Origin of the sequence: Octadecabacter sp. SW4 (assembly GCF_008065155.1) — a bacterium.
Taxonomy (GTDB): Bacteria; Pseudomonadota; Alphaproteobacteria; order Rhodobacterales; family Rhodobacteraceae; genus SW4.
This window is the reverse complement of the sequence record NZ_CP042821.1, coordinates 1-57671: the sequence shown is the minus strand read 5'-3', so window position 1 is coordinate 57671 and position 57671 is coordinate 1. Positions and strand designations below refer to the sequence as shown.

The 57671-nt window shown below is 58.2% G+C and carries 52 protein-coding genes and 4 pseudogenes (1 of these 56 running past the window's edge); 23 read left to right on the top strand and 33 right to left on the bottom strand.

What is annotated here, in order from left to right; all coding sequences use genetic code 11:
- The 5 genes from FTO60_RS17370 to FTO60_RS17350 all read right to left on the bottom strand — a co-directional run.
- On the bottom strand, positions 1 to 365 hold the 5' portion of the coding sequence (locus tag FTO60_RS17370) for a helix-turn-helix domain-containing protein (protein ID WP_148057299.1). 217 nt of this gene lie to the left of the window's left edge; the window shows 365 of its 582 coding nt (coding positions 1–365); its start codon is at positions 363 to 365; its stop codon lies off the left edge, out of view.
- 571 nt (positions 366 to 936) lie between these two features.
- Positions 937 to 1143 carry a hypothetical protein gene (locus FTO60_RS17365; RefSeq protein WP_148057298.1) on the bottom strand — a complete coding sequence of 69 codons (207 nt, stop codon included), beginning with the start codon at positions 1141 to 1143 and terminating at the stop codon, positions 937 to 939.
- Positions 1144 to 1572: 429 nt separating this feature from the next.
- The gene (locus tag FTO60_RS17360; RefSeq protein WP_254696979.1) at positions 1573 to 2589 is read right to left on the bottom strand and encodes a GSU2403 family nucleotidyltransferase fold protein; all 1017 of its coding nucleotides are present in this window, start codon (positions 2587 to 2589) and stop codon (positions 1573 to 1575) included.
- A gap of 276 nt (positions 2590 to 2865) precedes the next feature.
- Positions 2866 to 3129, bottom strand: a complete 264-nt coding sequence (locus FTO60_RS17355; protein WP_148057296.1) for a hypothetical protein — start codon at positions 3127 to 3129, stop codon at positions 2866 to 2868.
- Between the two features lie 373 nt (positions 3130 to 3502).
- Positions 3503 to 4432 carry a DUF2493 domain-containing protein gene (locus tag FTO60_RS17350; protein ID WP_148057295.1) on the bottom strand — a complete coding sequence of 310 codons (930 nt, stop codon included), beginning with the start codon at positions 4430 to 4432 and terminating at the stop codon, positions 3503 to 3505.
- Between the two features lie 662 nt (positions 4433 to 5094).
- On the opposite strand from FTO60_RS17350, the gene FTO60_RS17345 reads away from it, so the two are divergent.
- From FTO60_RS17345 to FTO60_RS17330, 5 genes are read left to right on the top strand one after another with little or no spacing between them, the layout of a single operon-like run.
- Entirely contained in the window at positions 5095 to 5775 is a 681-nt protein-coding gene (locus FTO60_RS17345) for an SOS response-associated peptidase (protein WP_148057336.1), read from the top strand.
- The gene (locus tag FTO60_RS17340; RefSeq protein ID WP_148057294.1) at positions 5765 to 6352 is read left to right on the top strand and encodes an ImuA family protein; all 588 of its coding nucleotides are present in this window, start codon (positions 5765 to 5767) and stop codon (positions 6350 to 6352) included. The genes FTO60_RS17345 and FTO60_RS17340 overlap by 11 nt, the downstream gene beginning before the upstream one ends.
- Positions 6279 to 6680: a hypothetical protein gene (locus tag FTO60_RS18070; protein ID WP_368074279.1), complete on the top strand. Its 402-nt coding sequence runs from the start codon at positions 6279 to 6281 to the stop codon at positions 6678 to 6680. Before FTO60_RS17340 ends, FTO60_RS18070 begins: the two co-directional genes overlap by 74 nt.
- Positions 6638 to 7903 (top strand): DNA polymerase Y family protein, encoded by a 1266-nt coding sequence (locus tag FTO60_RS17335; RefSeq protein WP_368074278.1) that lies wholly within the window; start codon positions 6638 to 6640, stop codon positions 7901 to 7903. Before FTO60_RS18070 ends, FTO60_RS17335 begins: the two co-directional genes overlap by 43 nt.
- Positions 7806 to 11135, top strand: coding sequence for an error-prone DNA polymerase (locus tag FTO60_RS17330; RefSeq protein ID WP_368074280.1), 3330 nt, complete (start codon positions 7806 to 7808; stop codon positions 11133 to 11135). Before FTO60_RS17335 ends, FTO60_RS17330 begins: the two co-directional genes overlap by 98 nt.
- Positions 11136 to 11225: 90 nt before the next feature.
- Here FTO60_RS17330 and FTO60_RS17325 read toward each other — a convergent pair whose 3' ends face one another.
- Positions 11226 to 11954, bottom strand: coding sequence for a DUF736 family protein (locus tag FTO60_RS17325; protein ID WP_148057292.1), 729 nt, complete (start codon positions 11952 to 11954; stop codon positions 11226 to 11228).
- Positions 11955 to 12229: 275 nt separating this feature from the next.
- Between FTO60_RS17325 and FTO60_RS17320 the strand changes: the two genes are divergently transcribed.
- Positions 12230 to 13207 (top strand): IS110 family transposase, encoded by a 978-nt coding sequence (locus FTO60_RS17320; protein ID WP_148057291.1) that lies wholly within the window; start codon positions 12230 to 12232, stop codon positions 13205 to 13207.
- Positions 13208 to 13354: 147 nt separating this feature from the next.
- Here the strand turns inward: FTO60_RS17320 and FTO60_RS17315 are convergent.
- From FTO60_RS17315 to FTO60_RS17280, 8 genes and pseudogenes are all read right to left on the bottom strand, one after another.
- A pseudogene (locus FTO60_RS17315) lies at positions 13355 to 13545 on the bottom strand (hypothetical protein); the annotation flags it as partial.
- A 91-nt stretch (positions 13546 to 13636) separates the two neighbouring features.
- Complete coding sequence (locus tag FTO60_RS17310) at positions 13637 to 14083, bottom strand: hypothetical protein (RefSeq protein WP_148057290.1); 447 nt, start codon at positions 14081 to 14083, stop codon at positions 13637 to 13639.
- A gap of 1 nt (position 14084) precedes the next feature.
- Positions 14085 to 14471, bottom strand: coding sequence for a DUF6878 family protein (locus FTO60_RS17305; RefSeq protein WP_148057289.1), 387 nt, complete (start codon positions 14469 to 14471; stop codon positions 14085 to 14087).
- 169 nt (positions 14472 to 14640) lie between these two features.
- A pseudogene (locus FTO60_RS17300) lies at positions 14641 to 18908 on the bottom strand (strawberry notch-like NTP hydrolase domain-containing protein).
- A gap of 135 nt (positions 18909 to 19043) precedes the next feature.
- Positions 19044 to 19433: a type II toxin-antitoxin system death-on-curing family toxin gene (locus tag FTO60_RS17295; RefSeq protein WP_148057288.1), complete on the bottom strand. Its 390-nt coding sequence runs from the start codon at positions 19431 to 19433 to the stop codon at positions 19044 to 19046.
- Complete coding sequence (locus FTO60_RS17290; protein WP_148057287.1) at positions 19430 to 19654, bottom strand: transcriptional regulator/antitoxin MazE; 225 nt, start codon at positions 19652 to 19654, stop codon at positions 19430 to 19432. The genes FTO60_RS17295 and FTO60_RS17290 overlap by 4 nt, the downstream gene beginning before the upstream one ends.
- Before the next feature lie 80 nt (positions 19655 to 19734).
- A pseudogene (locus FTO60_RS17285) lies at positions 19735 to 19908 on the bottom strand (hypothetical protein); the annotation flags it as partial.
- Between the two features lie 1020 nt (positions 19909 to 20928).
- Positions 20929 to 21357 (bottom strand): helix-turn-helix domain-containing protein, encoded by a 429-nt coding sequence (locus tag FTO60_RS17280; RefSeq protein WP_148057286.1) that lies wholly within the window; start codon positions 21355 to 21357, stop codon positions 20929 to 20931.
- 292 nt (positions 21358 to 21649) lie between these two features.
- On the opposite strand from FTO60_RS17280, the gene FTO60_RS17275 reads away from it, so the two are divergent.
- From FTO60_RS17275 to lspA, 11 genes are all read left to right on the top strand, one after another.
- Positions 21650 to 22129, top strand: a complete 480-nt coding sequence (locus FTO60_RS17275; RefSeq protein WP_254696978.1) for an SCO family protein — start codon at positions 21650 to 21652, stop codon at positions 22127 to 22129.
- A complete protein-coding gene (locus FTO60_RS17270; protein WP_254696977.1) occupies positions 22126 to 22557 on the top strand; it encodes a disulfide bond formation protein B in 432 nt (143 codons plus the stop codon). Before FTO60_RS17275 ends, FTO60_RS17270 begins: the two co-directional genes overlap by 4 nt.
- The gene (locus FTO60_RS17265; RefSeq protein WP_148057333.1) at positions 22554 to 23213 is read left to right on the top strand and encodes a thioredoxin domain-containing protein; all 660 of its coding nucleotides are present in this window, start codon (positions 22554 to 22556) and stop codon (positions 23211 to 23213) included. The genes FTO60_RS17270 and FTO60_RS17265 overlap by 4 nt, the downstream gene beginning before the upstream one ends.
- 39 nt (positions 23214 to 23252) lie before the next feature.
- Positions 23253 to 23684 carry a copper chaperone PCu(A)C gene (locus FTO60_RS17260; protein ID WP_148057285.1) on the top strand — a complete coding sequence of 144 codons (432 nt, stop codon included), beginning with the start codon at positions 23253 to 23255 and terminating at the stop codon, positions 23682 to 23684.
- 4 nt (positions 23685 to 23688) lie between these two features.
- Complete coding sequence (locus FTO60_RS17255) at positions 23689 to 24306, top strand: SCO family protein (RefSeq protein WP_148057284.1); 618 nt, start codon at positions 23689 to 23691, stop codon at positions 24304 to 24306.
- 236 nt (positions 24307 to 24542) lie between these two features.
- Positions 24543 to 25712, top strand: a complete 1170-nt coding sequence (locus tag FTO60_RS17250) for a M23 family metallopeptidase (protein WP_254696976.1) — start codon at positions 24543 to 24545, stop codon at positions 25710 to 25712.
- 298 nt (positions 25713 to 26010) lie between these two features.
- Positions 26011 to 26466, top strand: a complete 456-nt coding sequence (locus tag FTO60_RS17245; RefSeq protein WP_254696975.1) for a DUF411 domain-containing protein — start codon at positions 26011 to 26013, stop codon at positions 26464 to 26466.
- 161 nt (positions 26467 to 26627) lie between these two features.
- Positions 26628 to 27617, top strand: coding sequence for a cytochrome c oxidase assembly protein (locus FTO60_RS17240; RefSeq protein WP_254696974.1), 990 nt, complete (start codon positions 26628 to 26630; stop codon positions 27615 to 27617).
- A 16-nt stretch (positions 27618 to 27633) separates the two neighbouring features.
- Positions 27634 to 28746 carry a cytochrome c oxidase assembly protein gene (locus tag FTO60_RS17235; RefSeq protein ID WP_172623952.1) on the top strand — a complete coding sequence of 371 codons (1113 nt, stop codon included), beginning with the start codon at positions 27634 to 27636 and terminating at the stop codon, positions 28744 to 28746.
- 148 nt (positions 28747 to 28894) lie between these two features.
- The gene (locus tag FTO60_RS17230; protein WP_172623951.1) at positions 28895 to 29368 is read left to right on the top strand and encodes a copper chaperone PCu(A)C; all 474 of its coding nucleotides are present in this window, start codon (positions 28895 to 28897) and stop codon (positions 29366 to 29368) included.
- Between the two features lie 79 nt (positions 29369 to 29447).
- Positions 29448 to 29927: a signal peptidase II gene (lspA, locus tag FTO60_RS17225; RefSeq protein ID WP_148057280.1), complete on the top strand. Its 480-nt coding sequence runs from the start codon at positions 29448 to 29450 to the stop codon at positions 29925 to 29927.
- A 6-nt stretch (positions 29928 to 29933) separates the two neighbouring features.
- Here the strand turns inward: lspA and FTO60_RS17220 are convergent, their stop codons facing one another.
- From FTO60_RS17220 to FTO60_RS17150, 15 genes and pseudogenes are all read right to left on the bottom strand, one after another.
- Entirely contained in the window at positions 29934 to 30854 is a 921-nt protein-coding gene (locus FTO60_RS17220; protein WP_148057279.1) for a cation diffusion facilitator family transporter, read from the bottom strand.
- Between the two features lie 111 nt (positions 30855 to 30965).
- Positions 30966 to 31274, bottom strand: coding sequence for a zf-TFIIB domain-containing protein (locus FTO60_RS17215; RefSeq protein ID WP_148057330.1), 309 nt, complete (start codon positions 31272 to 31274; stop codon positions 30966 to 30968).
- 34 nt (positions 31275 to 31308) lie between these two features.
- Positions 31309 to 33663: a cation-translocating P-type ATPase gene (locus FTO60_RS17210; RefSeq protein ID WP_148057278.1), complete on the bottom strand. Its 2355-nt coding sequence runs from the start codon at positions 33661 to 33663 to the stop codon at positions 31309 to 31311.
- 523 nt (positions 33664 to 34186) lie between these two features.
- Positions 34187 to 34843, bottom strand: a complete 657-nt coding sequence (locus FTO60_RS17205) for a hypothetical protein (protein ID WP_148057277.1) — start codon at positions 34841 to 34843, stop codon at positions 34187 to 34189.
- Positions 34843 to 35436: a regulator gene (locus FTO60_RS17200; protein WP_148057276.1), complete on the bottom strand. Its 594-nt coding sequence runs from the start codon at positions 35434 to 35436 to the stop codon at positions 34843 to 34845. Before FTO60_RS17200 ends, FTO60_RS17205 begins: the two co-directional genes overlap by 1 nt.
- Positions 35437 to 35518: 82 nt before the next feature.
- Positions 35519 to 37495 (bottom strand): ParB/RepB/Spo0J family partition protein, encoded by a 1977-nt coding sequence (locus FTO60_RS17195; protein ID WP_148057275.1) that lies wholly within the window; start codon positions 37493 to 37495, stop codon positions 35519 to 35521.
- Between the two features lie 148 nt (positions 37496 to 37643).
- Positions 37644 to 38033: a DUF3768 domain-containing protein gene (locus tag FTO60_RS17190; RefSeq protein ID WP_148057274.1), complete on the bottom strand. Its 390-nt coding sequence runs from the start codon at positions 38031 to 38033 to the stop codon at positions 37644 to 37646.
- A gap of 90 nt (positions 38034 to 38123) precedes the next feature.
- Positions 38124 to 39056: an ArdC family protein gene (locus FTO60_RS17185; protein WP_148057273.1), complete on the bottom strand. Its 933-nt coding sequence runs from the start codon at positions 39054 to 39056 to the stop codon at positions 38124 to 38126.
- Between the two features lie 43 nt (positions 39057 to 39099).
- Entirely contained in the window at positions 39100 to 39570 is a 471-nt protein-coding gene (locus FTO60_RS17180; RefSeq protein ID WP_148057272.1) for a hypothetical protein, read from the bottom strand.
- Positions 39571 to 39828: 258 nt separating this feature from the next.
- Positions 39829 to 40992: an ATP-binding protein gene (locus FTO60_RS17175; protein WP_254696973.1), complete on the bottom strand. Its 1164-nt coding sequence runs from the start codon at positions 40990 to 40992 to the stop codon at positions 39829 to 39831.
- 62 nt (positions 40993 to 41054) lie between these two features.
- A complete protein-coding gene (gene repC, locus FTO60_RS17170; protein WP_148057270.1) occupies positions 41055 to 42347 on the bottom strand; it encodes a plasmid replication protein RepC in 1293 nt (430 codons plus the stop codon).
- 242 nt (positions 42348 to 42589) lie between these two features.
- Complete coding sequence (gene repB / locus FTO60_RS17165) at positions 42590 to 43555, bottom strand: plasmid partitioning protein RepB (protein ID WP_148057269.1); 966 nt, start codon at positions 43553 to 43555, stop codon at positions 42590 to 42592.
- Complete coding sequence (repA, locus tag FTO60_RS17160; protein WP_148057268.1) at positions 43555 to 44739, bottom strand: plasmid partitioning protein RepA; 1185 nt, start codon at positions 44737 to 44739, stop codon at positions 43555 to 43557. The genes repB and repA overlap by 1 nt, the downstream gene beginning before the upstream one ends.
- Before the next feature lie 202 nt (positions 44740 to 44941).
- Positions 44942 to 45281: pseudogene (locus FTO60_RS17155) on the bottom strand (DUF736 family protein).
- 554 nt (positions 45282 to 45835) lie between these two features.
- Positions 45836 to 46882, bottom strand: coding sequence for a LacI family DNA-binding transcriptional regulator (locus tag FTO60_RS17150; protein ID WP_148057266.1), 1047 nt, complete (start codon positions 46880 to 46882; stop codon positions 45836 to 45838).
- 264 nt (positions 46883 to 47146) lie between these two features.
- On the opposite strand from FTO60_RS17150, the gene FTO60_RS17145 reads away from it, so the two are divergent.
- From FTO60_RS17145 to FTO60_RS17125, 5 genes are all read left to right on the top strand, one after another.
- Positions 47147 to 48055: a carbohydrate ABC transporter permease gene (locus FTO60_RS17145; RefSeq protein WP_254696972.1), complete on the top strand. Its 909-nt coding sequence runs from the start codon at positions 47147 to 47149 to the stop codon at positions 48053 to 48055.
- Positions 48052 to 48885 (top strand): carbohydrate ABC transporter permease, encoded by an 834-nt coding sequence (locus tag FTO60_RS17140; protein ID WP_148057265.1) that lies wholly within the window; start codon positions 48052 to 48054, stop codon positions 48883 to 48885. The genes FTO60_RS17145 and FTO60_RS17140 overlap by 4 nt, the downstream gene beginning before the upstream one ends.
- 23 nt (positions 48886 to 48908) lie before the next feature.
- Entirely contained in the window at positions 48909 to 50192 is a 1284-nt protein-coding gene (locus FTO60_RS17135; RefSeq protein WP_148057264.1) for an extracellular solute-binding protein, read from the top strand.
- A 61-nt stretch (positions 50193 to 50253) separates the two neighbouring features.
- The gene (locus tag FTO60_RS17130) at positions 50254 to 51357 is read left to right on the top strand and encodes a cellulase family glycosylhydrolase (RefSeq protein ID WP_172623950.1); all 1104 of its coding nucleotides are present in this window, start codon (positions 50254 to 50256) and stop codon (positions 51355 to 51357) included.
- Positions 51357 to 52409, top strand: coding sequence for an ABC transporter ATP-binding protein (locus FTO60_RS17125; protein ID WP_148057262.1), 1053 nt, complete (start codon positions 51357 to 51359; stop codon positions 52407 to 52409). The genes FTO60_RS17130 and FTO60_RS17125 overlap by 1 nt, the downstream gene beginning before the upstream one ends.
- 235 nt (positions 52410 to 52644) lie before the next feature.
- Here the strand turns inward: FTO60_RS17125 and FTO60_RS17120 are convergent, their stop codons facing one another.
- The 3 genes from FTO60_RS17120 to FTO60_RS17110 all read right to left on the bottom strand — a co-directional run bounded on the left by FTO60_RS17120 (position 52645) and on the right by FTO60_RS17110 (position 54979).
- Positions 52645 to 53277, bottom strand: coding sequence for a tyrosine-type recombinase/integrase (locus FTO60_RS17120; protein ID WP_148057261.1), 633 nt, complete (start codon positions 53275 to 53277; stop codon positions 52645 to 52647).
- Between the two features lie 233 nt (positions 53278 to 53510).
- The gene (locus tag FTO60_RS17115; RefSeq protein ID WP_148057260.1) at positions 53511 to 54086 is read right to left on the bottom strand and encodes an SRPBCC family protein; all 576 of its coding nucleotides are present in this window, start codon (positions 54084 to 54086) and stop codon (positions 53511 to 53513) included.
- Between the two features lie 56 nt (positions 54087 to 54142).
- Positions 54143 to 54979, bottom strand: coding sequence for an aldo/keto reductase (locus FTO60_RS17110; RefSeq protein ID WP_254696971.1), 837 nt, complete (start codon positions 54977 to 54979; stop codon positions 54143 to 54145).
- A 231-nt stretch (positions 54980 to 55210) separates the two neighbouring features.
- Between FTO60_RS17110 and FTO60_RS17105 the strand changes: the two genes are divergently transcribed.
- The gene (locus tag FTO60_RS17105) at positions 55211 to 56083 is read left to right on the top strand and encodes an AraC family transcriptional regulator (protein WP_148057258.1); all 873 of its coding nucleotides are present in this window, start codon (positions 55211 to 55213) and stop codon (positions 56081 to 56083) included.
- Positions 56084 to 56573: 490 nt separating this feature from the next.
- Here FTO60_RS17105 and FTO60_RS17100 read toward each other — a convergent pair whose 3' ends face one another.
- Positions 56574 to 57671: a tyrosine-type recombinase/integrase gene (locus FTO60_RS17100; RefSeq protein WP_148057257.1), complete on the bottom strand. Its 1098-nt coding sequence runs from the start codon at positions 57669 to 57671 to the stop codon at positions 56574 to 56576.

Below are 57671 nucleotides of genomic sequence, written 5' to 3'. Positions count from 1 at the left end.
CCGTTTCCAACGTCATTCAAAGAGGCGCGATAACGCGCCATCTCTGCCGCCATCGATGCGTCCGCCACAAAGGTGCCACCTGCCGCTTGCATCAAGCGGCGCAGCCCTTCCGAGCGGGTCTCGATCCCCGCTGACGCCAGCACCGCATCGAATGCTGCCATCTCTTCTGGAGTTACTTTCACACTCACCGCCAAGACCGGCACGGCGGTATCGCGCTGGCGTTCTGCGTCACTCTTCACCGTGTATTGCACTGCCCGCGGTGTCACTCCGAACCGCTCCGCAAGCACGGACGTAGGCACGCCGTTGGCGGCTTCGCGCACGATCTCCATGCGTTGCGCATCAGTGAGACGTTCTGAGCGAGACATGCGAAGAAAGACCCCCTATTTCCTGCCACCTTCATACAAGGCTGCACCCACCATACGAAACTATACTAATCTGTCAATAATATACTTACGGTGATTAAGGGCGCAGGCAGCCTTGTATTCCGTTTCACGCCGAGCACCGCAGGTGCGAGGCCGCGCCCGAGAGGGCGCCAACCAACACCAGCCGCTTGCGACAACGTCAGCCGTCTCAACAGGACCCGCGCCTGAGGTCTGTCTGAACATGTAATGTTCGGACAGAAACGAAGGGGCGGGACAGAACTCAACCGACAGGGCAGACAGTCAGGGTCAAGGGAAGCCAGAATTGGCGTGCCAATTCTCTGCCGCAAAAACCTGAAAGCTCTTGCCGAAAGGTTTTTGGGGATGGCCCCCTTGAGGCTGGCTGGCAGCACTGTCACCGCGCTTCTTCAACCTCAGCAGAAACCATCAGGACTGCTCCGCAGTCCTGTCATCGGCAACCGTGACCGCGGCCTATGGCCGGGGTCTCAACCGGCCGCACAGCGATCTCTGGAGCAGAGATTGGGCCGCCTGAGGGCGGCCCAATCTCGGGGAGGATTTACTCTTGGGGTTCCTTTGAGCTTGGTGGGAACATCACCAGCTCTTGGACACCGACGGGGAAGTCGAGCTTGAGGCTGAAAAACTCCAAGCCATCCCCGTTGCGGGTGTTGCGGAACATAGCCCCGACGCGTTGGAAGCGGGTGCGCTCCTGGCCTTCGCCATCGGTGTATTTGACGGGAACTGTTGCGACGTAGTGGTTGGTCATTTGGGTCTCTCCTTTTTGCGATGTGGTCTTTTGGGCACGGGGGCACCAGGACCGGTCGCAAGCGCAAATGCGGAGGGTCCGCGCCTAAGGCGTGGAAGCCGTATTTGTGCTTGCCGGAGCACAGCGTAGGGAACGGCCGGTCCGACCCCGTGCGATCCACATCAATGAGCAAAAAGAAGAGACCCAAATGTGTGCCCCCACATCGCAGTCGCCACAGTTCTCGTTGATCTCGATAGAGGTGAAGGTCGGGTTCGCTTTGATGCAACGTGTGGAATTTGTTCTGCTGCCCAAGTCGGATAATGGGCTGTTCTAAAGCATCATGCACGTTTTCGTATCTGCGGTCCAAGAGCTGGTGATGTTACTGCTGCCGAACCCCAAGCAATCCTCTGGAGATGGGATGCTGTCAGGCGGCACTTACTTGAGAAGTGATCACGTGCTGATGCTGTCCAGAATGTCTCGCGTCTCCGGCATGCGGCCCAGAGAATTGCCAATCCGCTCACGCCAACGCGGGCCGACCTCCAGCGCAGCACTGTAGGCTCTGGCCAGATCATCGGGGCGATCCTCAGCCAACGCCGCAATCAGAAACGCCGCTTGTTCGCGATCTTTTGCGGACTTGAGGCTGCCTGCCCCATCTCGCCGTCGATCTGCGATGATAAGCTTGTGGATCGCATATCGCTCCGGACGCGGTACCTGCACCAGAATGCCAGATCGATAGATCGCCGCCGCATGGATCGGTTCAGCGATTAGAAAGTTGAGGTAGTTCAGCGCTTGCGCATTCACACCAAGAGCCGGTAAATCGCGAATAGTCTCATCCCCAAAGGCGGGTGTCAGGAATTCAACCAACTGGCCACTGCCGCCCTGCGCCCATCGCCATGTCCGCCCTTGATCAAGCGCCGGCAAAGGAACAAACTTCAACGCCGAGAACGTGTCAGCCAACCCAGGGTCAACCTGATCCTCCAGCGCGACACTGAGCTTTTCGAATTGAGCGATGTCGATGTCGCCGGTGTTGGCCATTCCCCCCAAAGGCAGACGTAAACCAAGTTCACCCTCATAAAGCCGAAACGCAATTGTCCCGACGATGGTGCCGCCCAGCCGGAATGTCCCTGCAGCGGCCATAGCCGAAAGAATGGAGCCGGTTGCCCGATCAGTTGGCGTCATGCCTTCTGCGCGCAAGAGCCGGACCAGCCGCGACCGCTCGGCCTGACGTTCCTTCGCGGTCGCGCGTAAATCTTCAATGCGCTCAATACGCACACGCGTTTCTTCGGTATCTTCGCCAATGTAGACGAACCGCATGTCCGTCCCAACACGGCGCGCCGCATACCAATACCCTTTGTCGCCGCGCTGCTTAAGTGTCGGTTTACCGTCAACTCCGGACAGTGCGTCGTCCTTCAGAAGCCGTACCAGGTCGGTATATGCGCTCATCGCGATACTGCTGAGAGAGATCATGCCTATCATTTCCAAGTTTTGCTTGGCATGGATATACCTATCAAAATAAAAATTTGCTAGGCATGATCGAGAGAAAGGCTGCGACGATGTGTAATCTCCAACACAGCAATGAGCCGTCCCACCACATTCGCCATCAGTCTAGTTCACTGAGATTGAAGCGAGGGCGTTGAGCGTCGCACATACTTGACACGATACGGCGGCTTTTCTGGATAACTCCGCCGCAGGCTGTCAGTCAATTGTGGCCCAAACGTCATGCGTCGCTGACCGGTGATCGGCTTACAAAGTGTCTTTCATGGAAACAAAAGTCCCACACAGACGCGAGCCTTCACTCTCACAGGCTTGAAGCGCTTTCCTTGTGCCTTCAGAAAGGGCAGAGTCCGATGGCATAGCCAATTCGACCAATGTGCTCAGCCCCTGATACATCATGAATACTTGTTCTATCTCATCGCTTTTTGCATGATATTTCACCATCGAGAGCCGCTCCTTGGCCAGCGCCAGAATCTGTGCCTCGATCTTGCTATCGGCCAATGAATTCGTCATCAATCTACACCTTTCCCGGAATTGTGTTCGGCGCATGCGCTTTGGAGTATAACTCGGCTTATGGCGAATTCGTCAGCCATCTGGTGTCGGTTCAGTCCACCCATTTTGTGCATCTTTCTATTGGGTCTGGGTCGTAACGTGAAGGTCAAAGTTGCCTAATGTATCACAGAAGGTTTGGTTCGCACAGGTTACACCGTGCCTGTCTAATGTTCTGCATGATGATCATTTTTCAGTTTGGGACCCCACAATCTGGTCGGGATGACCCGCAATCTCGCGTTCCAGCAAAAGCAGGATCGATTCACGGCGATTGTCCTACTCACCACACTGCCGGTGCAAACGAAGAAAGGGCCACCCGAAGGTGACCCTCTCTGACTTATGCCTCGCCCGATGTCTTCGCTGGATCTGCGACCCGCATCACCGTCAGTCCTTTCGCTTCGGCCTTCTGGCCGAGGTTCAGCGCGACCCCGTTGCCGCCGAAGAGGACAACCCCCGTCGCGGCGAACTTATCGTCCAGCATCTCATCGTTGCACTTGAACGGTGCTGCACGTCCGTGTGCGGACCAGCGCGGATCAAAGCGCGCTTGGCTGATGCCCCGCGCACGCGCCCACCGCGCCGCGATCATTTCCGCCCCATGCCTGCCGCCTTTGTGGCAGAGGAAGATATCCTGATTGCGGTTCTGCTTGATGCGTTCCCGCACCTTATCGAGTGTGCGGAAGATGACGTCGATGTCGGTCCAGTCGGTTGACCCCGACACGATCAGCGGCACGCCTTCGACTTTTGACTTGGCGGCGGTCTCACGATCATGCTGTTCGAGAAGCTGCTTGGCCTCGAAGACGGCACCCGTCTCTTGCGCCCGAACGCTGGCGCGCGATCCCGATGCCGGGATAAAGGCATTGCCAGTCTCGACCTCGTAGCACTCTGCAGCGGCCTCCCCCATCGTCTCGATGGCGTCCACGATCTCGCGCAATTGCACGAAGCGCGCTTGCGCCTCTTCCAGAGCTGTTTCTGCGATCTCTGATCCATCGTGGCATTTTGCCAGTGCGCCGATCTTGTCAGCTGTGCGGTCGACTTCTTTGCCGAGGGCCACCTTGCGGCGCTGCAGGATTGTTGCCAGCCCGTGGGCGAGGGGTTCGATTTCTCCCTCAAGTCCGGTGTTGCGTAACTGCCCGAGCAGGGTCTCAAATGCTTCGCGAATGATGCTGTCTTTCAGGATATCGTCCTGCGGGATTGGTAGGTGTGCATCTTTCTCCGTCAGACCGAAGAGTTCGATTGTCTCGTATGTTGTCGCTTGATCGTAGGCCATGTGTTCATCTCCAGATGTTTGAGTTTGATGACCACCACGTGATTGTGGGGGCATGGCCGATTTCTGGTTCACCGAATCTGTCCGGGTCAGGGACGGCGCAGCCGCCAGCTTGCTGGGCGCAAAAGTTTTCCAAGCGCCGTGCTCACAACAAGCGCAACCTCACGCGCGCGACTGACCTCTCCACACAGCCAACTCTCGCCGAAAAGTTTTGCGATCCTTGAGGCGGGCTGATTTGGGGGCCATCCGGAGGATATGCTTCCACAGTCATGTGTGTGTGTTTTGACGCGAGGTTTGCACGACGCGAGCAGGCAAGCGGCGGGAGCGGGACACGCAGGCGGATGGAGCGGCGGGATCGTTTTGCTTTAGCAAAACAGACCAGAGTGGAAACCGCAGGCGTGGCCGGATCACGACGTGCTCGCGAGACGGGCAAACTGGGACGCCAAGTGCGCCGCCGCGGTAAGGCCGCATGGCCGCATGCGCGACAGGCCAGCGGCCTGTGCTCAACTGCGACACGCGCAGCCGAGCAGGTGAGGCCGTCAGGCAAACAGTGCCGCATGAGCAGTCTGCCGGACTTTGCCGAGCTAAGATGGCTTTCCAAGACCTGCTTGTTCTGGCAATGTTCCAGATTATTCGATCAATCCAGATTCCTGAAAGCCCCGCTCATGTGCAATCTCTATTCCCAAACCAAAAGCCAGGACGCGATGCGCCACCTCTTTGACGACGTGCTGGAGGGCGACGACCAATTGGAGGACACGATTGGCAACTTGCCCCCGCTGACCGGAATCTGGCCGGATTATGCGGCACCCATCATCAAAGCCAACGATGTTGGCGGTTGGCGGCTATCAGCGGCACGCTGGGGGATGCCGACGCCTGCAAAATTCTTGGAAGGTAAGCGCACCGATCCCGGCGTGACCAATATTCGCAATGTTACCTCACCGCATTGGCGGCGCTGGCTTGGTGTAGAACATCGATGTCTTGTGCCCTTCACCAGCTTTTCCGAACTTGATCAGCGGCCCGGTGCACCGCGCAATTCGCCGGTCTGGTTTGCGCTGAACGAGGATCGACCGCTGGCCTTTTTTGCCGGATTGCATACCGAGTGGACCTCTGTGCGCAAATTGAAGGAAGGCGAAATAACAGCAGACCTGTTCGGGTTTCTGACCTGCTCTCCGAATGCAGAGGTGCGTCCAATCCATCCCAAAGCGATGCCTGTCATCCTGACGCAGCCCGAAGAATGGCGCCAATGGCTGACTGCGCCGACTGAAGACGCTCTGCAACTACAGCGCCCGCTGCCAGATGGTATGCTCAAAATCGTCGCCGAAGGTGTGCGTGAAGATGCGGCTTGATCCCGCACCACTCGAACCGCTCGCACTGGCGGCACGGCGGGTGCATGAGGCCGAAGGATTTGGCCGCCGGACCTTTGCGCTGTTTCAGGCGGCACGGCATCCGGGGCCACTGATTTGGGTACTTCCCGCCCATGCGCAACATCTTCCGATGTTGCGCGGCCTGCCTGAGGGTGTCGGGGACCGACTGCATGTGATCCGCCCCCAGAACGAGCTGGATTTGCTTTGGTCGATTGAGGAGGCCTTGCGTGCCGCACCTGTTGGGTTGGTGATAGCCGAGCCGGACAAGCCTTTATCTCTCCTCGCTGGTCGACGCCTGCAACTGGCCGCCGAAACAGGAAAAACCACCGGACTGATGCTAATTCGTGAAGGTGCAGGCAGCAATGCGGCGGAGACACGCTGGCACTGTAGCCCCCTTCCAAAAGAAACTGAGGACTCGACTCCGCATCGCTGGTCTCTTAGTAAGAACAAAAAGGGAACATTAGAGAGCTGGACAGTGTATTGGAATGGCGCGACGACTGCTTTCAATCTGGTTTCCGCGGTTGGCGAGCGACACGAGCCTGCGGAGACGCCCCATTGAGGGGCCGTTTGCTCTGATCCATCGGTCAGGCAACACGGACCATGTGCATTGTCTCAATATTACGGCCGAACGGCGAGGTCTGCACCGCGGCATAGCACAGGCTGACGCCCGCGCGATCTGCCCTGATCTCATCACCCGTCCTGCTGACCTGCCTCGCGAAGCAACGACACTTGCCGCTCTGCGTCGATGGGCGTGCCGATATGCGCCTATGGTGGCGGTGGATGGTGCAGACGGGCTGATCGCGGATATCACCGGTGTGCCGCACCTGTTTGGTGGGAGGCAGAATTGCGCGACGATCTGCATGCACGGTTGGAACGCGCCGGTCTGACGGTTGCCAGCGCCATTACAGAAACCCGTGGCGCGGCGCACGCCTTGGCCCGCCATGGCGGCGGGAACATCCTGGAAGGTGAGCTTATCGAGAGGATGGGCCGCCTGCCAGTCTCTGCCCTGCGGATCGATAGCAAAACAGCCGAGGCGCTGGCCCGCATGGGGCTTAACCGCATCAGCGATCTGATTACACAACCGCGTGCGCCTTTGGCTCGTCGTTTTGGTCAAGGTCTGGTGATGCGGCTTGATCAGGCGCTTGGCGTGCAACCCGAACCTGTTGCACCTGCGGCAGCAATTCCACATTTCGGGGTGCGCATGACTTTGCCCGAACCAATCGGCCTGCAGGCGGATGTGATGGCGGGCCTCTCACGCCTGCTGGATCGCCTCTGCGAAAAACTCGCGTTGCATCATATGGGCGCACGCAGATTGCGCTTGGAACTGCGCCGCGTGGATCGGGAAACAGCACAAGTCGAGATCGGCCTTGCCCGCGCGATGCGCGACCCTGCGCGAATTGCAGCGCTCTTTGCCAAAGGTGTTGATGAGGTCGAAGCGGGGTTTGGCATCGATGCGATGCGCCTGACTGCGCACGTAACTGAAGCACTCCCCCCGAGCAATTGGGCGGCGGCCCAACCTTGCGACACGAGGATGCACTGGCTGATCTATTCTCGCGCCTCGGTAACCGGCTGGGCTTTGATCGTGTGTTGCGCCTGCTTCCGGCCCAAAGCAAGATACCAGAGCGCAGCTTTCTGCTGTCTCCCGCCGCCTATAGCAAAGCCGAGACCCCGCCACGCCGACAAGGGCCAGAGCGCCCGATTATCATATTTCCACCTGAACCTGTCGTTGTCGCGGCGCTGCGTCAACCAAGGACACCACCTGCGCGTTTCCGCTGGCGGAACATGCAGTTCACCACGTTGCGCGTCACCGGACCGGAACGGATCGCCCCTGAATGGTGGTTTGATGATCCGGCTTGGCGCAGCGGTCTGCGCGACTATTGGCGGGTTGAGACCCTTGAGGGGCCACGCTTGTGGCTCTTTTATACCCCACAGGCATCAAGTTGGCCCGCGCGGGACGCGCAAAACTGGTATGCCCAAGGGGAGTTTGCATGAGCGGATATGCCGAGCTGTGTGTGACCAGCAACTTCACGTTTCTGCGTGGTGCGTCTCATCCCGAGGAATTGGTCATACGTGCCGCCGAACTGGGGCTTGCCGCAATCGCCATTACTGACCGCAATTCGGTTGCTGGCGTGGTGCGTGCATTTTCTGCGTTGAAAGAACTCAAGCGGATACGGGACGAAGATTTGCCGGGCATGGGACAAGAGGCGAACGCCCCTGCGATCCGCTCCCAACAGGTCACCGATCATTCCAGCCGCCAGACGATGAAACCGGACCAGCGCGAAAACGGCCCACAAATTTCGCCCGAAACACCTCTGCCAAAGTTGATCCCCGGCACACGGATTGTCTTGACCGACAGCGCCATCAACTGGCTGGCGCTGCCCACGGATGTGGCCGCGTGGGGGCGGTTGACCCGGCTTCTCTCGCTTGGCAAACGACGGGCAGAGAAGGGCCAATGCCACCTGACGCGCAAAGACCTTCTGGAGTGGGGCGCTGGAATGGTGCTGATTGCCCTGCCACCCGATCTATTGGAAGGCACGCCCAAGATTGATGTGCCCGGTGAGCTGCGCACTCTGTCGCGGGCTTTTCCCGGTCAGTGTTTCCTCGGAGCGGCACCACTTTACGACGGACGTGATCAGATACGGATCAACCTGCTGGGGCAACTCTCCCAAACCACCGGCCTGCCAATGGTTGCGGTGGGTGAGGTGATGATGCACCGCTCGGCGCGGCGTCCACTAGCTGATGTGCTGACCTGCCTGCGGATCGGCTGCACCATCGACAGTATCGGTGAGCATCGTCTGGCCAATGGCGAGCATCGCCTGAAATCCGCAAGTGAAATGGCGCGGATGTTTCACCGCTACCCCGCCGCGATCCGCCGCACGCTGGAAATCGCAGACAGGTGCGCGTTTCACCTCGATGATCTGCGATATCAATACCCCGATGAGGCGCAGGATGGTGAACCCGCCCAAGACCGGCTTGCGCGGCTGTCACGCGAAGGGTTGCACTGGCGCTATCCCAAAGGCGCTCCCGCAAAGATCGCGGCACGCGTGGAGAAAGAGTTGCGGCTAATTGGCGAGATGGAATATGCCTCCTATTTCCTGACCGTGCATGACATCGTCGCCTTTGCCCGCTCGAAAGGCATCTTGTGCCAAGGGCGCGGCTCGGCCGCAAATTCCGTGGTCTGTTATCTGCTGGGCATGACCGAAGTCCCCCCCGAAAGCATCACCCTGATCTTCGAGCGTTTCATTTCAAAAGAACGCGGTGAACCGCCTGACATCGACGTGGATTTCGAGCATGAGCGCCGCGAAGAGGTGATCCAATGGATCTATGAACGCTATGGCCGCCACCGCGCAGGTCTAACAGCAACGGTGATCCATTTCCGGTCCCGCGCCGCGATCCGCGAAGTGGGCAAAGTTATGGGGCTTAGTCAGGACGTGATCGCGCGGCTATCCGGTCAAATCTGGGGCTGGTCCTCCAGTGCACCGGGCGAGGATCGGATGCGCGATGCAGGGATCGATCCTGCTGATACCCGCGTCACGCTGACGGCGCGGTTGATTGGAGAGATTATCGGTTTCCCTCGCCATTTGAGCCAGCATGTGGGCGGCTTTGTCATCACCCATGGGAGGCTTGATGAACTTTGTCCGATTGAAAACGCGGCGATGGACGATCGGACAGTGATCGAATGGGACAAAGATGATATCAACGCGCTTGGCCTGCTGAAGGTCGATATTCTCGCTTTGGGAATGTTGACCTGTATTCGCAAAGCGTTTGCGCTGCTGGTAGATTTTCGTGGGCAACAGCTGACGCTGGCGAATGTGCCGCCAGAGGATCCGGTTGTGTATGATATGCTGTGTCGCGCTGATGCCGTCGGGGTGTTTCAGGTGGAAAGCCGCGCGCAGCTCAACTTTTTGCCCCGGATGCTGCCGCGCACATTCTACGATTTGGTCTGCGAAGTCGCGATCATCAGACCAGGGCCGATTCAGGGTGGCATGGTGCATCCGTTCATCAACCGCCGTCAGGGCAAGGAAAGGGTCGAAGACCTTGGCCCTGCGATGATGGAGGTGCTGGGCCGCACCTACGGCGTGCCGCTGTTTCAGGAACAGGCAATGCAGATCGCCGTGGTCGCTGCCGGGTTTTCGGCGGCAGAAGCCGACCGGCTCCGCCGATCGCTCGCCACCTTCAAGCGCATGGGCACCATTGGCGCTTTTCGGGACCGTTTTATCTCTGGGATGTTGGCGCGGGGATATGACGCAGATTTTGCACAGCGTTGTTTTGCTCAAATTGAGGGTTTTGGCTCATATGGGTTTCCGGAAAGCCATGCGGCCAGCTTCGCGCGGCTGGTCTATGTCTCGGCTTGGCTCAAATGCCATCACCCTGAAGTGTTCACCTGTGGGCTGCTGAACAGTCAGCCGATGGGGTTCTATGCACCGTCCCAGCTGGTGAGGGATGCGCGCGATCATGGCGTCGAGGTTCGGCCGGTATCGGTCAACCATTCGCTGTGGGACTGCACGCTGGAGCCCCGCGCGGATGGGAAACTGGCACTGCGTCTTGGGTTTCGCCAAATCAAAGGTATGCGCGAAGAAGATGCAGAGTGGACTGCGGCGGCGCGTGGCAATGGCTATCCAGATGTCGAAAGCCTGTGGCGACGTGCAGGGGTGCGCCCAGATGCGTTGGAACGGCTCGCCGAGGGAGACGCCTTTGCGGCTCTCGGCCTGTCGCGCCGTGATGCTCTTTGGGCGGCCCGCGCTTTGCGTGCCCCAAAACCATTGCCACTGTTTGGCATCGACGGCGAAGGTGGGGTGGAACCGGAGGTCACTCTGCCTGCCATGACCCTCGGGCAAGAGGTGATTGAGGATTACCTGTCGCTGCGCCTGTCCTTACGGGCGCATCCGCTGGAATTGCTGCGCCCACGCCTACCAGAGAGTCTGCCACATGACCGATTGATGACGGCGACAGGCCGCGTCACCGTGACAGGTCTTGTCATCACCCGCCAACGGCCCGGCACAGCGGCAGGCGTGATCTTTCTAACCCTAGAAGACGAGACCGGCGTCTCCAACGTCGTGGTCTGGAGCAAGGTCTATGAGACGTTCCGCAAAGCGGTGATTGCGGGGCGTCTGTTGCGCGTCACAGGTCGGATCGAACGTGAGGGGCTGGTCGTTCATTTAATTGCAGAACGGATCGAAGACCTCTCGCCGATGCTGGCAACCTTGGGGAAACCACAACTTGAAACCGACAATGGGCACGAAGGAGGTTCGACCGACACAGTTGGCAACAACGGTAGGACATCAGCTCGCCATCCACGCGAACAAGCAAAGAAGCTCTTCCCGAGCCGGGATTTTCACTAGGGTAGAGTGCCTTTCAGCCGCACAGACACGAAAAAGGGGAGCCACGTTGCCGCGACTCCCCTGTTCTGTCAGTCGATGGCTTCGCTTCGATCAAGCAACCAGTGACAATCCACCGCTTGCGTCGGGCTGCTGATCTCCGCTCTGCACAAACGGGATGATCGAGAACGTCTGCCCACCGCGCTGCTCCTCGTTCTGCACGGCGTTGACGCGTAAATCGCCGTCGGGTGTGTTGATCAACAGCGAGACGTAGTCGTGCCCCGTCCGGTTGCTCTTGGCCATCCAAGCGGAGCCAACGCGGATCGGCTTTCCTTTTGGAGAGCTAACCTCAATCCGGTAATCTGGGTGCGTCTCTTCCGTCTTGTAGTCATTCTCGATCAGCATAAAGTCCAGATCAAACATCATGTTGGCGATGTAACCAGCGAAGGCATTGTCAGCATCCATGGCGGTCAATTCGCCTGAGATTGAGCCAGACTTCATCGCCCCATTTGAGACCAGCGGGATGATCTCGAAGTCTTCGCTCTTGGCTTTACGCGCTTCCTGCGTCTGGACGGCGTTGACGCGGAACGGCCCAAGACCAACATCCAGCTGCATCGAGATATAGGGATTGCCGCTGGTATTACCGGTCTCATTCCAGGCCGTGCCGATGCGGACCTTGCGGCCTGATTTATTGACGGCGGTGACGTCATAGTCCGGACTGCGTTCTGACATCTTGGTGCGGGTTTCCAACTGGATCTCGATGTCGAACTTGGTGTTACGAATTGTGCCGGTAAAGATTGCCGCGGTGGTGTCGGCGTTTTTGGTAAGGGTTCCTGCGAACATGGGTCTTATCCTTCTTGGGTTATCGGGGCCCGACGTCTTGCCAGACCATCCGAGATTGCTTTCTCGACCCCTTGAGGGATCACAAATCAGAAAGCCTGCTTGTATCTTTAATGGTGCAGCGTTTCCTCGTTCGGGACGTCGCAAACTGGGTACGGAATTGCTAACTTGCCCAGGGGGGCCGGACCGAAAGCCTGAAGGTCACTTGGGACCGTTGGAAAGCTTGGTCGGCCCCTTTTCTATTGGACCGGTTCTGAACAGATGGAGGGGAGTCATTGATGTCCCGTATACAAGAAAAGAAACCCACCAAAAAAGCGGAAGAACTTGCTGTCATGGGCGTGGACGTCAGCAAGGATCAGCTGGACGCATATGTCCTTCAAAGCAACGAATGGCATAATGTTCCAAATAATCGAAAAGGCGTAGAGCTGCTGCTACGAATATGCCGTAAACATCAGATCGAACTATTGGTTCTGGAGGCGACAGGTCGTTATCACTGGCTTGCTCATCAGCAACTTCATGCAGCCGGCATCAATACCGCTGTTACTAATCCTGCACGAAGCCGAAACTTTGCGAGATCAATTGGCCGATTGGCAAAGACTGACAAAATAGATGCGCAAATGCTCGCGCGGTTCGGTGACGCCACGCGACCACCAACCTCAGTGCCTCCATCACCTCTAAATGCTCAAGTTACTGAAATGATTGTTGCTCGGAGACAGATTGTTGATGAGCTCACCATTCTCAAGCAACAGAAGTCACAGACCAAACTAGATCATGTTCGTGCGCAGATCGAAGAGCGGGTGCGCCTGTGCCGGCGGCACTGCAAAGACTTGGAAGAACAGACTTTGGCACTTATCGCGACTGACGCACAGATGGTCGAGAAGTACGACATTCTAACGTCCATCCCAGGCATTGGACCCACAATCGCCGCGACTTTAATCTGCGAGCTGGATGAACTTGGTCAAGCTAACTCCCGCCAGATCGCAGCGCTCGCCGGTGTCGCGCCAATCAATCGAGATTCAGGGCAGTTTCGCGGGCAACGCAGAATCGGAGGCGGCAGGAAACAGGTTCGAGATGTGGTTTACATGGCGGCGGTTGTCGCAATCCGTTGGAATAAGGAAATGATGCGCTTCTATGAAAGACTCAAGAACGCTGGAAAGCCGTTCAAAGTCGCAATCACCGCCGTCATGCGGAAACTGCTCATCTTAGCAAATACTCTGCTTCGCGAAAATCGGCCTTGGTGCGAAGTCAGGCCTTGATTTTCAAGACAGATGCTTTCAACTTTCTCCCGACCTTCCCGTTGGGGAATCGCGCTATTTGTGGATTGGGACAGTGCCGCATAGATCACCTCCCATTTATTCTGACTGACCCTCGCAGTGATGCCCCCGCAAGGCGATCTCACAGTCCGCGATGAAGAACTCACCTTCCGCACCATTGAGTTGGGTTCCGGCACGATTGGTCAGACCGATCGCGCCCCGTTTGGCAAATAAACGATCAGATATTGTCCTAGACGGTCCTTGCGCACGACGTAGCCAGTGTTGGCCCAATGCACGGTCTTACCTGCATCGAGTGCGGTTTTGATGTCTTCGATATTCATCAGAGGCTCCTTAGTCGGGGCAAAAAGCCTCCGAGACTGTGAAGTCGCGGAGGCGGTGAGATTGGATGATGGGTGCAGATAGGGTTTTGGTTCAGCACTGGACCGTGCGCGCATCCATCCAATCCTTGAACCCAAGGATGGTTTTGCCGGTAGTGACGTCTGCGATCCAATCGGCACTCGGATCGCTGCCAAGTTCAGTTTGCACCAGATCAATATGCCCATTGGCCATCCAACCCTCGGGTTGGATGCGCCGGAACCAGTCGGCCATGCTCGGAACGCGTCCCTGACAATCTTCCTTCACATGCTGCTCGCCGATCCAGCGGACGGGAATGACGCGCCCCGCGGAATTTGTGATCGCCAGGCCAAACATCTGTTCTGCCTCGAAGATGCCTTGCGTGTGATGCCGCAAGGCCCGATGCGTAAAGAACGCCATATGTGCTTTGGAGGAATCGAACCAATCATGGATGGCTTGATAGTCGGAAGGTTTGCCACCGAATTTTCGCGCCGAGCTTTCGGCGTGATGCAGGGGATGCGCCATATCAAAGCCCCTCGTGATAGCTGTGGGTGCTGTCGACAAAGCGGTCAGCATGATCGAGGTCGATGCTGTCTTTGGTGAGATTCCACGTCAGCGTGCCGTAGCCGCCATCGTTATTCTCGAAACCCGGGTGCTGCTGATAGGCAAATGCCCAAGCGAAGTCATCTAGCTGGTTGGAAAGTTCAGAAGGCAGCGCAATGCCACTCGGCTGCAGGGTGATGTCCTCGACATTGCCTGAATCGCCGTAGCCTTCATATTCTGCTGTCACCTCGGTGAGGCCAAGGGTGCGCAACTGCGCAAGCAGATTTGCGCGGTTTTCTTTGTTTTCGGCATCGCGCTCGGCGGCCCATTTTTCCATTGTGCTGGCGAAGTCAATGTTTGTGTCTGTCATGGTGTGTTCCTTTTGTTGGGGGTGTTTGACAATGCCTGTCCCCAAGATGGGACCAGGACCATCTGGATTGCTGTTGAGGTAGGAACGGGATCGAAGCGCGCAGCACCGCTGTGAAGCGGCACCTGATTAGACCCAATCCCGCACACCCGACCAGAAGCAGGCTTTCTCTTTAGGCTGCCCGATCGCTCGGCTGCACTGCTCCATTCCCCACAATCCGGGTTAGGATCGCTTCCGCATCGACACCCGCCCCATGAGGCACAAACACACGCAGCTGGAAGGCGATGATTTCAGTAAAACACCCGAGGGCTTTCAGAACATCGATGGTGCCCTTGTCCGCCCCACCAATCTCCAAGCGCACATCACCCGCAACGCGGCGGCGCGTCAGCGTCAGGCCGCGCCCCAGATCGATGGGTGCTGTCGTCCCAAGGGCAGCTGTCAGCATCTCACTTGGTGTTTGAGGCGTCCCTTTCATGAACCGCGCCCGAAGGGCTGCGGCCCCCTCTTCGCTGAGGGTGCGGCCTATCATGCTCGCACAGCCCTCGGGCGTGACGCGATAAATACGCTCGTTGCTTGGCGGGATGGTCTTCCAGATCGGCAGCAGGAGACCCGTGAGCAGGAAGAGCTTCGTTGTGGTGGTTTTGGGCAGGCTGTCGGCCTCATCGTCCCAAAGCCGGATGAACTCTGATTGCTCGACCGCCTCCCAAGCCGAGGCTTCAAACTTGCCCTCCTCGAGATAAGTTTTACCAGTTGGGCGAACCACCTTGCGCATGAGGGTGACGATGTCGTCGTCATACATCTGCATCGGGCGTTTTGAGATCAGCCCTGCCCGCCCCGACGCGCGATTGACCATCGAGACTTTGTCGAAGTTGTTGCGAAGGGCATCATCGGCGCGCGCAATGTGAACAGGTTCGGTGACTTCCAATCCGATGATACGTGTCACTGCACCCGATTGCGGGCAGGTCCAAAGGTCCTCCGCCGAGACCTGTTTGATCGTCTCGCCTCGCAGCGTTTCAACGCCAAGATCGAGCGTACCTGCATCCCGCGCACGTTCAGTTTGGTCCGCAATGCGCTGCATGAACTCAGCAAAGAGTGCGTTTTGCATATGGATAGGAAGGGCCAGCACCCGGTTGAGGAACCGCTGGATCGGCGGCAATTCTTCGAGCAGCACGCCATCCTTGTCGATCAGGCGCAATGCCGTCCAATCTGTGAAGACCTCATAGCCCATCGCCTCCGCACGCCCCGCGGCAAGATCGGCGTAGTATCCCCGCAGCGCGGATCGCGCGATGGGACTTTCGAGATTGTCCTCCTCGCGAAACATGCCTTGCGAGCCTGTCTCACGTTGGCCCTTCGTGAGCGCGCCAAGCTGATCAAGTCGTTTGCTGATGGTTGATGTGAAGCGTTTTTCGCCGTGCACGTCCGAGGTACAGACCCGGAAGAACGGCGCGCTGACCTGGGCGGAGCGATGCGTGCGCCCAAGTCCCTGAATGGCTGCGTCCGCGCGCCAGCCGGGCTCCAGCAAGTAATGGCGACGCCGTTTTTGATTTTTCGCTGTTTGCGCCGCGTGATAGGATCGCCCCGTGCCACCTGCATCCGAGAAGATCAGGATGTTTTTCTCCCCATCCATAAAGGCCTGCGTCTCGGATGAATTGCTGCTGGCCGCGCGTTTTTCGATGAAGAGCGCGCCGTCGCTCGATTTGAGCGGGCGAATAGATCGCCCTGTGACTTCTGCGACGGCTTCATCCCCGAACGCCCAGAGAATTTGATCCAGTGCCGCGGGGATCGGGGCCAGCGCCATCAGGTCCATCATCGCCTCGTCCCGCAATGCTAAGGCTTCACGGGAGACGACCAAGGCCCCTGTTTCATCCCGCAGTGGCTCTGCGACGACATTGCCGTCAATCTCGACCAGCTTCTGGGTGTAGATCGGAAAAGCCTGTTCGAGATAGCCAAGCACGTAGTCGCGCGGCGTCAGCGCGCCTTCGACCAGCTCATCATCGGGGTCCATCACCTCCAAGCGCCGTTTCAAAAGGCTTTCGCCCGTCGAGACCACTTGGATAACGCATGCATAGCCGTCAGATAGGTCCTGCTGAATGGCGCTGACAATTGATGGGGCTTTCATGCCCATCAGCAGATGATTGAAGAAGCGCTGCTTTGTGCTCTCGAACCGCGACTTGGCGGAGGCTTTTGCGGCAGAGGCATTTGTCTCTCCCGAGGCATCATTGACGCCTGTCGCGGTCAGTGCAGCCTCTAAGTTATGGTGAATCGTGCGGAACGCGCCCGCATAGGCGTCGTAGATCTCTGTTTGGGCAGACGTCAGTGCATGTTCCAGCACATCGTATTCGACCCCGTCAAAACTCAGCGCCCGCGCGGTGTAGAACCCGAGTGTTTTGAGATCGCGGGCCACCACCTCCATTGCCGCCACACCGCCCGCCTCCATCGCTGAGACGAAGCTCTCGCGGCTCGGGAACGGGTATTCAGGTCCTTGGCCCCAAAGCCCAAGCCGGGATGCATAGGCGAGATTGTGGACAGATGTGGCCCCCGTCGCCGAGACATAGAAGACGCGAGCGCGCGGAGTGGCGAGTTGCAGGCGCAGACCCGCAAGGCCCTGCTGGGACGGTTTTGCCCCCCTGCCCTGCTCCGATCCAGCCGCATTTTGCATCGCGTGGGCCTCGTCAAACGCGAGCACGCCATCAAAGTCGTCTCCCATCCACGCGAGCAGCTGGTTCAAACGTGTCGTACCGCATTTGCCGGAGGACCGCAGCGTGGCATAGGTCACGAACAGGATGCCGTCGCCCATGGTGACAGGTTGGTCGGGCTTCCATTTCGAGAGCGGCTGGATATCTGCGGGCGAGCCGCCGAGATCGGTCCAATCGCGCACGGCGTCCTCAATCAGAGTGGCGGATTTTGATACCCAGACGGCTTTGCGCCGTCCCGAGAGCCAATTGACCAGAATGAGGCCTGCGCACTCGCGGCCCTTACCGCAGCCGGTGCCGTCACCGAGGAAATATCCCAAGCGGTAGGCACGGGCCGCCGCCGCCTCATCACTGCGCAGCATCTTGGTCTGGTCGTCATCGATGGTGAACTTGCCGGGCAAATCCCGCCCGTGGGCATCGTTGGCCATGATGATGGTTTCCAGCTGGGCTTCAGAGAGATGCCCCTCTGCAATCAATCGGTTCGGCAGGCGCAGCCCCTCGGCGGCCCGCAAAGAAGGCACGGGTGGTGCGACCGAGGCCATCGCAATGCTTTCCACCAGCGGCGTTGGGTGTTCCTGTGCACCCGCAATGTCGATCCGCTGCGGGCGATAGCGAGCATAGATCTCAGAGATAGGGGTGTTTTCGCGCGGCGTCTCGAGCGTGGCAAACGACAGCGGTATCGCTGCGTGTTTAAGTGCTTTGGCAGCAGCTGGCTTTGATGCGTCAGGCTTGCGCGGCTTGCGATACGCAGATTGCATCAGAGGGCGATGAGCATGCGATGAACGTGACACCGGCACCGGCGCTACAATCGACCGTGTTGCGGCGATCTGGTCCACGATACTGACCGCCGCGTCGAGATCATCGACGGAGGTGCGGATCATCTCGCTGGCCTCATCGACCTTATCGAAGACCATCAGCTGGGTATCCACGCTGGTGCCGAGCTTGCGATAGACATGGCCAGGGATGGTGAGGGCCAGCCGCGGCGTGAGAAGGCTCATCGCGCGGGCCCAATGTGCTGCGTCTCGCTCGGGGTGAAGCCCATCGGCATGATCGCAACAAGACGCCCTCCGGGTGCCAATCGTTTCGCGGCCCCGATGAGATGCTTTGCTGCGATGTGCTTATCGCGGGAGCGATCGACCGAGGAGGCAAACGGCGGGTTCATCACGACAACGCTGGGGACTGTTGTTGATGTCAGCAGATCATCGATATGCTCGCCGTCATGCCCAGTCGCCTGCGCGTCGAACACCACATCGAGCAGCCGCCGACGAAACGGATCGACTTCGTTGAGCATGAGCTTGGCCCCTGCCCGTTTGGCAAAGCCCGCCAATGAGCCGGTTCCCGCAGAGGGCTCCAGCACAGTCTCACCACAACGGATTGCGGCCGCGCGCACGGCGAGGGCCGCGTAGGGAAGCGGGGTTGAGAACTGTTGCAGGCGGATCTGTTGCTCGGAGCGACGGGTCTCAGACAGGAGACGCATCGCAAGGTTTTTGGCGGCACCAAGGGAGTCTGAGCCGTTTGCATTTGAGAAAAGCGCCTGCACCGCAGCTGTCTGCATCATGTCGTAGGCCATTCGCCAGCTCCATGCCCCGCTGGCATCGCTGCCGCCAAAGGTGTCGCGCATGATCTTTGAGAGAGAGGAACTGCGCAGAGGACCGCGCGCGATCTCGGCGGCGATCAGCGACAGGGCTGTTTTGAGCTGCGCATTGGATGTGGATTGATTGGAGTGCTTCGGGTTGGGATGGGCCATGATGTCTGTCCTTTGTGATCCGGTTTGAGGTTCACAGGACAAAAAGCCCCTTTCCCTTTCAGGGTTGCGGACACAGGGCACTAAGCATGAAAGAGATTAGGGAAATTTCAAAAAGGCGGTCAGCCGATTTAGCAGTCAAACATCACCAGTACTGAGTTCGCGCAACCACGCCGCAAACTCTTCTTCACTCACTTGATCTGATGCCAGGCCTTCCATCTTTCGAACACCGACCGCGGGCTCAGGACGGACAGATACCCCGTTAAGTCGCAAGAACGTGAACGCTGTCACAAAGCCTGTGCGCTTGTTGCCGTCGACAAAGGCGTGAGCCTCGGCAATGCCGTAGGCATAGGCCGCAGCAATCTCGAACACATCCGGATCACCATAAGCAGCAAGATTCATCGGACGCGTGCAGCCCATCTCCAAAAGAGCCGGATCACGAGTTCCGGAAGCACCACCATGGCGTGAGATTTGACGATCATGGATGACGTGCAAGGCTGCCAATGGCACCCAAACCCAAGTGCTCATGCAAGCGCTTGGAGCAAGTCGCGGTTCTCATCCATGACGATCTCGGCAGCTTCGAGCGCAGCCAGTAATTCAGGGTTTTCTGTCATCAGCTTCAGCCCCCCATCATCGGTGCGCACGGCGTAAAGCGTGTCACCTTCTTTGACATCGAGCAGGGCAAGCATTTCTGTGCTGAGTGTCATGACAGCGGAATTACCAACTTTACGGATTTTAGCTTCGATCATTGCAGACCTCATAAGGTTATACAGATGTATATACGTGAATTGTTGATTTTGTCAAGTTGTGACCCGCAACCCTTGGGCATTCAAACCTGTTTGGTTCGCTCCTCAGCAATGCCCCCGCCCTTCGAGGATCGGGAACTGCGCTTTTTCTCAATGAGCATTTGAGCCTCTTGCATCACCTGAGCATGAGGTGTTGCTGGCCTCGGATCATCCTGCGCTTCGCGCACCGATGCACGGAACCAGGCGGAATAGGCCTTATCAAGATCAACGGTCACGAAAATGATCCTCAAGGCCTTTGTCTAGAAGCTTAGCCAGTTCGTCGGGCATATCAGTGACCTCCAGCGCAACTCGCGTGCCGTGGCCAGTGGCAAGAGCCTTGACAAGATCACCAGTGCTGTGCGTTTGAATGCCGTCTTCAGATCTCTTCATATTGGTGACCCGCACAGTTCCTGTCCCAGAAAGAACGTACAAACATTTTGCATATTTTCAAAGCTGAGCGAAAAAATTTCTCTACCTTTCGGCCGACCGCCGTGGAGCGATTCAAATATCTTCCTTTCTGAGGAAGCGGACTTTGAGTAACCGTGCGGCGAGCGGCGGCTTCGAGCCGATTGTGTTGAAAAACTCCGTTTTTGGCGAAAATCGAATAATTATTCGCCTTAAAGAGCGACCAACTTTTGGAGACGAGGGGTCGGCCAATTTGGCCAGTGGCTGCTCCTGTGCCAGCGCTATGCCTCTCCCGGTCGATCTGTTCCGACTTTTGGGTTTAATGGGCCTCTGCCCAAAAATCACAGATCTCAAATTTCAGAGTTTTTCAACAAAATCAGCCCTTTTCAACTGTTGCTGCGCTGCCCTCCAAAGGCCGGAATCTGCGGATCTCTACATTCGGGGAAGCGTGTGCACTTTCGCGAGAGCAAGGTAGCTCCGCCGCACCCCTTCCGACACTTCGAGAGGCCGGACGTCTGATGGAGGGAGCGCAACCAGGGTGGAACGTTCCCTGGGCACTTGCCCCGATTGGCTATTAAGTACGGTTGTTAAAGAATTGCTGTCGAATTGAGCTTGGGCTGGAGTGAGAATGCGCACGCCGGAATGCGCACAAGCTCGCACGACGCTTTTTACGTCTCCGAGACAATCACAGCAGCAACCCGTACCGTATCAGGCGGTGATTTTTGCGGCCAAGGATCAAATTCCGTTCAGCGGCCTGCCACGCCGGGCCGATTATCGGCGCCGTGACAAAGAACCGGGCGAGGCCTTGGCAAAGCCACCGAACGGATTCACGGCTACGCGCCGATCTCATCGTGTTTCGTGAGGCATTCAGAGTGATCGCGCAGAACTTCCAGAACACGGCAATCCGCGGTGTTGCCGCCGCTGCATTCATGGACCATGCGCTCAAGCTCGGTCCGCAGCGCCTCCAGTCGCGCGATACGTTGTTCGACCTGAAGTAGCTGGCGCCGGGCAATCTGGTCAGCCTCATCGCAGGGCTTCTCCGGATCATCCGACAGGTCGAGAAGCTCCCGGATTGCCTCAAGCGTGAACCCGAGCTGACGGGCGTGGCGAATGAAGGCCAGCCGGTCAAGCCCGTCACCGTCATAGCGGCGCTGCCCGCCTTCGGTGCGGTCCGGTTCAAGCATGAGGCCTACTTGCTCATAGTACCGAATGGTTTGCACCTTGGTGCCAGTCTTTCGGGCCAATGTTCCGATGGTCAGCATCCGCATCTCCAATCTACAGTGACCATAGCTTATGATCGGTTTCTCGCCGAATGGCAAACCTGACTCTGCATTGTAGAGGACAATTCGTGTTTTGCGCGATTACGGGTTGAACCTCTACCTGCTGAAGGTCGTAACGAGTGCTCAGGAAAATGATGAACGAGGCGAATCGTTGAGTTTGAAGACCGTTAGATGGGTATTGTGGGGTGCTGCCGCGCTCGCTGCGGTTGGTTTGTATTTTGCGCCGTCCTGGCGTGAGAATTTTTCCGGCACACAAGGCGTTGGCGAGACCTCTGTGTTTCGCGCCGATTTCGAGCTTACCGACCATCAGGGAACGGTGCGCACAGACGAGGATTTCGCGGGAAAGTGGCTTTTGGTGTTTTTCGGCTTTACCAATTGCCCCGACATATGCCCGACCACGCTTGCCGAAGTCGCGACCGTCATGGACGATCTGGGGCCGCAGGCTGACCGGGTACAGCCGCTGTTCATTTCCGTGGACCCCGAGCGTGACACGCCAATTCAACTGGCCGATTTCGTGCCGCGCTTTCACCCGGCCATCATCGGCCTGACTGGAACGCCGGACCAGATCATGCGGACGGGTGCCTCCTTCAAGATCTACTATGAGAAAATCACCGAAGCGGCGGCACCTGACGGCTATACCATGGCCCATTCGTCGCAGCTTTTCCTGTTCGACCCGCAGGGCGGATATGTGAAGGCTTTCGCCTATGGTACGCCGGCCGAGGAAATCCTGGCCGATGTCGATGGGAGACTATGATGCCGACAAACCGCAATTCTTCGGAACACTGGCTGTTCGCCGCGTGGGTGCTGGCGCTGGTCTCCACTCTGGCCGTGTTGTTCATTGGCGAAGTTCTGGGCCAGACGCCCTGCGTGCTGTGCTGGTATCAGAGGGCGTTCATGTTTCCGCTTGCGGTGATCCTTGGAATTGCGGTGTGGCGGTTGGATGTGAATATCTGGGTCTACTGCCTACCACTGGCACTGATCGGCGCGGCCATCGCGCTTTGGCACCTGGGGCTGTATTACGGGCTGATCGCTGAAAGCATCCAGCCCTGCACTGCCTCCGGCCCATCGTGCATTGACGAGGGCATGGTAATCCTCGGCCTGCCGATCCCGCTCTTGTCTCTCGGTGCCTTTGGCACCATCACAGCTTGCCTGCTGAAACTTGCAAACGGAAGAAAAACATGAACAAAAAACCGCTTTTGATCGCGACCCTCGCCCTTGCTGTCGCGGCCTTCGCGGTCGGTGCATGGTATGCCACCCGGCCCGCGCCAGTCGGCGACGGGCCAACCGCCATCGCCCAAGCCGACCGCCTGATCCGTGCCTACTCGCCTGTCTTGGGGCCGGAAGATGCCGCCGTCACTATTGTCGAATTCTTTGATCCGGCATGCGAGGCTTGTCGCGCCTTTCATCCGATCGTCAAGGACATCCTAGCGCAGTATCCCGAGGACGTTCGGGTTGTAATCCGCTATACGCCTTTCCATGGCGAGAGTTCCGAGGCCGCAATCCTCGCACTCGAAGCCGCGCGTATGCAGGGGATATATCTTCCCGTTATGGATGCCCTGATGACCAACCAAACCAGTTGGGCGAGACGTGGGCCTTCGGTTCCAGGCGCGGTCATGAGCATCGCCGGCGCTGCCGGATTGGATATCACAGCGGCTGAGTCACAGATGAAGATGCCTGACATCGTGGCAATTATGAACCAGGATCGAGCGGACGTTGAGACTATCGGTATCCGTCAGACGCCGACTTTCTTTGTCAACGGGAAGCCGCTTGAACCCTTTGGTGAAGTGACACTGCGCTCACTGGTCAAGTCAGAGGTCGAACGGGCTGAAGAAAACTGAGGAAGCAAATCCATGAAATCCATGTTTCAGATAATTGTAATGGCGACTCTGACTGCGATGGCCGGCCTTGCTTCTGCCGGACCGGAGGACATTGTCGTAGGCGACCCTTGGTCGCGCGCCTCGATCGGCACGTCGCGGCCCGGCGTCGCCTATATGACGATCCGCAATACCGGTGACTCGGCGATGACTCTGACCGGTCTCAGGACTGAAGTCGCGGCGATGCCGCAGGTGCACCGCACCGCGACCGACGACAGTGGTGTCAGCAGCATGGCCCCTGCGGGCGATATCGAGATCGCACCCGCAGGCACGGTCGCGCTGGAACCCGGCAGCCTGCATGCCATGCTGATGAAGCTGAACCGCCCATTGATCGAAGCGGAGAGCTATTCTCTAATCCTCATATTCGGGGATGGCAGTGAAGTTGCAGTGACCGTGCCGGTGCTTGGCGTGGGTGCGCGCGGGCCGGAGGAATGAATACGTGCGGCGTCTGACAATTCTCGCGGCGGCCGTTGTCGGTGCAGTGGCATTCACGCTGGTTCTGGGCTGGTGGCAGGTCGACGGGCCAGGGGCTGATACTGCTCGCGGTGCGCGGCCCCTTGCTCTTTCGAATATGGACTTTGCCCTGACCGATCATGAGGGCAACGATGTTGGCCCTCAATCCCTGCTCGGGCAACCGAGCCTGGTGTTTTTTGGCTTCACCTACTGTCCGGATGTCTGTCCGACGACGCTTGCAGACATATCGGGGTGGCTCGATGAATTGGGCGCTGACGCAGGGCGTCTAAACACCGTGTTCATAACCGTGGATCCAGAGCGGGACACGGTCGCGGCGATGGCCGAATATGTCGGCTATTTCCATGAGGCGATCCGCGGCTGGGCCGGGCCATTGCTCGAGATTGAGAGGGCCGTTGCCGGGTTTCGCGCATCGTTCGAGAAAGTACCGACCAGTGACGGCTATACGATAAACCATACGGCGAGCGTTTTTCTGTTTGATGCCGAGGGTCGCTTTGTCACGACGATCGATTATCACGAACCGCGTGAATTCGCAGTGCCCAAGATCCGGCGCGCGATGGGCGCCGACGGAGAAGGAGCAACATGAAGACCAGAGGCTTCCTGACGATCGCGACCGCGGCTTCCGCCGCGACGGGCGCAGCCTGGCTGGCGGCGACGGTGGTATTCCCGAGCGCGCCCGCGCCCGGCAGCTCACCCGTTGTCTGGGTATCGGCACCCGACAGACCCACGGCGCCACCGGCGAACACGTCCTTGCCACGAATAGCATCGCACGGCGACGAACCACCAGTCTTGACCGGAGTTCCCCGGCTGCCGGCGCGGCCCATGATAGCCGTGCTCCCGGATATTTCACTTGCGGAGCGCAACGACGAGGTTCTCTCGGTCTGGGAAGCCATAATCGCACCCGGCGACACGCTGGACAGGCTTCTGTCGCAGGCCGGGATCGAGGCTGGGACGCGGGCGGAGATCGCCGGGGCGGTCGGCGGTGAGTTTGATCTGCGCAAGATTCGTCCTGGCCACGGTATCAGAGTGGTGCAGGACGCAGCCGGGAACCTGAAAACCGTTGAACTTTTGGTGTCGGACGGTGTCCGGATTCGCGTCTCGAAATCGGACGGGCTGACGAGCGAAACGGTCAACCCCGAAACCCGTGTCGCGGAACGGTCCGGCGAAGTCACTGTTGACGGATCAATTTTCGCCTCGCTTGACCAAGTCGGCGCACCGACCGGTTTCGCCGTCGACCTGTCCCGGATTCTGGGCGGCGTGATCGACTTTCGACGCGATCTGAAAGGGGAAGAAACGCTACGGCTGTTGTGGACCGAGCAACTGACGCCAAGCGGTACGCGCGTAGGCGAACCGCAACTGACCTATGCGTCGCTCGCGCTCGCCGACAATCTGTTCGAAGTTGTCCGGCCCGCAGATAACTCCGGCGCGGCGGCCATCTTCAGAGACGGCGAAGTTGTTCGCACCTTCTCGACCCCGGTTGAAGGGGCACGGCTGACCTCGGTATTCGGAATGCGTCGGCATCCGATCTACGGCGATTTTCGGATGCACACGGGCATGGATTTCGCGGCCTCTTACGGCACTCCGGTGCGCGCCACGGCAGCCGGACGTGTTGCGTTCATCGGCCGGAGGGGCGGCTATGGGCGGGTGGTCGAAATCGCACACGGGGCCAACACGGTCACGCGCTACACGCACCTGAGCGGTTTCGCCCAGGGACTGGCGATCGGCGACAGCGTCGATGCCGGCCAGATGATCGGCCGGGTCGGAGCCTCGGGGCTCGCGACGGGGCCTAACCTGCACTACGAGGTCCGGGTGAGCGGTCGGCCGGTGGACCCGGTGCGCGACGAGCGCCTTGCCGATCTGGATACTGTTGAATCCATGACCGACTTGAAGCGTCGGCTGATCGACTCCCGCCGCCGGATTGCCGAGGCAATAGGCACCGATGGACAGTCGGGCGTGCGGTCCACGCCTTCGACAGAACGCGAAGCAATATGATTTCTAGAAAGCCCCTTTTCATCGTGCTTTTGCCCCGCGCGGGCATCGGCGCCAAGGCTGGCTCAGGCCAGGCGTCTTGACGTGATAAGACCGATGCGTTCGGATGATGTCTGGCCCGACAGCAAAACGACGACCCAAAACGCCAGTCCGGTCAACTGATGCTGTATTATAGCGCGACATTCGGGCGCAGCGCAGGTTTTCACTTGAACCTAAAGCAGCTGGAGGTCGTAGAGGTGAAAATAACAATGTCGACACGATTCTACATTTCGATTGGAACAAGGAACAAGAGGAAATGATCATGAAAAAGCTTCTGATAACAGGCGGATTCATTCTCGGAATGGCGTCCACGGCGATGGCGCAACAGTCATCGCCCGTTATCGACGTTCTCAAGCAGGCGTCCTGTGGCTGCTGCGGCGGCTGGGTCGCGGCCATGCAGGAGGCTGGATACACCGTCAATGTGCGCGACGTCTCGGGCGATGAACTTTATGCCGCCAAGGAAGCCTCAGGGTTCTCCGATGATCTCTGGGCCTGCCATACTTCGACGGTTGCGGGATACACTGTCGAGGGCCACGTGCCAGCCCGCGAAATTGCCCGATTGCTTGAGGAACGCCCCGCAGCTTTGGGGATCGCCACTCCCGGCATGCCCACCGGGTCACCTGGTATGGATTACGGCACCGCGCGCGACGCCTTCGACGTGGTGTTGGTGGAGCTCGACAGCAGCCAGCAAATATTTGCGTCCTATCCTGGAAACTGAGGCTGCTTGCTTGCGATGAATGGCAGAAATTCGGAGTGGGCCGCCGGGAATGAACAGCGGATCTCGGTTGTGAGCGACCTGGGGCGGACTGTGCCGGTCGTTTGCAAGCTAGGTGGTGACTGTCCCTTGGCCATTGCGCTGCCAGACGCTTTGCGGTGATCGTGGAATTCGATCCGTTCGGCCCGGCTCTGTCCCCGATCGTGCTTGCGTTGACCGCTGGATTGGTCTGGCTCTACATGCGCGGTGCAAATCGGCCGCGGCTGGTGCGCGAGCGTGTCGGTCTCATCCGGCATACGCTGTTTGCTGCCGGAGCGTCGCTGCTGGTCCTTGCGTTTGTTGGTCCTCTTGCAACTTTCGTGCCCCGCCTGTTCGCGGCGCATCAGGTGCAGCACCTGTTGATCCGACTTCTCGGCCCGATGTTAATCGTTCTGGCCCATCCGCGGCCGGTCCTGCTTGCGGGGCTCCCGCCCGGGATGCGGCGCGGGCTACGGCAGGTCTTGAGCCGCCCTGCCCTCAGCATGTTGATGCGCATCGTGACACGGCTCGACGTCAGCTTCGCATTGCTGATCGGTGCACTCTATGTCTGGCAAGTCCCTGCGCTGCACAACGCTGCCCTCGCCATGCCGCCGCTTGCACTGGCAGCACACCTGGGCATGACGCTGGCGGGACTGAACTTCTTTGCTGTTGTTCTCGACCGGCGTGACGCTCCGGAGGGCGCGACACAGAGCCTGCGCCTGCTCGCGCTGGTCGGGGTGATCCTGTCGAACATCCTGCTTGGCTCGCTCACGACAATGAAGGAGACCGTGCTTTATACGGGCTATGACATCGCCGGGCGGCTTTGGGGCATCACACCTCTGGCCGATGAAACGACCGGCGGCTACACGATCTGGGTGCCCTCCTCATTTGTCATCATCGCGGCGATCATTCTGGTCTTTAACGGTTGGAACGCGGCCGAGGTCCGGCGTTGGAATGCCCGCAACGACTGGACGGGATCGAACGCCGCTGCGCTGGAATTTCCCGAGACGGCCTCTGAGCAGCGCCTCAAGACCACCGAACCCAATCGCCGCATGGGTCGCACGCTTGCGCTGATCTCGGCGGCGATGTTTGCGACGGTGATGATCACCGGCGCGACGATCATCTATGCGCTTTAACCTACCGGAGTTTGACGTGGCGACTGTTTCAACCCATTCCGGTGGTCCGGCACCCACACGCAGATGGGCTCTTGCGCTGATTGCTGTTGCACTGGCGCCGGGCACCGCGCTGGCACATGGCGGCGAGGGTCTGGCCGAGGAAGCGGCCTGGTCGGCCTGGAGCCTGACGCCCGAAATCAGCGGCCCGATCCTGCTGATCCTCGCGGTTTATGTGCGCGGCGCAGTCCGGCGCAGATCGGTAAAGCAGCCGGTTTCCGCCCTACGGCATACGCTCTTCTTGGCAGGCATCCTTGCACTCTTTCTGTCGTTGCAATCGCCGATCGACCCGATGGGCGAGCGGCTGTTTCTTGCACACCAGACCCAGCATCTGCTTTTACGCATGATCGGTCCGATGCTGGTCGTTCTGGCCCGTCCACAGGCGGTGCTGCTTGCCGGTCTGCCCGAGGCGCTGCGCAGGCGCGTGGTGGCGCCGCTCATGGCCCAAGGTCCGGCGTCGCGCCTGTATCGCTTTCTGACCCGGCCTTTCATGGCGTTCGTTCTGTTCATCCTTTCGCTCTATTTCTGGCAGATCCCATCGGTTCACAATGTTGCGCTGCTCGATCCGCTGATCCACTGGGCGATGCATCTGACGATGCTGGCGGCGGGTTTCCTGTTTTTCGCGATGATCTTCGGCAGGCGCGACGGGCCGACCGATCCGTCGCATTTCCTGCGCATCGTGCTGCTGCTCGCCGGGATCATCGCCAATATCCTTCTCGGTGCGATCACGGTCTTCAAGACACGGGTTCTTTACACCGCCTACGACATTGAAGGGCGGCTCTTCGGCATTGCACCGCTGACGGACGAAACGACGGGCGGTTTCGTGCTTTGGGTGCCCGCGAGCATGATGACGATCATTGCAATCATCGTCGTCGTTTATGACTGGAATCTCACCGAGACCCGGCGCCTTCGCCGAGGGCACGGGATCTCCGGGCCGGACCATGCGGATGCAGTTGTCGCGGGCCTGGACGCAGGCGAGCGAACGCGCGTAGCGGCGTCAAGCAGTCGTCTTGGCCTGCTGCTCGGCCTTGCCGCCCTGACCATGTTCGGCCTGATTATCGGAACGGGCGTTTTCGTTGTTTCTCTTGGTTAAACGCGCGCGAATCCGAAAACGGCGGGGAGCGCCACATAATCCGAAGATTCCGCTTGCACCTACAGTTGCTGGAGGTTGCAGATTGTCACGAGAGTTGCGAATCCGGCGTTGGGCAGGACAGCGCATACGACAAATGAAAGGTAGATCGATGAAAACGGGTCTTATGTGGGTCACTGCCGGTATCATACTGGCGTTCATGGGGTTTTCTGCCAACGCTCAGCAGACCACCGCCGACGGCGATCTGGTTGTTGAAAGAGCCTGGACCCAGGCAACCGATGCCGACAATAGCTCTGCTGCGATATACTTCACGTTGCGCAATACCGGGCAGGCGACTATCGATCTGATCGGCGCGCGCACGCAGCGCGCATCTATCGAAGTATTACACAAGACCGAATTCGACACGACGGGTACCGCCCGGATGAGCGCCGTGCCAGAGCTAAGAGGCGCATTGGGCGAAACGCTGAAACTTGAACCTGGCGGCATGCATGTGATGCTGATCGATCTCGAAATGCCACTTGTCGAGGGCGAAACGCTGCCGCTACGGCTGGAATTCTACGACGGCGACGACATAACCATCGATGTTCCGATCCTTGCCGCCGACGCCAGCGGGCCGCAAGAATGATGGCAGGTTCGTTGACACTCACATCGGCAAGCCCCGCTCCTCCGCCAGCCCATCATGCGGGCTTTGACCCACGATGCGGATGATGTCACCCCGCACCCTGGGGCTGTCCGGCGTAATTGTAGCCCTTGCCGCCGATCAGATCAGCAAGGCAATCGTCGTCGCCAACAGAAGCATCCTGGCGGACGGAATTCCGGTGTTTCCCGGCTTCAACCTGGTCTATCTGCGCAACGACGGCGTCACCTTCGGCCTGCTGGGCGGCGTACCGTGGTGGGCGCTTTCGGCGCTTGCCCTCGGCATCGTTGCCTGGCTAACAATCCTGCTTATGCGGGCGCAAAGTCGGCTGGAAGCGGTTTCTTGTGGGCTGATAATCGGTGGCGCACTTGGGAATGTGGCCGATCGCCTGCGTTTCGGCGCAGTGACGGATTTTCTGGATTTCTACGCAGGCGGTTGGCACTGGCCTGCGTTTAATCTCTCGGACGTCGCGGTGGTCAGCGGGGTCGCTCTGCTGCTTGTGTCCGAATATCGCGCATCAAGAAGACCGCACCGGCGCGAAGGCTGACCGCGGTCAGTCGTGGCCATAGATTGCCGCGCCCGGATGCGGGTGATCGGGATGTTCGAATTCCAAGGTCGAATGCTGGATGCCGAATTCCTCTGCCAGCAGTCCCTTGATGTCGCTCTTGAGCGCCTCCAGCCGGTCCCAATGGTCGCGCGCGACAACGACATGGGCGTCCAGAGAAATCCGTTCCTCGTCGACTTGCCAGAAATGAACCCGGTGCATGTCTTCAACGCCCTGAACACCCAGAACCGCGGCAATCAGCGCCTCGTTTTCGATCTCCGGCGGGCTGGCCAGCATCAGCAGGCGGACGGTGGCACCGATCTCGGTAAAGGCAAGATAGAGAATGTAGACGGCAATGCCGATGGTGATCGCCGGATCAATCCAGCGCATATCGTAAAGCAGGATCAGCGTGCCGCCGATGATGACCGCGACCGAGGACAGCGCGTCCGAGAGATTGTGCAGGAACAACGCACGGATGTTCACGCTGCCCTTCTGCATCGAATATGTCAGCATGGCCGTGAGCGTATCCACGACCAGCGCCACACCGCCCAGGATCACCACCCACCAGCCCAGCACCTCGGGCGGGTCGATCATCCGCATCACGCCCTCGTAGACCAGATAGAGACCGATCACGATCAGCGTGGTGTAGTTGATCAATGCGGCGACGATCTCGATCCGCTGGTAGCCGAAGGTCATCTTCGCGTCGGCGGGGCGGCGCGATATCTTGCGGGCACCGAAGGCGATGACCAACGCGGCCATATCCGAGAAATTGTGGATCGCATCGGCGATCAGCGCCAGCGAACCGGCGAAAATCCCGCCAACGATCTGCGCCACGGTCAGAATACCGTTCGCCCAGATTGCGATGGCTACGCGCCGGTCACCCGACACCGGGTCGATATGTGTGTGGCCGGAGCCGTGATCATGTGGCATTGGAGACCTCTTCGCTATGTCCTGCGCCTATCTTCGGCCATGTCCGTTGTTGAGGGCGGGCCCCGATTTCCGGAACACGCCCCATCTCTGTGCCACTGTCGTGGACCGTGTCTAGTCGAAGATTTCCATCAGCCAGGACTTGCGACGGTGGCCCCCATGTTTGCCGTAGCTGCCGTGTTTGCCGTGTTTGCCGTGACCACCATAGTAGCCCCGATCATCGTCATGGCCGCGCCGGTCGCGTTCCCGCTCGCGCGGCGGCGACATTTCGGTCGCACTGCGTTCGATAATCTTGTCCAGTTCTCCCCGGTCCAGCCAGACCCCGCGGCACTGCGGGCAGAAATCAATCTCCACCCCCTGCCGGTCGGCCATGCTCAAGGGCACGTCGCAGATCGGGCACATCATCCTGCCTTTAGCATTCATGTTCTTATCGGGCTCCTTTCCCGGTTCCTTCAATTCAATGACCATGCGCCAGCGCGCCTTTTGCCGTCGTTTCACCAACCGGCTCACCGCCCTTCGGCGCGCCGTTGTCGGCCTTGCCGTTCAGAAGCCGCAGCGCGTTCATCACCACCAGAAGCGACACGCCGACATCGGCCGCAATCGCGCCCCACATGGTGGCCATGCCAAAGGCCGTGAGCCCGACAAACACCGCCTTGGTCGCCAGCGACAGGCCGATGTTCTGGCGGATGATCCACATGGTGCGGCGCGAATGGCCGATCAGCCAAGGCACCTTGCCGATATCGTCGGTCATCAGCGCGATGTCGGCGGTTTCAACCGCCGCATCCGAACCGATGGCCCCCATAGCGATGCCGAAATGCGCCCGCGCCATGGCCGGCGCGTCGTTCACCCCGTCGCCAATCATCGCCACCATGTCGTGGCTGGCCACCAGTTCCTCGATCGCCGTCACCTTGTCTTCGGGCAGAAGCTCGGCGCGCACCTCGTCGATGCCAACCTCAGCCGCGACAGCGCGTGCCGTGCGTTCATTGTCGCCGGTCAGCATGATGATGGACTTCACCCCCTGCGCGTGCAGGCGCGCGACGATGCCGCGGGCATCCGCCCGAATACGGTCGCGCAACTCCAGCACGCCCAGCAACCTCTGACCATCGCCAACGGCGACCAACGTGCTACCCGCACCTTCGATACGTGCGCGCAACTCCTCGGGCAGCGTGCCGTCGAGGCCCTTCTCGGCAGCAAAACGGTCGGACCCCAGCCAGACCGCCCGCCCGCCGAACTTGCCTTCCACGCCGCGCCCCGGGACAGTGCTGGTGTCCTGTGCTGCATCACCACCAAGGCCGACAACTTGCGCCCGCGCCAAGATCGCCCGCGCCAGCGGGTGCGAGGATCGCGCCTCGAGCGCCGCCGCAACTTCGAGCAGCTCCCGTTCGGATGTGTCACCCAGCGGATGCACCGAGGCGACCTCGGGGGCGCCTTCGGTGATGGTGCCGGTCTTGTCCATAGCCAGGGCCGTTGTCCGCCCCGGCGCCTCAACATAGGCACCGCCCTTGATCAGCACGCCGTTACGTGCCGATGACGCAAGGGCTGCAACAATCGAAACCGGAGTCGAGATCACCAGCGCACAGGGGCAGGCGATCACCAACAACACCAGCGCGTTGTAGAACCAGTAATCCCAGGCGCCGCCGACCAGAAGCGGCGGCAGCAGCGCGATGGCAATCGCCAGAACCATCACAATCGGCGTGTAGATGCGGGCGAACTTGGCCACCCATTGTTCAACATTGGCACGCCGCGAATGCGCCTCGCCCACCATGCGGATGATCCGCGACAGCACCGTGTCCGAGGCCGGTTTGGTGGCCTTGACGGTGAGCGTGCCCACGCCGTTGATCGTGCCGGCATAGACCTCGTCGCCCGGTTCTTTCGTCACCTCTGCACTCTCGCCGGTAATCGGTGCCTGGTTGACGGCGCCGATGCCGTCCACGACCTCGCCGTCGAGGGGGATACGGTCACCACCGCGCACCACGAAACGGTCGCCGACGACGACCTGCGCGGCAAGCACGTCTTCCTCGGTCCCGTCGTCGCGGATCACCCGCGCCGTGGGCGGGGCGAGATCGAGCAGCGCCGCAACGGCGTTGCGCGCCCGCCCCACGCTCCAGCTTTCGAGATATAGCGAGAGCGAGAAGAAGAAGGCCACCGTCGCCGCCTCGAAATATTCGCCCAGAAAGATGGCGCCGGTCACGGCCACGATCATCAACAGGTTCATATCAGGCGACAACCGCCGCGCCGACGACCATGCTTTGGGTGCGACCAGCCAGGCGCCAAAAACAATGGCCGCCAGAAACAAAAGGCTCTCGACCAGCGGCATCGCCGCTTCGCCATGCCCCCCAAAAAGCCCGATCGCACCCTGAATTCCGGTTTCGACGACATGATAGCCAAAACCCACCGCCCAGAACCCACCGGAAAGCGCGGTGAAAAGCTTTTGCCGCCTCAGATGCGCAGCCTGCGCCTTTGCGGCACCTTCGGCGTCCCAGAGGCTGGCACTCATCCCGGTCGAACCGATCAGCTTGATGATCTTGTCCTCGCCAAGCGCCTTGCCGGTATCAAGCACCGTCATTCGGCCATTGATCACATCAAAGGCCAGATGCTCTTCGCCGCCGACCTCGGGGCCCAGCACCTTGTTCAGGATAGCTACCTCTTCAACGCAATCCAGCCCGTTCACGCGGAAGCTGCGACCGTTTGCGTCGACATCGCCAACGGGGCCGATATCGCCGCACATCGCACCGTCGCCCGCGCCGCAGCCGCCCGGGTCGTCGTGTTTGTGGTCATGCTTATGATCGTGTTTGTGTCCGTCATGCGGCATCGGTCTCTCCCTGAGCGAATCATTTATCGGGAAACAAGATAGGAGCTACAGCAACTAGAGGATCAAGGGGCCGATGTGACGTCTCCGGAACTTTTCTTACGCCCTGCTCCTCTTTCCCGAGCGCCAACGCCAATTTGCGGACGACGCCTGCGTCGGGTGGGCAGTGTCATGTGGCACGGCATTCGCCCGGGCAGTTGCGGCTGATCGACGATGCCGTTCGCAGTCTCGAGAATCGCTCAACATTTTTAAAAATCACGTCGCGAAGCGCGGACACCGGCCGTCCAGCCACCCGGCTCGAACGGCAGCAGGGTCCGCCCTCGTTACGTCGATCCCGGTTGCAGCGAAATGGCGGTGTGAATTTCATGTCTCAGACTGGCTTCGAATGTCCGGTCTGGCGACATCGGCTGCAACGCAGCAATGAGTGTGCCGCACGCGCGAGAATGCTGCGTCAGCAAAGTCCAAAAAATGAATGGCAGTTTTGTCCGCATAGCCGTCATCCGTGCGTCGTGCAGCGAACGTCGACTTAGCCCCCCTGCCCCGCATAAAACTCTGCCAACACGGCGCTGCCCTCAGCTATTTCGCGACTGATGAGCTTTGACCCTGCCAATGACGCCTTTGAAAGCCTCACAAGGCTGCCGGTTTCCTCAATGCGGTAGCAGCGCCGTTTTTGACGTCCGCGCCTGTAATGGGTTGCTGTGACGATCTGACAGGTACTGCCATCGTTAAGTGTCACAGGGGAGGCGAGCCTGATCTTGTCGCCCTCTGCGCAATCAGGAATCGCGGCCCAGTCCCGACACCGCTGCCGCCAAGCGTGGGCGTAGCTGTCGGGGTCTTTCAACTCGGACAACAGATTGAGGATGCTCAGCGGCGCTCGGGACTCATTTGGGCCAGCGCTTTCCTCCATGTCTTTGTAGCCCCAGCACCCGTCGTCGGTGCGCGTCAGAAACACTGCACCGAAGGTAAATGACCCGTCTTTGTCGGTCACGTAGGTCCGATCCTCTAACGGCGCTGCATCAAGGCTCTCAACCTTCGCTGCCGCATACCATGTAGAGCCTACTTTGCTGGCTTTAAGCAATGTCGTGCGGCGCGTATCTGTCTCAAAAGTGCAAAGACGTGTGATCTCTGCTTTCTCATCGGCGTAGGTCTGAACCCGCCGGTCGGTGTAAAACAACCAGCCCACTATGCCGCCCTCCGGTCTTCGATCTCCATCAGCGCGTCGAGCGGCACGCGGTAGGGCTGCATCGCGTCAAAATCCTCGCAGTTGCCGCAGTTCTGCACGATCGCGAAGGTGTCACATGCGTCCTTGAGCACCACTCGGAATGTGCCACCCAAGCCTGACGGAACCTCATAAATACCGCCGATCAGAAAGTCTGAGGCGCGACGGACGAAGACGCGGACAGAATGCCCATCGGTTGCCAGCCGAATGGCCCCCTGCCCGCGATCAATAAGTGTCTGCACATCGTCCAAAATATCTGTGTAGAACTGCCCGGTCAGATCCCGGAACGCCATTTGACGCTGCGCCATCCAATCGCTGTCCCGAAACGGATTGATGCCGTTCGCAAAGGCAAAGGAAGGGTCAGAGTGTTCTGTGGTAACGATGCGCGTGGTTGATCCGTCAATGCCGTTGGAGCGCAGATGCACGCCGTTCCCAACGATGAGGATCAGGGTGGGCTTATCGACTGGCCCGTTCCAATTGGGCAGGAAGGTTGAACACGAGCGCGCATGCGCAATTTGCGCCGCAACAGCTGTCGCGGAGAACTTGAGAATAGCCATGGGGATGTCTTTCTTGGTGTTTCAAGGGAGTGTCGGTATCTGACCCGCGCCTGGTGTTTCCAAGCGCGGGTCATTTGGGCGATCAGGCGGCTTTCGCTTGAACGGTCTCGGTTTGAGTTGCGTCATCCTCCGCATCCAAGCTGACGCCACCGGTCGTTTGCATCATCGGCGGGCACCACGCCGCAACGGCCGCGTGTTGTGCCTCAGTGAGGGTCGCAAAGGGCTCGGCGAAGAGCTTATCGCAGAACGCGACGATCTCCTTCTTGCTCATAGAGGCCAGTGTCACAGCCTCCTGCGCAAGGCCGAGTTCCTCACCAAGGATTTTGAGCAGCCACGCCTTCTTGAAGCGGTTGAACAACGCCGCGTTCGGCGTCCAATGCGCGCGAATGTCGGGCATTACTTCGATCTCGAAGTCGTGCATTAGGCTGTCGCTCTGAACGCTGCGGGCAAAGCACGATTGCGTCGTGCTGGCCGTGGCATAGGCGACCAATTTGGCCTTCTCGCCCGCCTCAAGGGCACGGAACGATGCAAACTGATCTGCCGGAGACTTCGCCTCATCCGCCCAAGACAGATCAAGCGCGTCATGCGCCTCGGCCACCTGTTCCAGCGATGTGCTGTCGATCTCATCCATCTTGGCATGGCTGCGATATTCCTTGCGGGCCTCGACCTTGACGGCGTGCGTTGCGCTCATGCCGCCAAGCACGTCCGTGACCAGCTTGAACAAAGTCAGATCGAGCGTGGCTTCGGGATGCAGGGTCATCGCCGCCCCGAGGGCCATTGCCCGCTCAGTCTTAAGGTCTTGGGTCAGCGATGCTGGGTAGACGATTGCGCCTACTCCCTGCCCTTCTGCGTCACCAGATGTGCCGCCGGCGCTGGTTGTCTGCGCAGTCGCCTCAGGCTTGTCCTCTGGCCGCACCAGGCCAACATGCAACGTAATCTTACCGTTCGACCAGGATGCGATGACACCACCCTGCGCAAGATCGTCTGCGCTGTAGGCCTCCTGCAGATCCCGCGCCTCTTCTTCGAGCGCATCCACGCGATCATAGAGGGCGTTGTAGGCATCCGTCTCGAGAGTCTCGTCCTCCATTTCGAGTTGGAGTTTCTCGAGCTCCTCGGTGATCGCATCGACACGCTTTTGGCCTGCAGCATCAGGCTCGATCGGGCCGGGATAGACGCGGCCATATTCTGCCATCGTTGCATAATCGTAGCGCACCAACGCCTCGGCCCACGCAAACCCCATTTGGGCTCGTGCCTCTTCGGCGGCGGCGGTGAGTTTTTCGACCATGATGGCCTCGACCAGTGCGATGTCTTCCAACACCGAATGCTCCTCAAGGAGATCAGCAGCGATGGGACCACCCCGCGCCTCGTATTCCTCGCGCACAAAGGCCCCGATATCGTCGCTCACCTGCACACCGCGGGTCTTGAGCGCCTGACGCACCGTATAGGCCTGCACATAGCTGTCATCGCTCGTCAGCGCCTCATACACCTCAAGCTGCACGGCCTGGCTTGGATGGTCCGCAAAGGCCTTCATTGTATCGAGGGTGATCGTCTTGGCGCGGGCCGCCGCGCGGATACCCGGATGGATCAAACCATAGCGCAAGCGACCCTTCACGGCAGCGACCGTGGTGCCGAACGTCTTGGCAATCGTCTCAGGTGACTGTCCATCGACTTCCATCATACGCGCAAACGCTTCGAACTCATCGATAGCGTTCATCGGGGCTTGTGTGATGTTCTCGGCCAACGATAAGGCCGTGGTCACATCGCAGTTGTCCGGCACCAAGCGACATTCGATCTTGGTTTTGTTGGTGAAGCCCTTGGCGGTCTTGTCGGCGACCAGTTCGTTTAAGGCAGCGCGACGTCGACCACCTGCCAAGACGCCGAACTTGCCATCGATCTTTTGAACCAGAAGCGGTTGGATGATGCCCAGGACGCCGATGCTGGCGGTGAGGTGGGCGATCGCCTCTGTCTCGTAGGTTTCAGGGGAATTGCTGCGCACATTGGCAGGATGCGACGTGAGATCACCAATGGCGACCGAGATGGATTTGAGAGCATGTGTCATGTGATGTCCTTTTGAGAAGTTGCGCCGCGCCGAACATTCGGACCGGCCTGACCAATCCACGGATTTGAGGATCACATGACAAAAGGCCTGCTTTCCCTTTGAAGAGAGGAAGCAGGCCTCGAATGTTCAGAACGTCGGATCCCCTGCCCTACCAGTCAGATGCCATCATGATGGTCAGCACGCGCATGGTGGTTGCACGATTGTCGGGGGTTTCAGCACCGTAGCGGAAATCACTATCCGCTTCATAAAGATCGATTTTCCAGAAGACCTTTTGCCCGCGGATATCCACGGCCCCGAAGTCGTGGCATCCGTCTGGATCATTCTCTGGCTCAAAGACATCGAACTCACCCACAGCTTGCACGGCCTCAAGGGCCAAGCCATCTTCTGCCATGGCCAGTGAACTTGTGAGGTGCATTCGACCCTGAATGGGCTGCGAATGGGTTTCCCCAAGGCAGGCGAGTTTGCGGAAGGCATCGTTGTGCGCGGCAATCACAGTGATGTCGGGGCGATCTGTCTGCGAGGCTTGAGCAGTTGTCATGGGTCTGTCCTTTCGAGGAAGTTGAAAACACAAAACCAAAAGCTTGCTTTCACTCTTTGAGAACCCTCGCCTGCGGCAGCACCACACCTCTCAAGCTGCCTGATCGGTGGCCCCTGCCCTGCCCGCTTCCGATCTCGCAATCAAATAATCGCAGGCCTTCTGCGCGTCCGCCGCATGTTTGAAAATTGCCGTCTTGTCCGAGCGCAGCACACGCAGCCAGTGATACAAATACGACGCGTTCAGCTCGAGCGTATGCGCGGTGAACCCGAGCTCCTGCCCCAGAAAGCAGGATGTCAGTTCTGCTACGATCTCTTCGCGGGAATAGGCTGTGTTGCCAAACCGGCTGAGCCCGTAGTCTCGGTTCAGACGATGGGGTGCCTTGGTGGCATGGGCAAGCTCATGCGCCCAGACTCCGTAAAAATTCAGCGGGTTTTTGAAGCGCTCAATGCTTGGCATGAATATCTTGTCGACGGGCGGATTGTAGCGTGCCTCGGTTCCACCAAAGACTGTCGTAATATCGATGGCATCAAAGAACGTCTGCATATGCTCGATTGGCGCCGACGACGTATGATCGGGGACCGGACAGGCATCCGGATGGAATGCATCCGACAAGCCCTCGATTTGATCTGCATTGAACACGCGATATGACTTCTGGAACCGAAAGACGCGCGCTTCTGCGGTATCACCATCATTGGTGTCTTGCTCATCGTCCGACTGCGTTCGACTCTGGCCATAATAAACAACAACGGACGAGCGTTCGCCCTTCCGGATCTTTGCTCCAAGGTTATTTGCCTGTGGCACGGTCATCCAGAACGGAGAGGTATATCCTGCCACCACCGTGCGCATAGTGAGCAGGAAGTTGTTCACGCCCTGATAGGGCTCGCTGTTGTGGCGCAACGGACGCGCGCTGCCGCCAGCGGTCCACGGTTTGCGCCAAGGGAGAACCCCGCGTTCGATGATGCGGATGAGTTCATTGGTGATGGCGTCGGATGCGTCAAATTTGGACGTGCGGGAACGGGCCATGGCTGGCCTCCTTTCGATGTTGAAATTGATTGGGGGAGTTGGGTTAGGTCGCGCAACCTGCGCGCGGATAGTTGACGATGCGAGCGCCGAGGCGTTCGGCAGCGTCGAGATATGTCAAAAGCGGTATCCGGCTGGAGGACGTCCAAGGCTCTGGATCAACTTTGCCATCCATTATGACCTTCGGCAGGTTTGCGAGAGCAATCACATCTTTAACCGGTCTGATATCCACCATCGGCACGCCAAGCCAGACAGCAATGTGTGCAATCGGAAATCGTTCGACAGGCGCGTAGAGCGAGACAGTCGTCAAACCTAGGTGAAGAATGGTCCCTGCCCCGCCGCAACTCACATAGGCGTTCGGATTGGAGAGTGCTGTGCGGAGGTATCCAAGATCGCGGCGAATAGATGCCCGTTCTCGCCTTTTTGCTTCTTCAACGTTACCAGACCGCCTTAGCTCTCTATTTCGCCACCACGCGGCGGCATCAGCGCGGAGCACGCGCAATACTTCTATGTTCATGGGAAGGCCCTGTTTGAAAAGGACAGACCGGAAACCGGTCCAGACCCATCAGGGAACTCCACAAAGGTCCCTTCAGTCGGTCCCAAAACAAGAAGGAAACTTTCACTTTTCTACAGGTCAGAAACTTGTTCTCAGAACGACCTTAGGAAACTCAACATGAGAAAATTTCGGATCGGCAAAGCATATCGGCAAAAATTTACTCTTTAGTTCGAAATATGGTTATTTTTCAATAACTTTGGTAAATCTGAGGATCGGCAACTAGAGGCCCCTGACTTTGTTAATGGCCTGATCCAGGGGCATTGCACGGAGGCCCCCTTGCCCCGGCACATCGCGATCCCCCGCATAGACCAACAGCCGTTCCGCGACGTCCAACTCTTCGGTTGCGATGTGGAACCCACGGGTGACTTTGGGACTGGTGGTGCGTTTGATCTCGATCGCCCATAGCGCCTGGTCTGGCAGTTTGAGAACCAAGTCGATTTCGGCCCCAGCAGATGAGCGATAAAAGCTCGCTTCCGTGCCCCGAGGCGCTGCCGCGATCAGGTTCTCGATGCAGAACCCTTCCCAGGATCCGCCAACGACAGGATGGCCAAGAAGGGCTTCCGTCGTCTCCAGACCCAAAAGCGCATGGGTGAGACCGGCATCGCGGATATAGACCTTGGGAGATTTGACCAGCCGCTTGCCTGCGTTGGCATGCCAGGGCTGCAGGCGCCGTACCAGCATCAGATCAGCCAGCAAGTCGAGGTATCGCGCCACGCTTTGGCCGGAGACACCCAAGCCCGCAGCGATCTTGGCTGCATTGAGCAACCCACCCTGTTCGTGGGCCAGCATCGTCCAAAAGCGGCGCAGCGTTTCCGCCGGAATACGCAACCCAAAGGACGGGATATCCCGCTCAAGATAGGTGCGAATGAAATCCTCGCGCCACGTCAGACTTTCGCGATCCGACCCGGCTAGAAAGCTGTCCGGAAACCCACCGCGCAACCAAAGCTGCGGCAAAGCCCCCTGCCCCACCTCATCAAGTGTGAACGGTGTCAGTTCATGATAGCTTACGCGCCCGGCAAGAGATTCAGCGCTTTGCTGCAACAACGTATTGGACGCTGACCCCAGAAGCAGAAACTGGCCGGTCCGGTGCCCTGCCCTACGGCGGCGATCAATCTGACCGCGCAACGCCCCAAATAGGCCCGGCATCAACTGCACCTCATCGATGACAACCAACCCGCCCACCTGCTCATCGAGATAAAGATCCGGCTCTTCCAGGATTTGGCGATCCGCCAAACGTTCCATATCGAGATAGACCGCATCACGCGCCTCTGCGATATCCTGCGCCAAGGTTGTCTTGCCCACCTGACGCGGTCCAAGCAAAACAACCCCAGCCTGGTTGTCCAAGGCTTGCTCAATGCGTTTGAGATAATTACGGGCGATCATACCTTGCATTTATGCCATCACGTGGAAGAATTGCAAGGTTTTAGAGATGAGCCCACCGATCCTCATGCTGCAACCCCGCTCAACCGACCGAAGAAGCTGCGTTCGAGATGCAGCTCCCCTGCCCCGGCCTTTTCGACCATCCCGCGCAGATATCCACCAGGAGACACGACCTCGCCCGCAGAATGCTTCTCGAACACAAGCACCAGCGCCGCTGTGGCCACCTGCGTGCCGAGTTGTTCCTGTGCCACGTTCCACGCATGCTCCGAAATGCCGATCATCGGCCTTAGCTGCCCGGCAACGCGGTGCAGATCACCCCAATCCTTGAGATATCCGCCCATATTGCGCGCCCAGGAGGCGAATTCAGGACAGGCCTGCATCACAACCGGCAAATCAAGCGCTGCACGTTTCTTTCGCACACCAGCAACCCAATCTTCCAGCCCCCTATCAACCTGCTCTTCCGGTGGCGCATTTGGCACCACGCCCGCCGCGTCCTCTTTTTCAGAGGAATTACAGGTTACAGGAATAAGTTGATTTGTAATTAGTATATGAGGGTCGGAAATGGCCCCGCTGGGGTCCATATCTTGAGTCTTAATAGACACTTGTTCAGTCGATTCAGACGTGTTGTCCACAACCTCAGCTGGCTGAGTCGCTTTGAGATAGGCGGCCTCCACGCGCCCCTGAAGCTCTTTGAACCACGTCAGAAGCCGCATGAGACGCTCAGAGGCTTCGTTACGACGTGGCAAACGGCCCAGAAGATCCTCGAACGCGCCGGTGAATTGCGCCCAGGGGCCTCTCAGCGCGCCGCTGGTGGCCGCCTCGATGCGTGCGCGGATCATGCGCCGCGCCACGGTGATCTGGCGTTTCAGGCGCTGACAGAGCGCGCGCTCGGCCTGCAACTCAGCGTGCAGCTGCTCAAATTCCTCCACACGGGCCGACAAAGGCGACAGATCAAAGCCGTATGCCTCGATAATGACGCCGTCCGCGTTCCGCCTGCCCCACCGCTTACCATTGGGGCTATCCTGGAAGGCAATGGCCCCTGCCTCCGCCAAACGCCGCGCATGGCGCTTTAGGGCAGACAGCGAGAATCCCGTCTGTTCCATCAGATAGGCGTTCGACGCCCACACGATCGGCCGCCTGCCCTCTTCCCAGTCCTGGGCCCGCGTAAAGGCCCCGAGCGTGTCGAGAAGCATCATGTCGCCCGCCTTCAGGCCGATATGAGCGCCCACGCGTTTAACCGCCACGAATGCCCTTGTTTTGGGTACAGCTACCCGTTCACCGGCTTGGGCAAGTTGCTCTGCTGTGGCCAGTCCAGCCGAAGCTTTCCGCCAACCTGACGGTTTGTTGATATTGGACATACCTCCACCGTTCTGAGGCATGCCTGTCTCAGTCGCTCCATATGGAGCATCACTAGATTTTTCCATTGTTTTGCCAGCAGACAAAGGTTTCCCGGACGCTCAAGAGCGTTTTTCCTTGTAAGGTGATTCGGTGGCTGCTAGAATCTAGGTGTCAAATCTAAGATATGCGCTCTGCGCAGCAGCCCTCGGAACCTTGGTTTCGGGGGTTTTCTTTGTTCGCCTTCCTCCTTTCTACTCGTTCCTCAGGTTTCATCCTCAGGGTTTACAGCTGTAAACTCCTGGTAGGATTTCTTGATAATCGCTTCGAGGTGCCCGTCGAGCCATGCCCCGAAGTCGCCATCCTTGCCGGTCTTTTTGACCGCGAGGGTGACGGAAGACTTGCTAGATTTAATCGTTACTCCGGGAGCAGGCGTAACCGCCCTGCCCTCTTTCGGGCGCGCGCCGCGTCGCGCGATCTCGGCCAGGAGCCTATCAAGACGGTCATCCGACGAAAGGTCAGGTTCTAGCTTTGAGAGGATCGCAAATGCAGCGCTTGCAGAAACCTTCTTTGTTATGAAGGCGTCTGCGAGCGCCGTCCACTTCGGGCGGCCCGACTTTTGGGCAGCGCCGATTGCGACACCCACATCATCTGGCACATTCTCGGTGACTTTAGTGAGATGGGACAATCCGGGAGCCGAGAGGCTCAGCACTTGGCGAACAGTCTTGGTGTCATGTCCTGCAACTTGGATAACGGCTGCGAAGCGCGCTTTTTCATAAAATGAAAGATTGCGTCGTGCTGCATTCTCAAGGCCTTTGGCAAGCAAGGCTGAGGCGTCATCAAGGTCTTCGACGTTGGCACGGACCTTCAGCCCCAACTCACGGCAAGCTTTGAGGCGGCGTCGACCATAAATAACCTCGTAGCGCCCGTCAATGTTTGACCGGCGCACAAGGATAGGCACCTGTTGGCCATCTTCCTTGATACTGGTCATCAGGGTATCGAAACCATCTCCCTCTTCATCCGAGTTTACAGCTGTAAACCCGTCAAGGCGGTCTTTCGGGCCCCACTCGTCAATAAGCTTCGGATCAATTTCCCGGATTGCGGAGAGCGAGCCCTGAAGTGCACCAAGCGCAGGAGCGCTAGTATTTGGTTTACGATCAGCGGTGCGCGGACCGGAGTCGGCAATCGTTTTGGCAATGCCAGAAAGGCCTTGTAGGGATTTACGGGCCATCAGCTACGCCCCCATGATTGGTGGATCATTTTTTCAACCTCTTTGCCGATCGCATCCATTGAGTTCTTCGCACGATCATAAGTCGCGCGAGTCATTTCTGACCTCACAACCTCGTAGATGGATTGTTTGAGCATGGTCGCATCGCTGATTGCGGTGCTTTTGAGGGCGGTTGCTCCCATGACGCGGTCCTGAAAAAGCGCGCGCATAAACGAAGTCAATTGTTGCGACGGGATGTCTGTCGGTTCATCACGCGTTATCAAGAATTTGAAGTGATCGTATTGCAGCTCTGCGCCGGCCTCTTCGATGACACCCATATAGGCACCTGCTAGCTCCAAGAACTGCGCTGTTGATGAAACGTCGAGCATGGAAGGCGTGAGGGGCACTATCAAAGAAGTCGCGGCCGCCATGCCAGAAATAGTCAGGAAACCAAGCTGTGGGGGGCTATCCATCAAGACGATATCATACTGGTCTTCGACTTGGGCGAGAGCACTTCGGATCCGCGTGAAGAACGGCTGATCAGGACTCGAGTTCACAGCAGACTCTGTTTCAAACTCTGACAGGAGCAGGCGGGATGGGGCGAGAGAAAGCCCTGGGAAATATGTTTCCACGATTGTTTCAGCGAAAGGCACCGGATCGTCGTACCTAATGGCGTCATATACAGTTAGCCCATCAAACTCGATCTCTGGGCTGATCCCGCACATGGACGTCAGCGAGCCTTGGGGATCAAGGTCCACAGCCAAGACCCTGTATCCTTGCAGGGCCAGAAAATGCGCCAAGTGGATCGTCGTTGTGCTCTTACTTGAACCGCCCTTGAAGTTCATCAACTGCCAAACTTGCAGCTTGTCCCCATCTTTCCGGCCTGGAAGGTAGCGCCCCTTTTTACGGGAAGTTTGCTCGAGGATCTGACGGGCACCCCAGATGTCCCGTGCAGTGTAGTAACGACGCCCCGCACGGATCTCTTGTGGTTCGGGCAGGGTGCCTTCACCGTGGACTTTGCGCATGAATTGGCCAGATACCCCCAAGAGCTCAGCGGCTTCAGGTGCACTAAATAGGCGTAGAGATTTTGTATTGTCGGGAGCGAAGGCCGACAGCAAATGCTCTCGGATCGCGGTTGTAAGGCGTTCGGAAATATCGGTTGCCAGCTCCGATGGTCGGTTGGTAACTATTGGTGTCACGGGAATCATGTGGTTGCCCCAATTTGCTCAATATGGCTTTTTTCGCGCCACTTGGGGTTAAAAGCAGCGATTCACGAGCTTAAGTCAATGATTTTTTGCCTATTTAGTGTCTAACAAACCGTGATCCGCTACATCATGCAAAATGGCGGATGAGTTTACAGCTGTAAACTCTGGGCTGTTGTGGGTCGAATTGCGGCCCACAACGCGCTGCTCAGGCGGCGTCTTTTGGCCCCCAAGGGGATCACTGCTTGAGTCGCAGCATCATCCTGGTTCGCGGCTTTGCCGAGATTGGCATTGAAGCCGTAGTCACGGATCGACAACGTGAAGTAGTCAGCGCCGGTGTCGCGATTCTGCTTCTTCCAGATGCCGCCGCATTCGACCAAGCGGCCACGAGGCGAACGGCCAAGCACGCGATGTGAAAGTGCCATGGGATTATCGCTGGCGATCGGTTCGACGGTGAGGTCGATGTCGAAGGTCAGGGTGGAAATCGAACCGACGCCTTTGGAGGCCTTAATGTCGGCGCTTTCGAATTTGATGCAGTTAGTAGTCATTGCTTTGCTCCATCATTTGATGTTGCAATGATGGTCAAAGGGCAGGGGCCTAAGACCTGAACACACCGAAGGCGCAGCGAAGCGAAGAAGGGCAGGGGGCCAGAATTTTGGTCCGCGAGGAATGACCCGCTGGTCAGGGGACAGTTCTGGCGGACGCCCTTTGTGTTCGGGGCAGCCCCTGCGACCAGCATGTCATGCAACTTCATTTGAAGGTTGCTGGCCACTACGCAGCCGCAAAGTCGAAGGCGGCAGTCGAGAGACCGTACATGGTCTCCGGCTTGAACGCCCTTCCCTGAAGCCGACATTGACGGAATGATGCTGCACGACAGCCAAGCGGGACTTTCCCGCCATCCATTGTTTTGATTTCGCTGACGCAGCATTACTTCGCGCCTGCGGCATGTCTGTCGCCGCGTTGCTGCTCGCGTCGCCATTGCGGTCATTCAACTAGGCTGCTTTACGCTAAATCCAAACCGCACCTTTGCTGCACTGCGTCAAATCTATCGAGACTCGGGCGAAGCACCGTTTTGTTGCGAATACCCGTTGAGGGCACCGTGTCAGTCGGCGCGAACTTGAACCGCGCAAAGCAAGTGCGATTGGCGAGGGACCACTGGACACTCCATTCGTGCAATTGAGGGCTCTTCTTTGGTTTTCAGCAGTTCTTTCACGCACCATTGTCCCATTTCACGGTGAGGCAGCAGGACTGTACTGAGACCCGGCGACAAATGCTGTGCAATCTCCTGATCGTCATATCCCATGACTGCGATGGTCTCACCAATTGTCTCCCCAAGCTCCTTGAGAGCCTCGTAGCAACCGACTGCCATAAGATCGTTTGCGCAAAAGATGGCTTCAGGGCGGGTCTTTCCAGCCATAAGTTTCAATGTGGCCTCGCGACCCCCACTAGGCAGGAAGTTGCCTTCGGCGATGAGACTCGGATCAACGGGGATGCGGGCCGAACGGAGGGCGCGCTCATAGCCTTCCATGCGCTGGTCAGAGGCCTCCATCCAGCTTTCACCTGAAATGAACGCGATGCGGCGATGCCCGGCGTCGAGGAGTGCTTTTGTCGCTTCTTCTCCGCCGCGTCGTTCGGCTGGGACGACGGATGCGTATTTGCCTGCCGCGTCATAGCAATTCAGCAGTGTTGCCCGGTGGCGTGCCAAACCGTCTGGCAGCACGACCTCGCGAGTCAGGATCGAGCCATAGATAACGCCGACAACGCCGTCCTGCGCCCATTTCTTGAGAACTTCCGCCTCATATTGAGCATCGCCCCCTGTCATGACGACTTCGACAATGATGTCGTTTTTCCAAGCCTCCTCTTGGACGCCTTCGATTGAGATGGCCGCGAACGGACTGGTTGCGATTTCGTCCAGCATAAAGCCGATGACACCAAGGCCAGCGGACTTTGGCGGGCGGCCGGCGCCACGCGGGCGGTAGCCCAAAGCGTCTACCGCGTCCTTCACCCGTTTGCGGGTTTCGCGGCTGATGCGCATGTCCTCTAGCCCATTCAACACAAACGAAACGGTTGATTGTGAGACGCCAGCGTGAAGGGCGACGTCCTTCATCGTGACGCGAGACGTGCCTTTTTCATTGGGTTTCTTGGTCAAATTCTTAAATCCCTTGCTACGAGCTAATAAATATTGCTAATAATATTAGCACAAGAGGAATCAGCGCACTTTGGGAGGAGGCGGTCGATGGCTTCACGGTCAAAACTATCGCAGACGCAAGCCGCTTGGCTTTTGCTTGCGCCATTCCTGATCACCTACACGTTGTTTCTGATTTATCCGTTCTTTCGCGGTGTCTGGATATCGCTCCACGATTGGAACCTGCTGGCCGTCGCGTTCAACCCCGACGCCAAGGAATTCGTTGGCATGCGGAATTATGAACGGGTGATGTGGGGCAAGGACATCACATGGTCCGTCTTCAACGCCCCCATTTTGCAGACTCTTGGTTTCATGGGCGTCGCACTCTCGATCTTCCTCTCCCGGATGGGCCGTTTGAGCCGCTTCAATGCGATTGCCCTTGGCGTCGTTTCAGTGCTCTTGGTGTTCCTCCCCGGTTTTCATCCGGGCGAGGAAGGCCGTTGGTATGACCGGCGGTTCTGGCCCACGGTTGGCAATACGCTGGTATTTGTTGGCTTTGCCGTTCCGGGCGTAACAATATCCGCTCTTTTATTAGCGGCGGCACTCAATCGCGAAACGCGGGCCATGAGCATCCTGCGCACCTTGTTTTTCTTGAGCCAAGTTCTTTCGGTGACGGTAGTCACGCTGATCTGGCAGATCATGTTCTCGCCCCGTCAGGGTCTGATCGCCAACATCACCGAGACCTTTGGTGGTACGCCGATCAATTGGCTCACGGACCAACAATTCGCCATGGCAGCCATCGTCATTGCAACAGTCTGGTGGTCTCTAGGCATCGCGATGGTCCTGTTCTTGGCGGGACTTCAGGACATCCCGAAAGACATTTACGAGGCCGCGGCCTTGGACAATGCCAAGGGCGCGCGGGCGTTCTGGTTCATTACGCTGCCAAACCTGACGCGGACGATCTCGGTCGTGGTGATCCTGCAAATCATCCTGCATTTCCAAGTGTTCGGACAACCGCATCTGATGACCCAAGGTGGTCCCAACGACACCACACAAGTGCTGGTCCGCTACATTTACCAAACCGGTTTCCGTGACAGTGAACTTGGCCGTGCATCGGCGATGGCGGTGTTCCTGTTCATCATCATGGGGTCGTTCTCGATCATCCAGTTTGTTATCGGACGGGAGAAAGACCAATGAACCGTAGTTACTATTGGCTCATCCTCGGCCTTTCGATCCCCGCGTTTTTGTGGCTGGTGCCAACGCTCTGGATGGTCTCGCTTTCGTTCCAACCCAATGAAGTGTTGGCTCGGACAACCTCGTCGACGTTTTTTGGCCTGATTCCACTTCCTTTTACATGGGACAACTATGCCGCCCTGTTTTCTTTCGGTCAGACACCAAGATGGTTCCTCAATTCGTTCATCGTAGCCATCGGGATGACATTGGGCGTGCTGCTGGTTTCGACCACTGCGGGTTACGCATTGGCGCGAATGGAGTTTCCGTTCAAGCGCACGATCATGGTGATCTGCCTGATCGGGCTGATGGTTCCGGAACAGGCTGTGTTCATCCCGCTTTATACAATGTTCGCCAATTTCGGCTGGCACAACAGTTACCAAGCGCTGATATTGCCGCGCATGGCTGTGCCTATCGGCGTGTTCCTGATGATGCAGTTTTTCAAAGCGATCCCCAAAGACATCGAAGAGGCTGCGCGTCTGGATGGCGTTTCATGGCTCAAGATTTTCTGGTATGTGATGCTGCCGCTGGCGCGACCTGCGATGATGACGCTGGCGATTTTGACGTTTCTTTACGCTTGGAACGACTATCTTTGGCCGCTCGTCTCTGCCCAGCGGCCTGAGTTTTTCACCATTACGTTGGGTCTCGCGTCCATTCAATCGAACTTCGCGCAATCGGAAGGGCTGGGCCGTGTAATGGCCTCGGGCGTCGTCGCCTCGCTTCCGGTTGTTATCCTGTTCCTGTTCTTCCAGCGGTATGTGGTGCAAGCCATGACCGCGGGTGGATCCAAGGGCTAACCGCACATTCCAGGGAGGAAATCATGAGACATGTGCTTCTGACAGCGGCAATCGCCGCAACTATCGCCACCAGCGGATTTGCGCAGGAGATCACCCTCGCGCGCTTTTTCGGAGCCTGCGAAGATGCCGGGGCTGACCCCACCGTCACCACCGGCGAGGCGTGCATCATCCAATCGATTATCAACGCAGCCTCAGCTGAGATCGACGGTGTCACGGTAAATACCTTACCCACTGATTGGGGCAATTATTACGACCAGATCAAGGCGGCCTATGCCGGCGGCACCCCGCCCAATATCCATGTGATGCAGGGATCAAGGCTTGCTGAATTCGCGGAGCTTGGGGCGCTGGCTGATATCGGCGATGATTTGCAGTCCGTCGGTATCGATCCCAGTGATTGGAGCGATCGTGCCCGCAACGCGGTGACATACGATGGCCAAATCTACGGCGTGCCGATGGATATCCATGCCAACCTTTGGCACGTCAACATGGACCTGATGGCGCAGGCCGGTTTGGTTGAGGACGGCAAGCCGGTGCTGCCTTCATCGCCCGAAGAACTGCTGGCCCAAGCCCAGCAGTTCAATGATGCCACCGGGATGGATTACCTTGCCGCCGACTTTGCCCAGTTCCCGATCGGCGTACGCGTTGTGCTGGCGCTGATGTGGCAGCAGAACGCCAACATTTTCACCGAAGACGGCACCGCCACGATCAACACAGAAGCAGGCCAGAACGCGGTTACCGCGATCACGCAGCTTTTTGATGCGGATCTTGTTGATCCGCAGTTGAACTATGCCGACAGTCAGCAGGCATTTCTGAATGGCGAAGCCGGTATTCTGGTCAACGGCACTTGGGTGGTCGATTTCTACACTGCCGAGGCCGCAAAGGAAGAAGTGGGTCTCGACAACTACTATGTCGCCGACTTCCCAACCCTGTTTGAAACCGGCGCCACCTGGGCCGACAGTCACATGTGGGCGATTCCCGCCTCTCTCAAGGCCGAAGACCCTGAAAAATATCAGGCGGCGCTGAAGGTTCTCGCCTTCATCAATGACCACAACATCGACTGGGCCCGGACCGGACACATGGCTGTCCGCACCTCTGTCGTCAATAGCGAGGCCTATAATGCGCTGCCGCATCGCGATGAATACACCGGCACCGCCGCCATCGCCCGCGACACACCACCATCCGAGCGTTACGGCGCGATCCAGGACGTGTTGAATCGTGAGCTTCAGGCAATCTGGCTGACTGGCAAGACGGTTGAGGCCGCCTTGGGCGACGCCGAGATCGAAGTGCAGGACCTTCTAGACCGCTGAGTAACCTGCCGCCTCGCTATCATGAGCGGGGCGGCCCATGACTTACGTATCGGGTGCACGCATGGACCGTTGGACAAGCAAACATGCCAAAGACTGGTGGCAAGGACGCCCTTGGGTCTGTGGATTTAACTTTCTGCCCTCTACAGCTGTAAATTTCATTGAAATGTGGCACCCGGATACGTTCGACATGCCAACAATTGAGCGCGAACTGGGATGGGCTGCCGACATTGGCTTCAATGCTATTCGGGTCAACCTTCCCTATCTTGGTTGGGTGCATGACGCAGAGGGCCTGATGGGCCGCCTCGATCAGGTCATGGACGTCGCCCAAGACCTTGGTATCGACACCATTCCATGTCTCTTCGACGACTGCGGTTTTGGTGGGGATGAACCCGTCTGGGGGCCGCAGGCCGATCCGGTTCCTGGCGTGCACAACAGCCGTGCCGTGGCCTCGCCTGGTCGGGCGATCGTGATGGACCTCGACCAACGCGACAGCCTACAATCCTATGTTCGTGCGATGATCCGGAAATTCCGCGATGACCGACGGATCCTGTTCTGGGATCTCTACAATGAGCCCGGCAACCGCATGAACTTTGCCGACGGCGATTTTGAACATTACGCCTCTGCACTTGAACAAAGCGCTCTGTCCCTAATGGAAAGCTGCTTTGAGTGGGCACGCGCCGAATATCCGGTCCAGCCCTTGACGGTCGCGGCTTGGACAACGCCTCTGCCAGGTGATGACAGTCACCCCTATCAAACCGAGATTGATCGGAGTGCACTGCTGCATTCGGACATCATTACTTTCCATGCCTACTGGAACCGGGAACGCGTTTCGGAATTCATCGACGTGCTGACGGTGCTTGATCGCCCAATCCTGTGCACAGAATGGATGGCGCGCGCCGTCGACAGTCAGATCAGTGATCAACTGGAACTGTTTCACGACCGACTTGTGGGATGCTTTCAATGGGGGCTGGTCAAAGGACGCACGCAGACGTGGGTGCCTTGGCCGGACGAACTAGTCAAGGCCCACGGCGGCGACCCCGCACGTGACATCTGGTTCCACGACCTGCTGCACGAAGACGGGCGGCCCTATGACGAACGCGAAATTGAAACGATCCGGCGGCTGACGAACAGCGAGGCCCGGATGCATGAAAGGACGGCAATCTGATGTCAGGCGTCGCGATGAACAACGTCATCAAGAAATATGGTGACGTGCAGGTGATCCACGGGGTCGACATGCAAATCGAAGACGGGGAATTCTGTGTTTTCGTCGGCCCGTCCGGTTGCGGCAAGTCAACTTTGTTGCGCATGGTCGCGGGATTGGAAGAGACAACCGGTGGCACGATGACCATAGGTGCGCGGGACGTGACAAAACTCGACCCTTCTGATCGTGGTGTCGCGATGGTTTTCCAAACGTATGCGCTCTATCCGCATATGACCGTGAAGGACAATATGGGCTTCGGCCTGCGTATGAACGGTCACGCGAAGCCGGAGATTGAAAAGAAGGTCGCTGAAGCCAGCCGCATTCTGAAACTTGATGAATATCTGGATCGAAAGCCTGCGGCCCTGTCGGGTGGTCAGCGACAGCGTGTTTCCATAGGGCGTGCCATCGTCCGCGGTCCTGAAGTGTTCCTCTTCGACGAACCCCTGTCCAACCTTGATGCTGAACTGCGGGTTGAGATGCGGGTGGAAATCGCCCGTCTGCACAAGGAAATCGGTGCTACGATGATCTATGTGACCCACGATCAGGTCGAGGCGATGACCCTGGCTGACAAGATTGTGGTCTTGCGATTGGGGCGGATCGAGCAGGTTGGCTCGCCGCTAGATCTGTACCGTGATCCCGACAACAAATTCGTCGCGGGTTTTATCGGATCGCCCGCGATGAATTTCCTGAATGCAATGTCTGGCGATGACGGTGTGACGATCCCGGCCTTGAAAATGAAGGTGCCAAGCCCGATTGGCGCGATAGGCAGAGCGGTGACCGCTGGCCTACGTCCCGAACATCTTGAAATCGACCCGACGGGAGACGCCCTGCATGTCGATCTCGTGGAGAGCCTTGGCGGTGTATCCTTTGCTTACCTTGTTTCGGACACTGGGGAGAAAATTGTCATCGAAGAGCGCGGTGATGAACGGGCAAGTGAAGGTCAGCGTGTGGGTCTGCGGTTTGATCACAGCCGACTCTATTTGTTTGATGCCGAGTCAGAGCAGCGACTTCGCTAGAGAAAAAGAACTCGCAGCGAAGCTACGGGGCACCCCGGCCACCTCATGGGGAAGTCCGATGGCAAGACCCTGTATTACTCTTCATAGCATAGGGCCTGCGGTCCGTGGTAGTCCTCCAGCACGAGAGCGGGCATTGGCACAATGTGAGGCATCCGTCACATTGTGCCTCGATGCCGCAAGGCGAGTCGAAAACCGTTTTGAAGTGGCGGACGGCGAGTGCGTCCGCCAAGTTGGTTCAGATGTCGATGCGTTCTGCGATACTCAAAGCATCCTCCAGTTCGACGCCAAGATAGCGCACTGTGCTGTCGACTTTGGTGTGACCAAGCAGCAGTTGGACTGCGCGGAGATTACCGGTCTTTCGGTAAATCTCTGCCGCCTTTGTCCTGCGGAGAGAATGCGTGCCATACGCGCTAGGCTCCAAACCAATAGCCTTAACCCAGTCACGGACGAGCCTACCATATTGGCGCGTCGAAATGTGTGGGCGATCGTGAAACCGGCTCGGAAACATGAACCCGCAAGCAAACATCTCGGGCGAGTTGACCCACGCCAGGACGGAATCGCGTGTGTTTTCCGTCAATTCAAACTGGACGGGTTTCTTTGTTTTGCTTTGGATGATTGAAACCCGTTCACGCACGCGATCATCTTTGACTAGGTCGATAACCGAGAGTTTGACAAGATCGCAACCACGCAGCTTGCTATCGATGGCGACGTTGAACAAAGTCAGATCACGAAGATAACCGGCAAGTTCGAGGCGGGCGCGGATCGCCCAAACCTGCTTAGGCAACAGCGGTCGCTTTTGACCGATAATTCGTCCCTTGTTCCAAGCCTTACGTTTGGGGGTGACTGCGGGAAGTTGGACTCTTGGCATGGTATGCCCTCCGTTCCTCCCTCCAGCCCAGGCATCAGCACAGCACTGACAGAGCCATATTACATACCGGACCCGGAGGCTGGTTTGGGGGGCCGCCGAACAGGGGATTTATGCCCATGCATTGGAACTTTATGAGCCCAATACTCCAAGTTTCTGCAACGCAGTGAACGTCGGCTTGGGCGGGATGGACGCGAGAACTTATCAGACAGCCTCGCGCCGCAAAACTATCCTGCCTAGTCCTCTATAGCGGCTTTCAGCTCCGTATTAAACGTTTGATACATGGGCAGCAGCTGGGTCACGAAATTCGCCGCATAGGGGTTGTCGACAACTTCGTCTGATTGGACGAACAAGGTCTGAACCCCGCAGGCTTCAACGCGATAGACATGGTTGTCGTGCCCGCCGCCATTGTCTTCTGGGAAAGGATCGGACCAACCGAAAGAGCGGCCTTCATCGTAGATGAGCGTGTGCGGGATTTCCATCGAGTTGGGTTCGCCATTCTCATCGGTGCCAAAGATGAAGGTGATCGTCACGCTCCCGCCGTCTTGGATGTCGCCGGTCATGCCCTGCAATGTACCGGTGCTCCAGCTCGCCATGTCGTCAAAGTCGGTCAGGGTTTCCCACACTTCCGTCGCGGTAGCGTTGATAAGCACCGATGTATCAACCGTTGCGTGGGTCGGGCTGAGTTGGGCGATGTTGCCGTTCATCAAATGCGCATCGCAGGGTGTGTCTGCCGCCGAAGGTGTACTGAACGGGATTGCAAGCAACAGGGCGGCAAGTGTGGTTGAAGTGAACAGGAAAGAACGGTTCATAGGGGCTCCAATAGAGTTGGTGTTTCGTTGTCTTTGAGGGATGGATGAAGGCGCGGCTATTTGCTGGGATCGCCTGATGCCCAGGCCACGCCTTCACCACGGTCCATGGTCGCCATCTGCGCCATGTCTGCCGCGTCGATGGAGAATGAGAACAGATCGAGGTTCTGCGCCATCCGATCCGGGTTCAGGCTTTTGGGCAGGACGGCATAGCCATTTTGGACGCCCCATCGCAGTAAAAGCTGGGCCTCAGAGACGCCGTACTTCTGCGCCATGCCTTTGAAAGCTTCACCGTCTGCCTTCATCTCATCAGTCTTGGCGCTGTCCTGACCGGGTTCTGTGCGCCAGGTGGAAAGCGGGACAAGGCTGCTGTAAGCTATTGGAGCAATGCCGTGCCTCGCCATATGGGCAAGCAGGCCGGGCTTTTGGGACCAGGGATGTAATTCGATCTGGTTGGCATCTGGCATCGGCAGACCGGCGGCGGCGATCTCATCAAGATGGGTTTCGTTGAAGTTACTCACGCCAATGGAACGGGCCTTGCCACTGGCTTGCAGTTCTAGAAGGGCGCGCCACTGTTCAAGGCGCTTCTCACCGCCATAGTGCGCGTGGATCAAGTAGAGATCAACATAATCCAAACCCAGACGCGACAGGCTCGCGTCGCATTCCTCGATTGTTTGCGCACCGGTTTTGGGCGCGTCGCCCCAGGCGGGATTTCCGGGCCACAGCTTGGCCGTCACAAACAGATCGGCACGGGATAATCCCTGCGCCTGCAGGCCCTTCTTGATCCCAGCTCCGACCGGTTCTTCGTTGTGATAGCCAGAGGCAGTGTCGATGTGCCGGTAGCCTGCGGCGATTGCAGAACTGATAGCGGTTTCGGCATCATCGTTCGAGATCAAATATGTGCCAAAACCCACTGCGGGGATCGAAGTGTCCGAATTCAGAGTGAAGGTGGTTTGTGGTCCAGACATGTTGTGCTCCGTTCATGTGCGCTGTTGAATTAGAGCTATGTGTTTGGCCGCAATCCGTCCTGCCAATTTCTCCGTCAATTTTGCCAATTCCTCCGAAAGGTGGGGAAAATGCGTGATCTCATGGAACACTACTGATAGGGATTGGTAGAGGAGACACCAATGACGTTTGAGAGATTGCAGAATTTATCAGCAGAGCTTTCAGCTCTAGAAACAGCACATTCTGGCCGGGTTCTTCCGTCGGCACACATATTTCAACGCGAACACATCACCGCGTTCGAAGCTGTCGTCTATAACCCTGTGATTTGCTTGATCCTACAGGGACGAAAAGAAATGAACGTTGGCCAGCAATTTGTAGAACTGGCAGAAGGGGATGCACTGCTGGTCAGTCACGACTTGCCCGTGACGTCCAAAATCACGAAAGCCAGCCCAGACGCTCCTTACCGCGCACTCATTCTGTCATTGGATTTGGGCATCCTGCGCAGCCTATATGAACAGGTCGGAGAAGCGGTGTCTGACGTTCATGATGCAAAGTCTCTCTCGGCGAGTGTCGCTGATCCCGCATGGGTTGATCCAATCCTGCGCTATCTGGAATTGATGGATGCGCCCCTTGATGCGCAGGTCCTCGGTCCGATGATCTTGAAGGAAATCCACTACCGCCTTCTCTTGTCGCCGATTGGCGGCATGTTGCGAAACCTGTTGTCGGTCGACAGCCATGCCAGCCGTGTCGCCAGATCCATTCAACAGATCAGGGCCAATTTTCGGGAGCCGTTGGTGGTGGGTGAACTGGCCGAAGTGGCGGGGATGAGCCCGTCGTCGTTTCATGAGCACTTCAAGTCTGTGACTGGCACCTCACCGTTGCAATATCAAAAGGATCTTCGGATGATCGAGGCCCGCGCTTTGTTGGAGCGCGGTGTTCCATCTGTATCCGTTGCAGGGTTTGAAGTTGGGTACGAAAGCCCCACTCATTTCAGTCGCGACTACTCTCGAAAATTTGGCTGCTCCCCCAAACATCACCTGGCGCGGGCGTCTTAGTTTACTTCTGCTGTGAGCACGGCTGACAATCAAACAGAATAGGTCAAAGGTAGCTTCGTCCCGCGACCTGTAAATTCGACGCCTGATCTGTGCTGCGAGCTGGACCAATGGCCGTTTCTTCTGCTGCGTTGCGGTGTGAAAGCTTTCGCTCGTGCCACACTGTTCGCGCTGCGTGCGCGCGCAGCACAATATCACAATGACTGAGTCGGGCTCTTAACCGCTATTAGCTGCGTCTTGTGCGGAGGTCTGCTTTCGCCAATACCCAGATATCCTACGACACAACGCACCCCTTTGAAGTGCTCCTGCGCGCATAGCGCCGGTCCGGCGACGGGGAAAGTTGGACCGCCCCACGAAGTAGCCGCAAAGTGCAATCGGGCAACCGGTTTCGAGCGCAGCCATAGGCCTGGTCCGCGCCAGAGCGTTAGCATGCCAAACTAACCATCCGACATATGTTCAATGCGTAGCTTACCACTTTACGGTGCCAAAGAATCTAAAGTCCAGCGGCCTTCGTCAGGTTCACGCGGAACCTGTCTCTGCGCCGTTGGTATCTACGGGTCATCTCAGCAGAGGCATGGCCGAGGTGTTTCTGGACGTAACGCTCGTCGACCTCAGCGCTAGAGGCAAGACCAGCGCGCAGCGAATGGCCAGAGAACAGGGCAAGGCGTTCCTTTTCTGGCAGGTCTGATCGGATGCCAGCATCCAGTACCGTCTGTTTGATAAGGCGGGCAACATGCTTGTCGGACAGGCGCGATTCCAAGGCGCGCTTTCCATCACGAGAGGTCCGCACGAACACCGGCCCAAAATCGATCCTGGCGAAATGCAGCCACTGTTCCAGCGCATGCACAGGGCAGGTTTGATCAGATGAGCCCCGGCCAATTTCCACTTCGCGCCAGCCGGTTTTGGCGTTGAGCGTCAGAAGCGCGCCATCGTCCATGAACTCGATCCAGCCACCGCTGTCAGGGGTGTCGTCTTTGTGGACGTCGAGGCTGACAATTTCAGAACGCCTGAGGCCGCCGGCATACCCCAACAGAAGGATCGCCCGGTCGCGCAACCCGCGCAGATCGAAGGGCAGGCAAGCGACCATGGCCAGAATGTCATCGCGCTGGATGGCTTCTTTCTGCACCGGCGGGCGAGCGTGTTTGCGTTTGATCCCGGCCAGAACCGTGGCGATGTGACGGTTCTTGCGATCAAGCGCGAAGCCGCGTTGCTGGTAGTGCCAGGCAAGACCGGAGAGGCGCCGTTCGATGGTCGTGACCGTGATTGCTGGAGTCTTACCAACTGGAGCAGCGAGATCCGCGAGATACAGTCCGATCATCTCTGGAGACGGGGGCAGGGGGTCCGTGCCCCTGATCCGACACCAGCGCCCAAAGTGTTTCCAGTCGGCCGCGTAGGCCTTGTTGGTGTTTTCGGCTGTGGAGGCTTTGGCGTAGTCTCGCGCGGTATCAACAAGGCGATCAAGGGCACCCGAACCTGCGACATGAGAGGGCAGGGCGATGCCATCACTTTTTTCTTGATCTCTCTCGTCGTCCTGAGCATCATGAGGCGCATCAGAGTGCGACGATCTCGGTTTCTCGTCCTCTAAGGTCAT

Bases quoted from the DNA above. Each gene is read 5' to 3' on its own strand.
- FTO60_RS17195 (WP_148057275.1), bottom strand. From the start codon at position 37,495: ATGACACATGCTCTCAAATCCATCTCGGTCGCCATTGGTGATCTCACG.
- FTO60_RS17190 (WP_148057274.1), bottom strand. From the start codon at position 38,033: ATGACAACTGCTCAAGCCTCGCAGACAGATCGCCCCGACATCACTGTG.
- FTO60_RS17355 (WP_148057296.1), bottom strand. From the start codon at position 3,129: ATGACGAATTCATTGGCCGATAGCAAGATCGAGGCACAGATTCTGGCG.
- FTO60_RS17365 (WP_148057298.1), bottom strand. From the start codon at position 1,143: ATGACCAACCACTACGTCGCAACAGTTCCCGTCAAATACACCGATGGC.
- FTO60_RS17135 (WP_148057264.1), top strand. From the start codon at position 48,909: ATGAGACATGTGCTTCTGACAGCGGCAATCGCCGCAACTATCGCCACC.
- FTO60_RS17120 (WP_148057261.1), bottom strand. From the start codon at position 53,277: ATGCCAAGAGTCCAACTTCCCGCAGTCACCCCCAAACGTAAGGCTTGG.
- FTO60_RS17105 (WP_148057258.1), top strand. From the start codon at position 55,211: ATGACGTTTGAGAGATTGCAGAATTTATCAGCAGAGCTTTCAGCTCTA.
- FTO60_RS17295 (WP_148057288.1), bottom strand. From the start codon at position 19,433: ATGAGCACTTGGGTTTGGGTGCCATTGGCAGCCTTGCACGTCATCCAT.
- repA (WP_148057268.1), bottom strand. From the start codon at position 44,739: ATGATTCCCGTGACACCAATAGTTACCAACCGACCATCGGAGCTGGCA.
- FTO60_RS18070 (WP_368074279.1), top strand. From the start codon at position 6,279: ATGGCGCGACGACTGCTTTCAATCTGGTTTCCGCGGTTGGCGAGCGAC.
- lspA (WP_148057280.1), top strand. From the start codon at position 29,448: ATGATGTCACCCCGCACCCTGGGGCTGTCCGGCGTAATTGTAGCCCTT.
- FTO60_RS17345 (WP_148057336.1), top strand. From the start codon at position 5,095: ATGTGCAATCTCTATTCCCAAACCAAAAGCCAGGACGCGATGCGCCAC.
- FTO60_RS17290 (WP_148057287.1), bottom strand. From the start codon at position 19,654: ATGATCGAAGCTAAAATCCGTAAAGTTGGTAATTCCGCTGTCATGACA.
- FTO60_RS17220 (WP_148057279.1), bottom strand. From the start codon at position 30,854: ATGCCACATGATCACGGCTCCGGCCACACACATATCGACCCGGTGTCG.
- FTO60_RS17260 (WP_148057285.1), top strand. From the start codon at position 23,253: ATGGCGACTCTGACTGCGATGGCCGGCCTTGCTTCTGCCGGACCGGAG.
- FTO60_RS17310 (WP_148057290.1), bottom strand. From the start codon at position 14,083: ATGGCGCATCCCCTGCATCACGCCGAAAGCTCGGCGCGAAAATTCGGT.
- FTO60_RS17145 (WP_254696972.1), top strand. From the start codon at position 47,147: ATGCGGAATTATGAACGGGTGATGTGGGGCAAGGACATCACATGGTCC.
- FTO60_RS17185 (WP_148057273.1), bottom strand. From the start codon at position 39,056: ATGGCCCGTTCCCGCACGTCCAAATTTGACGCATCCGACGCCATCACC.
- FTO60_RS17210 (WP_148057278.1), bottom strand. From the start codon at position 33,663: ATGCCGCATGACGGACACAAACACGATCATAAGCATGACCACAAACAC.
- FTO60_RS17125 (WP_148057262.1), top strand. From the start codon at position 51,357: ATGTCAGGCGTCGCGATGAACAACGTCATCAAGAAATATGGTGACGTG.
- FTO60_RS17360 (WP_254696979.1), bottom strand. From the start codon at position 2,589: ATGATCTCTCTCAGCAGTATCGCGATGAGCGCATATACCGACCTGGTA.
- FTO60_RS17245 (WP_254696975.1), top strand. From the start codon at position 26,011: ATGAAAAAGCTTCTGATAACAGGCGGATTCATTCTCGGAATGGCGTCC.
- repC (WP_148057270.1), bottom strand. From the start codon at position 42,347: ATGTCCAATATCAACAAACCGTCAGGTTGGCGGAAAGCTTCGGCTGGA.
- FTO60_RS17350 (WP_148057295.1), bottom strand. From the start codon at position 4,432: ATGGCCTACGATCAAGCGACAACATACGAGACAATCGAACTCTTCGGT.
- FTO60_RS17270 (WP_254696977.1), top strand. From the start codon at position 22,126: ATGATGCCGACAAACCGCAATTCTTCGGAACACTGGCTGTTCGCCGCG.
- FTO60_RS17100 (WP_148057257.1), bottom strand. From the start codon at position 57,671: ATGACCTTAGAGGACGAGAAACCGAGATCGTCGCACTCTGATGCGCCT.
- FTO60_RS17340 (WP_148057294.1), top strand. From the start codon at position 5,765: ATGCGGCTTGATCCCGCACCACTCGAACCGCTCGCACTGGCGGCACGG.
- repB (WP_148057269.1), bottom strand. From the start codon at position 43,555: ATGGCCCGTAAATCCCTACAAGGCCTTTCTGGCATTGCCAAAACGATT.
- FTO60_RS17230 (WP_172623951.1), top strand. From the start codon at position 28,895: ATGAAAACGGGTCTTATGTGGGTCACTGCCGGTATCATACTGGCGTTC.
- FTO60_RS17175 (WP_254696973.1), bottom strand. From the start codon at position 40,992: ATGATCGCCCGTAATTATCTCAAACGCATTGAGCAAGCCTTGGACAAC.
- FTO60_RS17180 (WP_148057272.1), bottom strand. From the start codon at position 39,570: ATGAACATAGAAGTATTGCGCGTGCTCCGCGCTGATGCCGCCGCGTGG.
- FTO60_RS17200 (WP_148057276.1), bottom strand. From the start codon at position 35,436: ATGGCTATTCTCAAGTTCTCCGCGACAGCTGTTGCGGCGCAAATTGCG.
- FTO60_RS17250 (WP_254696976.1), top strand. From the start codon at position 24,543: ATGATAGCCGTGCTCCCGGATATTTCACTTGCGGAGCGCAACGACGAG.
- FTO60_RS17325 (WP_148057292.1), bottom strand. From the start codon at position 11,954: ATGTTCGCAGGAACCCTTACCAAAAACGCCGACACCACCGCGGCAATC.
- FTO60_RS17265 (WP_148057333.1), top strand. From the start codon at position 22,554: ATGAACAAAAAACCGCTTTTGATCGCGACCCTCGCCCTTGCTGTCGCG.
- FTO60_RS17115 (WP_148057260.1), bottom strand. From the start codon at position 54,086: ATGAACCGTTCTTTCCTGTTCACTTCAACCACACTTGCCGCCCTGTTG.
- FTO60_RS17280 (WP_148057286.1), bottom strand. From the start codon at position 21,357: ATGCTGACCATCGGAACATTGGCCCGAAAGACTGGCACCAAGGTGCAA.
- FTO60_RS17140 (WP_148057265.1), top strand. From the start codon at position 48,052: ATGAACCGTAGTTACTATTGGCTCATCCTCGGCCTTTCGATCCCCGCG.
- FTO60_RS17305 (WP_148057289.1), bottom strand. From the start codon at position 14,471: ATGACAGACACAAACATTGACTTCGCCAGCACAATGGAAAAATGGGCC.
- FTO60_RS17130 (WP_172623950.1), top strand. From the start codon at position 50,254: ATGGACCGTTGGACAAGCAAACATGCCAAAGACTGGTGGCAAGGACGC.
- FTO60_RS17215 (WP_148057330.1), bottom strand. From the start codon at position 31,274: ATGAATGCTAAAGGCAGGATGATGTGCCCGATCTGCGACGTGCCCTTG.
- FTO60_RS17320 (WP_148057291.1), top strand. From the start codon at position 12,230: ATGTCCCGTATACAAGAAAAGAAACCCACCAAAAAAGCGGAAGAACTT.